General features: G+C 67.9%; 50 protein-coding genes, 1 tRNA gene and 4 pseudogenes (1 of these 55 running past the window's edge). 28 read left to right on the forward strand and 27 right to left on the reverse strand.

Translation table 11 applies throughout. The annotated features are described in order from the left end of the window. Positions 1 to 127: pseudogene (locus ACLARN_RS24445) on the forward strand (IS630 family transposase); the annotation flags it as partial. Positions 128 to 143: 16 nt separating this feature from the next. Here ACLARN_RS24445 and ACLARN_RS24450 read toward each other — a convergent pair. Further along, positions 144 to 1,913: a chitinase gene (locus tag ACLARN_RS24450; RefSeq protein ID WP_409493793.1), complete on the reverse strand. Its 1,770-nt coding sequence runs from the start codon at positions 1,911 to 1,913 to the stop codon at positions 144 to 146. A 245-nt stretch (positions 1,914 to 2,158) separates the two neighbouring features. Between ACLARN_RS24450 and ACLARN_RS24455 the strand changes: the two genes are divergently transcribed. Beyond that, complete coding sequence (locus tag ACLARN_RS24455) at positions 2,159 to 2,791, forward strand: sigma-70 family RNA polymerase sigma factor (RefSeq protein ID WP_409493794.1); 633 nt, start codon at positions 2,159 to 2,161, stop codon at positions 2,789 to 2,791. Here the strand turns inward: ACLARN_RS24455 and ACLARN_RS24460 are convergent. The 5 genes from ACLARN_RS24460 to ACLARN_RS24480 all read right to left on the reverse strand — a co-directional run bounded on the left by ACLARN_RS24460 (position 2,788) and on the right by ACLARN_RS24480 (position 6,848). Continuing rightward, positions 2,788 to 3,438, reverse strand: coding sequence for a response regulator (locus ACLARN_RS24460; protein ID WP_409493795.1), 651 nt, complete (start codon positions 3,436 to 3,438; stop codon positions 2,788 to 2,790). The genes ACLARN_RS24455 and ACLARN_RS24460 overlap by 4 nt on opposite strands. Further along, positions 3,435 to 4,982 (reverse strand): GAF domain-containing protein, encoded by a 1,548-nt coding sequence (locus ACLARN_RS24465; RefSeq protein WP_409493796.1) that lies wholly within the window; start codon positions 4,980 to 4,982, stop codon positions 3,435 to 3,437. The genes ACLARN_RS24460 and ACLARN_RS24465 overlap by 4 nt, the downstream gene beginning before the upstream one ends. Positions 4,983 to 5,012: 30 nt before the next feature. Continuing rightward, the gene (locus ACLARN_RS24470) at positions 5,013 to 5,492 is read right to left on the reverse strand and encodes a pyridoxamine 5'-phosphate oxidase family protein (protein WP_409493797.1); all 480 of its coding nucleotides are present in this window, start codon (positions 5,490 to 5,492) and stop codon (positions 5,013 to 5,015) included. A gap of 131 nt (positions 5,493 to 5,623) precedes the next feature. Continuing rightward, the gene (locus ACLARN_RS24475) at positions 5,624 to 6,055 is read right to left on the reverse strand and encodes a nitroreductase family deazaflavin-dependent oxidoreductase (RefSeq protein WP_409493798.1); all 432 of its coding nucleotides are present in this window, start codon (positions 6,053 to 6,055) and stop codon (positions 5,624 to 5,626) included. Between the two features lie 10 nt (positions 6,056 to 6,065). Further along, positions 6,066 to 6,848 (reverse strand): TetR/AcrR family transcriptional regulator, encoded by a 783-nt coding sequence (locus ACLARN_RS24480; RefSeq protein ID WP_409493799.1) that lies wholly within the window; start codon positions 6,846 to 6,848, stop codon positions 6,066 to 6,068. A gap of 78 nt (positions 6,849 to 6,926) precedes the next feature. Between ACLARN_RS24480 and ACLARN_RS24485 the strand changes: the two genes are divergently transcribed. After that, positions 6,927 to 9,188, forward strand: coding sequence for an ATP-binding cassette domain-containing protein (locus tag ACLARN_RS24485; RefSeq protein WP_409493800.1), 2,262 nt, complete (start codon positions 6,927 to 6,929; stop codon positions 9,186 to 9,188). A 51-nt stretch (positions 9,189 to 9,239) separates the two neighbouring features. On the opposite strand, the gene ACLARN_RS24490 is transcribed toward ACLARN_RS24485, so the two are convergent. Further along, a complete protein-coding gene (locus ACLARN_RS24490) occupies positions 9,240 to 10,100 on the reverse strand; it encodes a hypothetical protein (RefSeq protein ID WP_409493801.1) in 861 nt (286 codons plus the stop codon). A gap of 137 nt (positions 10,101 to 10,237) precedes the next feature. Between ACLARN_RS24490 and ACLARN_RS24495 the strand changes: the two genes are divergently transcribed. The 4 genes from ACLARN_RS24495 to ACLARN_RS24510 all read left to right on the forward strand — a co-directional run bounded on the left by ACLARN_RS24495 (position 10,238) and on the right by ACLARN_RS24510 (position 13,502). Beyond that, the gene (locus tag ACLARN_RS24495; protein ID WP_409493802.1) at positions 10,238 to 11,371 is read left to right on the forward strand and encodes a metallophosphoesterase; all 1,134 of its coding nucleotides are present in this window, start codon (positions 10,238 to 10,240) and stop codon (positions 11,369 to 11,371) included. 124 nt (positions 11,372 to 11,495) lie between these two features. Further along, positions 11,496 to 12,140, forward strand: coding sequence for a DUF998 domain-containing protein (locus ACLARN_RS24500; protein WP_409493803.1), 645 nt, complete (start codon positions 11,496 to 11,498; stop codon positions 12,138 to 12,140). A 23-nt stretch (positions 12,141 to 12,163) separates the two neighbouring features. Beyond that, on the forward strand, positions 12,164 to 12,961 hold the full coding sequence (locus tag ACLARN_RS24505; protein WP_409493804.1) for an alpha/beta fold hydrolase: 798 nt from the start codon (positions 12,164 to 12,166) through the stop codon (positions 12,959 to 12,961). Between the two features lie 10 nt (positions 12,962 to 12,971). Next, positions 12,972 to 13,502, forward strand: coding sequence for an O-acetyl-ADP-ribose deacetylase (locus tag ACLARN_RS24510; RefSeq protein WP_409493805.1), 531 nt, complete (start codon positions 12,972 to 12,974; stop codon positions 13,500 to 13,502). A gap of 106 nt (positions 13,503 to 13,608) precedes the next feature. Here ACLARN_RS24510 and ACLARN_RS24515 read toward each other — a convergent pair whose 3' ends face one another. The 3 genes from ACLARN_RS24515 to ACLARN_RS24525 all read right to left on the reverse strand — a co-directional run bounded on the left by ACLARN_RS24515 (position 13,609) and on the right by ACLARN_RS24525 (position 17,521). Beyond that, the gene (locus ACLARN_RS24515) at positions 13,609 to 14,592 is read right to left on the reverse strand and encodes a TolB family protein (protein ID WP_409493806.1); all 984 of its coding nucleotides are present in this window, start codon (positions 14,590 to 14,592) and stop codon (positions 13,609 to 13,611) included. Continuing rightward, positions 14,589 to 15,833: an MFS transporter gene (locus ACLARN_RS24520; protein WP_409493807.1), complete on the reverse strand. Its 1,245-nt coding sequence runs from the start codon at positions 15,831 to 15,833 to the stop codon at positions 14,589 to 14,591. Before ACLARN_RS24520 ends, ACLARN_RS24515 begins: the two co-directional genes overlap by 4 nt. A 98-nt stretch (positions 15,834 to 15,931) precedes the next feature. Continuing rightward, positions 15,932 to 17,521, reverse strand: a complete 1,590-nt coding sequence (locus tag ACLARN_RS24525; RefSeq protein ID WP_409493808.1) for a discoidin domain-containing protein — start codon at positions 17,519 to 17,521, stop codon at positions 15,932 to 15,934. A 132-nt stretch (positions 17,522 to 17,653) separates the two neighbouring features. Between ACLARN_RS24525 and ACLARN_RS24530 the strand changes: the two genes are divergently transcribed. Further along, positions 17,654 to 18,298, forward strand: coding sequence for an HAD-IA family hydrolase (locus ACLARN_RS24530; protein ID WP_409493809.1), 645 nt, complete (start codon positions 17,654 to 17,656; stop codon positions 18,296 to 18,298). Here ACLARN_RS24530 and ACLARN_RS24535 read toward each other — a convergent pair. Further along, positions 18,288 to 18,755: an NUDIX domain-containing protein gene (locus tag ACLARN_RS24535; protein ID WP_409493810.1), complete on the reverse strand. Its 468-nt coding sequence runs from the start codon at positions 18,753 to 18,755 to the stop codon at positions 18,288 to 18,290. The genes ACLARN_RS24530 and ACLARN_RS24535 overlap by 11 nt on opposite strands. A 141-nt stretch (positions 18,756 to 18,896) precedes the next feature. Between ACLARN_RS24535 and ACLARN_RS24540 the strand changes: the two genes are divergently transcribed. Both ACLARN_RS24540 and ACLARN_RS24545 read left to right on the forward strand, forming a co-directional pair. Further along, complete coding sequence (locus ACLARN_RS24540) at positions 18,897 to 19,334, forward strand: DoxX family protein (protein WP_409493811.1); 438 nt, start codon at positions 18,897 to 18,899, stop codon at positions 19,332 to 19,334. 196 nt (positions 19,335 to 19,530) lie between these two features. Continuing rightward, positions 19,531 to 19,956, forward strand: a complete 426-nt coding sequence (locus ACLARN_RS24545) for a DoxX family protein (RefSeq protein WP_409493812.1) — start codon at positions 19,531 to 19,533, stop codon at positions 19,954 to 19,956. A gap of 82 nt (positions 19,957 to 20,038) precedes the next feature. On the opposite strand, the gene ACLARN_RS24550 is transcribed toward ACLARN_RS24545, so the two are convergent. The 5 genes from ACLARN_RS24550 to ACLARN_RS24570 form a co-directional block, all read right to left on the reverse strand. Further along, entirely contained in the window at positions 20,039 to 20,644 is a 606-nt protein-coding gene (locus ACLARN_RS24550) for a GTP-binding protein (RefSeq protein WP_101610140.1), read from the reverse strand. Further along, on the reverse strand, positions 20,625 to 20,996 hold the full coding sequence (locus ACLARN_RS24555; protein WP_037306798.1) for a DUF742 domain-containing protein: 372 nt from the start codon (positions 20,994 to 20,996) through the stop codon (positions 20,625 to 20,627). The genes ACLARN_RS24550 and ACLARN_RS24555 overlap by 20 nt, the downstream gene beginning before the upstream one ends. Then, positions 20,993 to 21,403, reverse strand: a complete 411-nt coding sequence (locus ACLARN_RS24560; protein WP_076162557.1) for a roadblock/LC7 domain-containing protein — start codon at positions 21,401 to 21,403, stop codon at positions 20,993 to 20,995. Before ACLARN_RS24560 ends, ACLARN_RS24555 begins: the two co-directional genes overlap by 4 nt. Beyond that, positions 21,404 to 23,908, reverse strand: coding sequence for a nitrate- and nitrite sensing domain-containing protein (locus tag ACLARN_RS24565; protein WP_409493813.1), 2,505 nt, complete (start codon positions 23,906 to 23,908; stop codon positions 21,404 to 21,406). A 394-nt stretch (positions 23,909 to 24,302) separates the two neighbouring features. Next, positions 24,303 to 24,632 carry a hypothetical protein gene (locus ACLARN_RS24570; protein ID WP_409493814.1) on the reverse strand — a complete coding sequence of 110 codons (330 nt, stop codon included), beginning with the start codon at positions 24,630 to 24,632 and terminating at the stop codon, positions 24,303 to 24,305. A 564-nt stretch (positions 24,633 to 25,196) separates the two neighbouring features. Here ACLARN_RS24570 and ACLARN_RS24575 point away from each other — a divergent pair. Beyond that, positions 25,197 to 25,421 (forward strand): hypothetical protein, encoded by a 225-nt coding sequence (locus ACLARN_RS24575; RefSeq protein WP_409493944.1) that lies wholly within the window; start codon positions 25,197 to 25,199, stop codon positions 25,419 to 25,421. On the opposite strand, the gene ACLARN_RS24580 is transcribed toward ACLARN_RS24575, so the two are convergent. Continuing rightward, the gene (locus ACLARN_RS24580; RefSeq protein WP_409493815.1) at positions 25,393 to 26,574 is read right to left on the reverse strand and encodes a kynureninase; all 1,182 of its coding nucleotides are present in this window, start codon (positions 26,572 to 26,574) and stop codon (positions 25,393 to 25,395) included. The genes ACLARN_RS24575 and ACLARN_RS24580 overlap by 29 nt on opposite strands. A gap of 154 nt (positions 26,575 to 26,728) precedes the next feature. Here ACLARN_RS24580 and ACLARN_RS24585 point away from each other — a divergent pair, with 154 nt between their 5' ends. Together ACLARN_RS24585 and ACLARN_RS24590 are read left to right on the forward strand one after the other, a co-directional pair. After that, positions 26,729 to 28,588 carry an AMP-dependent synthetase/ligase gene (locus tag ACLARN_RS24585; RefSeq protein WP_409493816.1) on the forward strand — a complete coding sequence of 620 codons (1,860 nt, stop codon included), beginning with the start codon at positions 26,729 to 26,731 and terminating at the stop codon, positions 28,586 to 28,588. Between the two features lie 312 nt (positions 28,589 to 28,900). Next, on the forward strand, positions 28,901 to 29,557 hold the full coding sequence (locus ACLARN_RS24590) for a maleylpyruvate isomerase N-terminal domain-containing protein (protein WP_409493817.1): 657 nt from the start codon (positions 28,901 to 28,903) through the stop codon (positions 29,555 to 29,557). Between the two features lie 84 nt (positions 29,558 to 29,641). Here ACLARN_RS24590 and ACLARN_RS24595 read toward each other — a convergent pair whose 3' ends face one another. Next, positions 29,642 to 30,535, reverse strand: coding sequence for an SDR family NAD(P)-dependent oxidoreductase (locus tag ACLARN_RS24595; protein ID WP_409493818.1), 894 nt, complete (start codon positions 30,533 to 30,535; stop codon positions 29,642 to 29,644). A 371-nt stretch (positions 30,536 to 30,906) separates the two neighbouring features. Between ACLARN_RS24595 and ACLARN_RS24600 the strand changes: the two genes are divergently transcribed. The 5 genes from ACLARN_RS24600 (at position 30,907) to ACLARN_RS24620 (ending at position 38,841) form a co-directional block, all read left to right on the forward strand. After that, positions 30,907 to 32,121, forward strand: a complete 1,215-nt coding sequence (locus ACLARN_RS24600) for an MFS transporter (protein WP_409493819.1) — start codon at positions 30,907 to 30,909, stop codon at positions 32,119 to 32,121. A gap of 458 nt (positions 32,122 to 32,579) precedes the next feature. Next, the gene (locus ACLARN_RS24605) at positions 32,580 to 34,025 is read left to right on the forward strand and encodes a GGDEF domain-containing protein (protein WP_409493820.1); all 1,446 of its coding nucleotides are present in this window, start codon (positions 32,580 to 32,582) and stop codon (positions 34,023 to 34,025) included. 111 nt (positions 34,026 to 34,136) lie between these two features. Further along, the gene (locus ACLARN_RS24610) at positions 34,137 to 36,299 is read left to right on the forward strand and encodes a phospholipase A2 (RefSeq protein WP_409493821.1); all 2,163 of its coding nucleotides are present in this window, start codon (positions 34,137 to 34,139) and stop codon (positions 36,297 to 36,299) included. 372 nt (positions 36,300 to 36,671) lie between these two features. Next, entirely contained in the window at positions 36,672 to 38,075 is a 1,404-nt protein-coding gene (locus ACLARN_RS24615; RefSeq protein ID WP_409493935.1) for an LCP family protein, read from the forward strand. A gap of 295 nt (positions 38,076 to 38,370) precedes the next feature. Beyond that, positions 38,371 to 38,841 carry a helix-turn-helix transcriptional regulator gene (locus ACLARN_RS24620; RefSeq protein ID WP_409493822.1) on the forward strand — a complete coding sequence of 157 codons (471 nt, stop codon included), beginning with the start codon at positions 38,371 to 38,373 and terminating at the stop codon, positions 38,839 to 38,841. Positions 38,842 to 38,910: 69 nt separating this feature from the next. Here the strand turns inward: ACLARN_RS24620 and ACLARN_RS24625 are convergent, their stop codons facing one another. Then, positions 38,911 to 40,371, reverse strand: a complete 1,461-nt coding sequence (locus tag ACLARN_RS24625; protein ID WP_409493823.1) for a flavin-containing monooxygenase — start codon at positions 40,369 to 40,371, stop codon at positions 38,911 to 38,913. 122 nt (positions 40,372 to 40,493) lie between these two features. On the opposite strand from ACLARN_RS24625, the gene ACLARN_RS24630 reads away from it, so the two are divergent. Next, on the forward strand, positions 40,494 to 41,051 hold the full coding sequence (locus ACLARN_RS24630; RefSeq protein ID WP_409493936.1) for a TetR/AcrR family transcriptional regulator: 558 nt from the start codon (positions 40,494 to 40,496) through the stop codon (positions 41,049 to 41,051). A 233-nt stretch (positions 41,052 to 41,284) separates the two neighbouring features. Continuing rightward, positions 41,285 to 41,698: a hypothetical protein gene (locus tag ACLARN_RS24635; protein WP_409493824.1), complete on the forward strand. Its 414-nt coding sequence runs from the start codon at positions 41,285 to 41,287 to the stop codon at positions 41,696 to 41,698. Positions 41,699 to 41,701: 3 nt separating this feature from the next. Here the strand turns inward: ACLARN_RS24635 and ACLARN_RS24640 are convergent, their stop codons facing one another. Further along, the gene (locus ACLARN_RS24640; RefSeq protein WP_005165704.1) at positions 41,702 to 41,923 is read right to left on the reverse strand and encodes a DUF3618 domain-containing protein; all 222 of its coding nucleotides are present in this window, start codon (positions 41,921 to 41,923) and stop codon (positions 41,702 to 41,704) included. A 124-nt stretch (positions 41,924 to 42,047) separates the two neighbouring features. Here ACLARN_RS24640 and ACLARN_RS24645 point away from each other — a divergent pair. Continuing rightward, positions 42,048 to 42,121, forward strand: a tRNA-Leu gene (locus ACLARN_RS24645). Positions 42,122 to 42,145: 24 nt separating this feature from the next. Here ACLARN_RS24645 and ACLARN_RS24650 read toward each other — a convergent pair. From ACLARN_RS24650 to ACLARN_RS24675, 6 genes and pseudogenes are all read right to left on the reverse strand, one after another. Beyond that, positions 42,146 to 43,585: an ATP-binding protein gene (locus ACLARN_RS24650; RefSeq protein WP_409493937.1), complete on the reverse strand. Its 1,440-nt coding sequence runs from the start codon at positions 43,583 to 43,585 to the stop codon at positions 42,146 to 42,148. 406 nt (positions 43,586 to 43,991) lie between these two features. Further along, positions 43,992 to 45,119: an MBL fold metallo-hydrolase gene (locus ACLARN_RS24655; protein ID WP_409493825.1), complete on the reverse strand. Its 1,128-nt coding sequence runs from the start codon at positions 45,117 to 45,119 to the stop codon at positions 43,992 to 43,994. 45 nt (positions 45,120 to 45,164) lie between these two features. Then, positions 45,165 to 45,491, reverse strand: a pseudogene (locus ACLARN_RS24660) (hypothetical protein). A 5-nt stretch (positions 45,492 to 45,496) separates the two neighbouring features. Continuing rightward, positions 45,497 to 45,598: pseudogene (locus ACLARN_RS24665) on the reverse strand (ArsR family transcriptional regulator); the annotation flags it as partial. Between the two features lie 15 nt (positions 45,599 to 45,613). Next, positions 45,614 to 46,611, reverse strand: a pseudogene (locus ACLARN_RS24670) (methyltransferase). A 64-nt stretch (positions 46,612 to 46,675) separates the two neighbouring features. Continuing rightward, positions 46,676 to 47,440 (reverse strand): aminotransferase class IV family protein, encoded by a 765-nt coding sequence (locus ACLARN_RS24675; protein ID WP_409493826.1) that lies wholly within the window; start codon positions 47,438 to 47,440, stop codon positions 46,676 to 46,678. A 56-nt stretch (positions 47,441 to 47,496) separates the two neighbouring features. Between ACLARN_RS24675 and ACLARN_RS24680 the strand changes: the two genes are divergently transcribed. Further along, positions 47,497 to 48,048 (forward strand): DinB family protein, encoded by a 552-nt coding sequence (locus ACLARN_RS24680; protein ID WP_409493827.1) that lies wholly within the window; start codon positions 47,497 to 47,499, stop codon positions 48,046 to 48,048. Between the two features lie 115 nt (positions 48,049 to 48,163). Next, a complete protein-coding gene (locus ACLARN_RS24685) occupies positions 48,164 to 48,292 on the forward strand; it encodes a hypothetical protein (RefSeq protein ID WP_409493828.1) in 129 nt (42 codons plus the stop codon). Here the strand turns inward: ACLARN_RS24685 and dnaE are convergent. Next, complete coding sequence (gene dnaE / locus ACLARN_RS24690; RefSeq protein WP_409493829.1) at positions 48,273 to 51,785, reverse strand: DNA polymerase III subunit alpha; 3,513 nt, start codon at positions 51,783 to 51,785, stop codon at positions 48,273 to 48,275. The genes ACLARN_RS24685 and dnaE overlap by 20 nt on opposite strands. Before the next feature lie 121 nt (positions 51,786 to 51,906). Here dnaE and ACLARN_RS24695 point away from each other — a divergent pair, with 121 nt between their 5' ends. The 5 genes from ACLARN_RS24695 to ACLARN_RS24715 all read left to right on the forward strand — a co-directional run. Continuing rightward, positions 51,907 to 52,842: a LysR family transcriptional regulator gene (locus ACLARN_RS24695; RefSeq protein WP_409493830.1), complete on the forward strand. Its 936-nt coding sequence runs from the start codon at positions 51,907 to 51,909 to the stop codon at positions 52,840 to 52,842. Between the two features lie 656 nt (positions 52,843 to 53,498). Beyond that, complete coding sequence (locus tag ACLARN_RS24700; RefSeq protein ID WP_409493831.1) at positions 53,499 to 53,930, forward strand: ester cyclase; 432 nt, start codon at positions 53,499 to 53,501, stop codon at positions 53,928 to 53,930. Next, the gene (locus ACLARN_RS24705; protein ID WP_409493832.1) at positions 53,927 to 54,403 is read left to right on the forward strand and encodes a DUF3237 domain-containing protein; all 477 of its coding nucleotides are present in this window, start codon (positions 53,927 to 53,929) and stop codon (positions 54,401 to 54,403) included. Before ACLARN_RS24700 ends, ACLARN_RS24705 begins: the two co-directional genes overlap by 4 nt. 64 nt (positions 54,404 to 54,467) lie before the next feature. Next, the gene (locus ACLARN_RS24710) at positions 54,468 to 56,804 is read left to right on the forward strand and encodes a xanthine dehydrogenase family protein molybdopterin-binding subunit (protein WP_409493833.1); all 2,337 of its coding nucleotides are present in this window, start codon (positions 54,468 to 54,470) and stop codon (positions 56,802 to 56,804) included. Then, positions 56,801 to 56,882, forward strand: the 5' end (the start) of a protein-coding gene (locus ACLARN_RS24715) for an FAD binding domain-containing protein (RefSeq protein WP_409493834.1). It continues 767 nt past the right edge of the window; only the first 82 of its 849 coding nucleotides appear in the window; it begins with the start codon at positions 56,801 to 56,803; its stop codon lies beyond the right edge, outside the window. The genes ACLARN_RS24710 and ACLARN_RS24715 overlap by 4 nt, the downstream gene beginning before the upstream one ends.

Here is a 56,882-nt window from a genome sequence, read left to right on the forward strand (position 1 = left end):
CGTCACCGCGATCCGCGCCTTCATCGACGGCTGGAACAACCGCTGCCACCCGTTCACCTGGACCAAGACCGCCGACGAAATCCTGCCCCACGCCACCCGTCAACGAACATCAGACGCGCGACACTAGAGGACGAATTGCGGGATCAGGGAAGGGCGTTCAGGAACGGTTCGTGGCTGTTCTGGAATTCCCAGCCGTAGTACCGGTCCCAGTTGATCGACCACGTCATCAGCCCGCGCAACGCCGGCGAAGCACCGCCGCGCAAGGTGTACGACCCGCAACCGGAGTTCTTCACCAGGCAGTTCAACGCCGAATGCACCGCCGCCGGCGCGGTGTGCCCGTTGCCCGCGCTCACCGCGGCTGGCAGGCCGAACGCGATCTGGTCCTCACGCAGCCCCGGGAAGCGGAACCCGGTCGAAGCCACGGTGAACCCGGCCTTCACCATATCCGTCATCGCGATGTGGAAGTCCGCGCCGCCCATGAAGTGGTACTGGTTGTCCAGGCCCATCACCGGCCCGGAGTTGTAGTCCTGGACGTGCAGCACGGTCAGCGCGTCCCGCATCGCGTGGATCACCGGCAGGTACGAACCCGTCCGGTTGTCGGCGCCGCCGAGTCCGCCGTAGTACTGGTATCCGGTCTGCACGAAGAACGTCTCGGGTGCCATCGTGAGGACGAATCCCGCGCCATACTTGGCTTTCAGCGTCTTCAGTGCCGAAATGAGGTTGACGATCACCGGTGTGGTCGGGTTGCGGAAATCGTTGTCACCGGAGTTGAGGTACAGCGAGTGTCCCTCGAAGTCGATGTCGAGCCCGTTCAACCCGTAGCGGTCGATGATCGCGGAGACCGAGCTGACGAAAGCGTCACGCGCCGCGGTCGTGGTCAGCTGGACCTGACCGTTCTGCCCGCCGATGGAGATCAGGACCTTCTTGCCCTGCGCCTGCTTCGCCCGGATCGCGGCGATGAAGTCCGCGTCGCTTTCCACGGTCGGGCATTCCGCCACGGGGCAGCGGGTGAAGCGGATGTCGCCGGAGGTCACCGAAGTCGGTTCACCGAAGGCGAGGTTGACGATGTCCCACGCCGCCGGGACGTCCGCCATCCGCGTGTAGCCAGAGCCGTTGGCGAAACTCGCGTGCAGGTAACCGATCAGCGCGTGCTTCGGCAGCCCGGTGTCGACGCAGCCGCTGGTGGTGGCGCCCGCCTCCGTGGTCTTCGGCGATTCACCCGCGGTGTTGTACGCGGCCACCGAGAAACTGTGCGACGAACAGGCCGTCAGCCCGGACACGGTGGCCGACGTCCCGGTCACCGTCGCGACCACCTTCCCACCTTCGTACACGCGGTACCCGGTCACCGTGCCCGCCGAGGCTCCCCACGAGAGCGCGATCGACGAGTTCGTCACCGTGCCCACAGCCGGATTTCCCGGCGCCGGAGGCGCTCCCGGGGCCCCGCCGCCCGGCCCGTCGAGGGTTATGTCGTCCGCGTAGAAGGTGCCGGACCCGTACCAGCCGTGGACGTACACCTCCGCCGTCGTCTGCGTGGCCGACGTCGTGAACGACAGCGAAAGCTGCGTGTACGAGGTCGCGGCGGTCCAGGTCGACGGCCCGCCCGTGACCCCGAGGTACACCGGGTTCCCGTTCACCCATGCGGAAACCGCGTAGGTCGTGTTCGGCTTGACGGACACCGTCTGTGCGCATTTCCCGGTCGTCGAGCCGGGCGTGACCGAAACGGCGTAACCGCCCGAACGGACCGGCGTGGTCACGGCCGCGCCCGCCGCACAGGACCAGCCGGACGTCGAGCCTGCCTCGAAGCCGGGATTGAGGAGCAGGTTGGCCGCGCTCGCGGTGCCGCCACCGGTGATCAAACCGGCGAAGGTGAGCACCATAACGGCCAGAAGAGCCAGGGATCTGGAACGCCTCATCGCGATTCCTCTCCGATCATGGGCGGCCTGCCGCCGCGCTGGGTTAATTGTCTAGACCAATCTGGCGAAAGTCCATAGCAAGGGCACACCAGGGCCTAAAGACCCGACTACTCCGGGCTGCTGTACCGGTGTGACCCGCGAACGCGCTCCGTAACGTCGGCAGGGCCAAACAGAGCTGGGGGCTTTCGGGAGGTGGGGACGATGGGAACACACAGGTACGCACCGAGAACGGCCCATCCGGCGTGATGACCGTGTCCGAAGCCGTGCGTCCGACGTACGTGCCCCGGCCGGGAGAGCCGGACGGCGAGATGATCCGCGCGGCGATCAGTGGTGACCGGCGGGCCATCGGGAGCCTGCTGACGCTTCTCCGGCCGATCGTGTTCCGGTACTGCCTCGGCAAACTGGGCGGACCGACGCGCGGCATCTCCAACGCCGAGGATTGCGCACAGGAGGTCCTGATGGCCGTCCTTGTCGCGTTGCCGCGCTACAACTACCGGGACAACAGCTTCCTGCCGTACGTCTTCGGGATCGCCTCACACAAGGTCGCCGACGTCCGCCGGAACCTCGCCCGCGATCCCTCCGCACCGGTGTCGGATCCGGAACCTGAGCAGGACGGGGCGTGGAACCCGACGTTCGATGAGGTCGAGAAGGCCGAGCGCGGCCGCGAACTGTCACGGTTGTTCAAGGTGCTTTCGGCGAAGCAGCGGGATGTACTGGTGCTCCGCGTGGTCCTCGGGTTCAGTGCCGAAGAGACCGCCTGCACGCTGGGCATGGCGAGTGCGGGCGCGGTGCGCGTCACTCAGCACCGGGCGCTCAACGAACTTCGCCGGGTGCTGCGTGAGGATCCCGGTTTCGCCGACGGGATCACGCTCTTCTAAGAGGACGGCTTGCGGCGTTGAGAGGCGTAGACGGCAGCGGCGGTGCGGCGTTCGAAGCCGAGCTTGTGCAGCAGGGACGACACGTAGTTCTTGACCGTTTTCTCCGCCAGGAACAGCTTTTCCGCGATCTGGCGGTTGGTCAGCCCGTCGGCGATGTGGTCGAGCACCCGCCGCTCCTGCGGGCTCAGCTGTTCGTATCGCGGGTCCGGGTGATCGTCGTTGTCGCCGCGCAGGCGGTTCATCACCGACGCCGTCAGCGTGCTGTCCAGCAGTGATCCGCCCGCGGCGACCGTGCGGACGGCCTTCACGAGCGCGCCACCGGAGACCTGCTTGAGCATGTATCCGGCCGCACCGGCCATGATCGCGCCGAACAACGCGTCGTCGTCCGAGTACGACGTCAGCATCAGGCAGGCGGGCGGCGGATCGACGGCCGCCCTGATCTCGCGGCAGACACTGATCCCCCCGCCGTCCGGCAGCCGGACGTCGAGCACCGCGACCTGCGGTTTGACGGCGGGGATCCGGACGAGCGCCTCGGCTGCCGTGGACGCCTCGCCGACCACCGTGAGATCGTCCTCGGCCTCGAAGACGGTCTTCAGCCCGGTGCGGACGAGTTCGTGATCGTCCAGCAGGAACACCGAAATCGTCATCCCACACTCCCCTGTCGGGCCGGCAGTTCCACCGACCAGTCGAGCCTCGTCCCGCCGTCCGGCCTCGCCTCGACGCTGAACGACCCGTTCCAGCGGGCCGCGCGTTCGGCGAGGTTCGCCACCCCGCTGCGATGGCCGGGTTCGGCGGGCATGCCGATCCCGTCGTCCACCACCGAAAGCTCCAGCCACCGCCCGTCGCGGTCGACCGAGACGTCGACCGAGACCGACGTCGCCTCGGCATGTCTGACCACATTGGACAGTGCTTCGCGCAGGGTCGCGATGAGGTCCGAACGGACCGTGTCCGGCACCGCTGAATCGAGCGGCCCGTCGAACCCGACCCGGGGTTCGGACGCGCAGCCCGCGTCGAGCGCCACGCGCAGCAACTCCGACCGGAGACTGCCCTGCGCCTCGGCCGGTTCCTGCAACGAAAAGATACTGTTGCGGATCTCGCGGATCGTGCGGTCGATCTCGTGCGCGAAATTGCTCACGCGATCGGCGACGGCGGTTTCGGCCGTGAGCCTGCTGAGTCCCTCCAGGCCGAGCCCGATCGCGAACAGCCGCTGGATCACCAGGTCGTGCAGGTCGCGGGCGATCCGGTCGCGATCCTCGAAGACGGCCAGCCGCTGCCGGTCCTGTTGCGCGCGGGCGAATTCGACCGCGAGCGCGGCGTGCGCGGCGAAGGTCTCGGCGAGCTGGACGTCGTAGGCGGAGAACGGGGTCTTGTCGCGGAACTTCGCCACCAGCAGGACACCGAGTTTCTCCTCGCCGACGATCAGCGGGACGGCGACCGTGGAGTCGAGATCCTTGATCACCGCGGGCATCACTGCGCCGTGTTCACCCTGGAACTCGACCACCTTCTCGCCGTAGTCCCGGACCACGACGGGTTTTCCGGTGGTGAACGCCATCCCGGTCGCGGTGCCCTCGGTCGGCACGGTGATCCCGGCGAGCCGGTCCGCGTCGGGCCCCGGCGGCTCGACGATCTCGAAGACCAGCTGCCCGTCGCCACGCGGACGGGCCACCGCGCCGGCGGTGCCACCGGCGACGACGCGGGCGCGTTCGGCGATCAGGTGCAGGGTCGCTGTCAGGTCCTGGTCGGTCAGAAGCGCGCCGGTGACGTGATAAGACGCCTCGAGCCAGCGTTCGCGCCGCTGTACCTGGTCGAACAGCGTCGCGTTCTCGATCACCACACCGGCCGCCGCGGTGAGCGCGACGAGCAGGTCTTCTTCGGATTCGGTGAACTCCTCGCCGTCCGGCTTGCGGGCGAGGTACAGCATCCCGAAGATGCGGCCGCGCATCCGGATGGGCATCACGCGGGACTCGTCCTCGGACGGCGGGGTCTTCCACGCGTCGCCGAACCGGATGAACTCTTCCGAATCCAGCACGCTCAGCGCGCCGAACGGCGCACCGGTCAGCTCGCAGGCGGATTCGACCATGCGCCGCAGGACGTCGGAGAGGCTGAGATCATGGGCGATCCCCGCCACCGCGTCCAGAATCCTCGGCGCCTTGGCGTCACTCGCCGCACTCACCCGCCGCACTGGCGTCACCGTCCCGGAGTAACTCCCCGGGCAATGGAGTCAGGAGTGACAAACGCGCCCGGATCGCTCATCTGGTGCGTCGATCACGGACAGTGCTTCGTTACCGCACACGCAGAGGATCCTCCGACCGGTGACCGACTCGATCGGGATCCGGAGATAGCGGGCGTCCGTTTGCCCAGTCCAGCAGCCGAGCGGGTAGGTCGCGAGCTCGGCGATCACGATCGGGTCACGCACCTCGGAGACGCGGCCGAGGACGGTGACGAACCAGCCGGTCCCCAGGTCCGCGGCGAACTCGTCGACGGCGAACGCCACCACACTGTCGAGTATCCCGGCGAACAACGCGCTCTGTGACGGGGTCCGGACCACGATCGCACCGTGGTGGAGCGCGAACCGGGCGGGCTGGATCGCCGGCAGGGCGCGGGAGGTGAACACCACCCGGCCGAGCCCGGCACCCGCGAGCAGTGACAGGCACTGCTCGCGGTCGAGCGTCTCGAGACCCAAGGTGTCGGACATCGGCATCCCCGCGTTCTCTTCGTGTACTTCGTCGAGAACAACGGTCCCTGGCTTACCGACTCGCCGGTAGGGCCGATGGACCCGGCCCGTGCGGGGGATGCCGGGGCGTCACGCGGAGGCTGAAGCCCTACCCGTACTTACGCCTTGGGCGACAGCAGCACCACGGGGATCTCCCGCTCGGTCTTGGTCTGGTACTGCGCGTAGTTCTTGAAGTCCGCCGTGATCTTGGGCCACAGCCGGGCGCGCTGCTCGGCGTCGGCGACGCTCGCGACCATCGGCCGGGCAGCCTCACCCTTCAGCGTGACCTGGACGTCGGGGTTGTCGCGCAGGTTGAGGAACCACGCCGGGTGCTGGTCGTCGCCACCGCGGGAGGCCACGATGACGTACGCGTCGCCCTCGCGCAGCGGCGAGGTCAGCAGCACGGTGCGCGGCTGGCCGGATTTGCGGCCGATGGTGGTCAGCTCCAGGACGGTCATCCCGGCGACCTGCCAGCCGGCACGGCCGCCGCTGACCTTCTGGATGACGCGGTGGACGGCGTTCATGGTCTTCAAGGCGAAATCACTGGGCATGCGGAGAAGGCTACTCCGCTTTCATCGTGACTTCGATCCCGTCCAGGAGTACGGACAGCGAGAGCTCGAAGGCCTCCCTCGCCTCCTGCTCCAGATAGGACACCGTCTCGTCCTCCATCCGGAACGCGTGCTCGCCCTCCATCCAGGTCAGCGTCGGGAACCGCTCGGCGAAATCCGGCGACACCTCCCGCAGATAGGCGGAGCGCTCGTACCACCACTCGTCGTCGGACTGCCCTGTCACCTTCTCCGCCTGCCTCGACTCCGAGGCCGTCCTGGCGGGCTCGCGCACGCACGAGTACAGCGCGCTGACCAGCCGTCGCAGCACCGCCGGCCGCAATCCGGTCCGGCGCAGGATCTTCACCAGCGCCTCGAGGACGACGTACTCGTTCGGCCCCAGCACCGGCCGCGCCTGCGAGACCTGCAACACCCAGGGATGCCGCAGGTAGAAGGCCCAGAGATCCTCGGCCCACCGCGCGGCGTCGGCCCGCCAGTCGTCCCCGTCGTAGGAGGCCGACAGTTCGGCGAGGGCCTTGTCGTACATGAGGTCGAGCAATTCACTCTTGCTCGGGACATAGGTGTAGAGCGCCATGGCGGTGCGGCCGAGCCGGTCGCCGACGGCCCGCATCGAGAGACCCGCCATGCCGTCGGCGTCCGCGATCTCGACGGCGGTTTCGACGATCAGCTCCACCGAAAGGCCCGGCTTGGGGCCGGGGCGCTCGACGTCCGGCGACTCCGTGCGCCAGAGCAGGGCCATCGATCGACGAGGGTCTCCCTGAGCCGCGTAGACGACCACTTGCCAACTCCTTACAGCATAAACTAACCTCTGCTACCCTCACTTTACAGGCTAAAGAGTTCCAACCAGGGGAGAGCCATGCCTTCGGCCGCCGACAGCCACGACATGATCCAGGTGCGCGGAGCAAGAGAGAACAACCTCGCCGACGTCTCGGTCGACATCCCCAAGCGCCGTCTCACCGTCTTCACCGGTGTCTCGGGTTCAGGGAAGTCGTCCTTGGTGTTCGGCACCATCGCCGCCGAATCGCAGCGGCTGATCAACGAGACCTACACCGCGTTCATCCAGTCGTTCATGGCCCCGGTCGGGCGGCCGGACGTGGACGCGCTGCGGAACCTGAGCGCCGCGATCGTCGTCGACCAGGAGCGGATGGGGGCCAACTCCCGCTCCACGGTCGGCACCGCGACCGACGCGCACACGATGCTGCGGATCGTCTTCAGCAGGCTGGGACAGCCGCACGTCGGGACGTCGGGCGCGTTCAGCTTCAACCTTCCCGAGGGGATGTGCCCCGATTGCGAGGGGCTCGGGTGGATGTCCACGATCGACGTCGACCAGCTTGTCGACAAGGAGCTTTCACTCAACGAAGGGGCGATCACCGTCCCGAACTTCGCACCGGAGACCTGGTACTGGAAAGGGCTGGCGGAGGCCGGATTCGTCGATCCCGCGGTGAAGCTGAAGGACTACACCCCGCAGCAGTGGGAAGACTTCATGCACAAGCCCGCCACCAAGATGAAGATCGGCGGGATGAACACCACGTACGAGGGTCTGCTGGTGAAGGTGCAGCGCCTGTTCATGTCGAAGGACAAGGAGGCGATGCAGGCGCACATCCGGACGTTCGTGGACCGGGCCGTCACCTTCAAGCAGTGCCCGGCGTGCGAAGGCGCCCGGCTCAACCAGGCGGCGCTGTCCTCGAAGATCGACGGGGTGAACATCGCGGACTGTTCGGCGATGCAGATCAGCGATCTGGCCGACTTCGTCCGCAAACTCGACGACCCGTCGGTCGGCCCGCTGATGGAGACCCTGCGCGGCACCCTCGACTCGCTGGTCGAGATCGGCCTGGGTTACCTGAGCCTCGACCGCGAATCCGGGACGCTGTCGGGCGGTGAGGCGCAGCGCGTGAAAATGGTGCGGCACCTGGGTTCCAGCCTCACCGACGTCACCTACGTCTTCGACGAACCGACCGTCGGCCTGCACCCGCACGACATCCAGCGCATGAACGGCCTGCTGCTCCTGTTGAAGGACAAGGGGAACACGGTGCTCGTGGTCGAGCACAAACCGGAGACGATCGAGATCGCCGACCACGTCGTCGACCTCGGCCCCGGCGCCGGGCCGAACGGCGGGCAGATCTGCTTCACCGGCGACGTCGCCGGACTGCGCGCGTCCGGCACGTTGACCGGGCGGCACCTCGACCACCGCGCGCGGCTGCGGTCCGACGTCCGCACGCCCGCCGGGCAGATCCAGATCCGGAACGCGACGCGGCACAACCTGAAGGACGTCAGCGTCGACATCCCGCTCGGCGTGCTGACCGTGGTCACCGGCGTCGCCGGTTCGGGCAAGAGTTCGCTCATCCACGGCTCACTGTCCACAAGGGACGACGTGGTGGTGCTCGACCAGTCGGCCATCCGCGGCTCGCGGCGGAGCAACCCGGCGACCTACACCGGCCTGCTCGACCCGATCCGCGCCGCGTTCGCCAAGGCCAACGGCGTCAAGGCCGCCCTGTTCAGCGCGAACTCCGAGGGCGCGTGCCCGAAGTGCAAGGGCATCGGGCTGATCTACACCGACCTGGCGATGATGGCCGGGGTGGCGACGGTCTGCGAGGAATGCGAGGGCAAACGCTTCACCGCCGAAGTCCTGACCTACCAGCTGCGGGGCAAGAACATCAGCGAAGTCCTCGCGATGCCGGTCGCCGAAGCGCGCGAGTTCTTCACCTCGGGGCAGGCGCGGACGATCCTGGACCGGCTTTCCGACGTCGGCCTCGGCTACCTCGGGCTCGGGCAGCCGCTCACGACACTGTCCGGCGGGGAACGGCAGCGGATCAAACTGGCCATCCGGATGGCGGAGAAGTCGGCGACCTACGTCCTCGACGAACCGACCACCGGACTGCACCTCGCCGACGTCGACCAGTTGCTGGGCCTGCTCGACCGGCTCGTCGACGACGGGAACACGGTGGTGGTCATCGAGCATCACCAGGCCGTGATGGCGCACGCCGACTGGATCGTCGACCTCGGGCCGGGCGCGGGAGTGGACGGCGGCGAGGTGGTGTTCACCGGGACGCCTTCGGATCTGGTCGCCTCCGGTGACACCCTGACGGCACAGCACCTGCGCGCTTACGTGGGCCAGTAGGACGTGTTATGAACGGACCGTTTATAACAAATTCTGTTATGAACGGTCCGTTCATAACGTCCGGGACCGGGCACGAACCGCTTCACGGAAGGCCGCCGCACCGCTTAGGCCCAGCACGACCAAAGCGACCCCCGCGGTCACCATCTCGATCGGCGAGGCCGCCAGCGGCGAAACCCCGGTCACCGACTCGACCCCCACCACCGCGGTCAGCACGGCGTACGCGCCGATCGCCACCCACACCAGCCGCACGCGCCGCCGCTCGGTCCAGTCCGCGAACCGCAGCAGCCAGGCGAGCCCCGGCACGATGAGGATCGCGTGCATCGCCACCGCGTGCAGCGGCTTCAGCGCGCCGGCGGTGGTGTACGCGGCCTGCGGGTTCCCGCTCCGCGCCTCGACGACGCCGCTCGCGATCATCGCCGCGCCCGCGCCGAGCGCCACCAGCAGCGCGATCAGCCCGAACCGCACCGCGAGCCGCATGCTCGGCGTGGTCTCCCCGTCGCCGCGCATCGCCGCGGCCGTGAACGAGACCGCCGTCAGGATGATGAAGCCGCCGCCCGCCGCGAGCGTCGTCGACACCGCGTTGTCGAAACCGGTCTCGAAGTTGAAATGCGACGGCACCCCGCGCCAGGCCTGCATGCTCACCAGCGCCGTCTCGACGACGCTCGCCCCGGTGAAGACGCCGAGCAGCACGTTCCGCACACGCGGCCGCACCGTGACGTACGACGTCGCCCAGGCGACGGTGATCAGCGTCAGCCCGAACGACAGGCCGAACGTCACCGCCTTGCGCATCGACAGCGGCCCGGTCCACGAATCGCCGGACGCGATCAGCACGATCGTGTGCACCACACCGCTGAGGAACAGGAGCGCACCGGTCACGTAGGCGACGCGCTCGATCCTCCGTATCTCGTTCATACCGAAGAGTGTCTTGCGGCGGCGCCCCCAAAGCATCGCCCGTGAAGCGGCACCTCGCGTACGTCCGGTGACGTAGCTGAGACGCCCTCAGCGAAGACCGCGGTAGAGACCAATGGTCTGTTAGCCTGGGCGGCATCATGTCTCGCATCCTTGTCCGCGTCGCCGCCCTGATCGCCGTTCTCGCCCTCCTGTTCGGCGTGCCGTGGTGGACGATCGTCGGCTCCCCCGAACTCCCGGCCGCGCTCGAAGTCCTCGGCACGATCGTGTTCGCCGCCGCGGCGCTCGCCGTGCCCGCGTGCATGGTCCTCGGCCACGGGCCGTGGCAGCGCGACCTCGCGGCGAAGATCGGCGACCTCTCCCTCGGGCTGATCTGGCTGCTGTTCTCCTTGTCGGTACTCGGAAACGTGCTGCGACTCGTCCTCTCAGTGTCCAGAGTGGACAGTGCGGCGAGGATCGTGTCCGGCGTCGTCGTGGCGGCCTTCGCGGCGCTGGCGGCGTACGGGATGGTCGAAGCCCGGCGCGTCCCGCGGCTCAAGGAGCTCGACGTCGTCCTCCCCCGGCTCGGCGCCGGACTCGACGGGCTCCGCTTCGCGATCATCACCGACACGCACTTCGGCCCGCTGGACCGGACGAAGTGGTCGGAGAAGGTCGTCGAGGTGGTGAACGAACTCAACGCCGACGTCGTGGCCCACGCGGGCGACCTCGCCGACGGTTCGGTCGCCAAACGCGAGGGTCAGGTCGCGCCGCTCGGGAAGGTGCGCGCGAAGCTCGGCAAGTTCTACATCACCGGCAACCACGAGTACTTCGGCGAGGCGCAGGCCTGGCTCGACCATATGCGCGACCTCGGCTGGGAACCGCTGCACAACCGGCACGCACCGGTACGGCAGAACGGGGACACGCTCGTCTTCGCCGGGATCGACGACCCGACAGGCGCCGCGTCGGGACTCCCGGGTCACGGCCCCGACCTCCCGGCCGCACTCGAAGGCGTCGCCGCGAGCACCCCGGTCGTCCTGCTCGCCCACCAGCCGAAGCAGGTCAAGCAGGCCGCCGAGGCGGGCATCGACCTCCAGATCTCAGGGCACACCCACGGCGGCCAGATCTGGCCGTTCCACTTCCTGGTGCGGCTCGATCAGCCCGTACTGGCCGGACTTTCACGCCACGGCGAGCGCACGCAGCTGTACACGAGCCGCGGCACCGGCTTCTGGGGACCGCCGCTGCGCGTCTTCGCGCCGAGCGAAATCACCCTCCTGACCTTGCGAAACAGCAAGTAGTCCCCTAGTTGCGACGCCTCCGGGCGCCGCGACGTCCATCACCGACAACTTTTTTTGTCTTGACAACTTGAGAGTTCGGAGCGAGAGTTGTGCCCAACGCACCCCGCTCCGAAAGGCCGAGACGATGACCATCGCCGCCACCCGAACCCCCGTCGCGATCCCGACCCGCGCCCTGCTCGCCTGCGGCGCCGCCTCGGGCCCGCTGTACTTCCTGACTTCGTTCACCCAGGCCGCCCTCCGCGACGGCTTCGACATGACGAAGCACCCCGCGAGCATGCTGAGCAACGGCGACGCCGGCTGGATCCAGGTCACGAACTTCCTGGTGTCCGGCCTCCTGCTGATCGCGGGAGCGATCGGGCTGAGCCGGACGCTGGAGCCCGGCAGAGGCAGCGTCTGGGGTCCACGACTGCTGGGCGTCTTCGGCGTCAGCCTGCTGTTCGCGGCGGTCTTCAAGGCCGACCCCGGCAACGGCTTCCCGGCGGGCACCGGCCCGGCCACCATCAGCACCGCGGGCGTCCTGCACATGGCCGCCGGTTCGGTCGGTTTCCTCTCGCTGATCGTCGCGACGTTCGTGTTCGCGAGCCGGTTCTCCCGCGAGGGGCACCGCGGCTGGGCCGTCTACTCCCGCGCCACCGGCATCGCGTTCTTCGCCTCGTTCGCCGGGATCAGTTCCGGCAACGCGAACGCCGTCGTGATGCTCGCCTTCTGGGCCGCCGTGCTGCTGGCCTGGGGCTGGGTCACCGCCGTCGTCATCCGTTTCACTCGCTGAAGCCATCAAGGAGAATCCCCGCCATGAGCACCGTGACCTCGCAAGACGGCACCACCATCGCCTACACCCGCACCGGCTCCGGCCCCGCCGTCATCCTCGTCGACGGCGCCCTGTGCCACCGCGAATTCGGCCCGGCCAAGGCGCTGGCCGCCGAACTCGCCCCGCATTTCACCGTCTACACCTACGACCGCCGCGGCCGCGGCGAGAGCGGCGACACCGAGCCGTTCTCCATCGCCCGTGAAGTCGAGGACATCGCGGCGCTGATCAAGGAAGCGGGCGGGACCGCCCACGTGTATGGGATCTCGTCCGGCGCCGCGCTCGCCCTCGAAGCCGCGAAGGCCGGGCTGCCGATCACGAAACTGGCGGTCTACGAATTCCCGCTGGTCGTCGACGCGACCCGCCCGCCGGTCCCGGCCGATTACGCCGAACGGCTGGAGAAGGCCATCGCCACCGGTCGGCCCGGCACCGCGATCAAGACCTTCATGCGCGAAGGCGTCCGTGTCCCGGCTCCGGTCGTGTTCATGATGCGGCTCATGCCCACCTGGCCGAAAATGAAGACGGTCGCGCCGACACTGCGTTACGACGCCGCGTTGTTCGACGGCCTGCACGACGGCACCCCGTTGCCCGAGGGCCGCTGGGCGAGTGTTTCCGTGCCGACGCTGGTCATGGACGGCGGCAAGAGTCCCGCGTGGATCCGCAACGGTGTCGCCGCGCTGGCGAAGGCGGTCCCCGGCGCCGAGCACCGCACGATCGAGGGCCAGACGCATATGCTCAAGCCGAAAGCAGTGGCCCCGGTACTGATCGAGTACTTCAACGGCTGACGGAGCGATCATGAGGATCGAACTGGTCGAAGGCGACATCACCGAACAGCAGGTCGACGTCGTGGTCAACGCCGCGAACTCGTCCCTGCTCGGCGGCGGCGGGGTGGACGGCGCGATCCACCGCCGCGGCGGACCGGAGATCCTCACCGAATGCCGGGCGCTGCGCGCGGGGCATTACGGCAAGGGACTGAAGACCGGAGAGGCGGTCGCCACCACGGCGGGCCGCCTTCCGGCGCGCTGGGTGGTGCACACCGTCGGGCCGGTGTGGTCCGGCTCCGAAGATCGCTCCCCGCTTCTGGCGGCCTGCCACCGGAACTCGCTGCACGTGGCGGCCGATCTCGGCGCGCACACCGTGGCGTTCCCCGCTATCTCGACCGGGATCTACCGGTGGCCGATCGAGTCGGCCGCGGAGATCGCCCTCGAAACGGTGGTGAACACGCTGTCGGCCGGGGCCAGTTCGGTCGAGCTGGTGCGGTTCGTGCTGTTCGGGACGGCGGCGTACGACGTGTTCCGGGAGCAGGCGGACGCGCTGGGCCTTTGAACGCGACTCACGTACTGCCGTCCCGGGTGTCGCGAAAGCCACTTTCGCGACGTCTGATGTCCCGAAAGTGGCTTTCGCGACACCGCCACTGGACGTCACAAGCCCCCTACACTCCCGCCGGCGAAGCACCCCGCGCGACCAACTCCCGTGCCACCCCGCTCCCGTCCGCCGGAACCGCCCAGATCCCCGACTCCAGCCCGTAAGCCACGGTCCGGTCATCGAGCCAGGCGGCCTGGTCGTCCACGCTGCGCGTCTCGGCCAGCAAGGTCTCCTTGCCGGACGCCAGATCGAGCACGGCCAGCCGCCACGGCGCCGCGAGGTCGGCGGAAACCCGCTTCTTGAAAGCGATCCGCTTCCCGTCCGGCGAGAGTGACGGGCACTCGACGTTCTCCCGGATCATGTTCGCGCTGTACTTCTCGTAGTCCGCCTCGACGAGGTAGGTCTTCCCCTTGGTCCCCACGGTCGCGTAGAACCGCTTGCCGTCGGGGGCGAAGGTGATGCCCCAGTAGTTCACATCGGACGAGTAGTACTGCTTGCCGTCGAGGAACAGCGCCATCTCCTCGATACTCTTCAGCAGCTGCCCGCTTGACAGGTCGAGGATCCCGGCCCTGGTCGAAAACCCTGTCTCCGCATAGGAATCACCGTTGACGAACAGCGTCCAGTAGACGAGCTTGCCATCGGGCGAGACCCGGCCCCGGCTGGGCGTGCCCGGCAGTTCGACGCGGCGGATCTCGTGCAGGTCCTTGTCCAGCACGATGACGTCGGTCATCGGCGGCAGCACGCCAGGCTGCGCGGCCAGGCACAGCGCCGTCCCCGCCGAGGCGGCGAACCGGTCGCAGCTGAGTCCGGCCACCTTCCGGACCTCTCCGGGCCGGTCCGCGGGCACTGTGGCCAGGTGACCGAAGTCGGGGCCTTCAGCGGTGTTGCGGAACAACAACTGCCCCGGAGACTCCACGGTGACCGGTTGCCCGGACACCACGGCCACGGCGTTGACACTCGGCCCGCGCTCCCGCGAAAGGATCCCGTACCCGACGGCCGCCGCGATCAGGACGACGACCGCCGCCACCACACCCAGGATCCGTGTCTTCATGCGTATGTCCTCAGTGGACGGACGACGGCCGCCGCGACGACCACGACCGCCAGTGTTCCGGCGGCGACCAAGACCGCCGCGTGCAGATCCCATGCCGTCCACGCGAGTCCGAAAAGGACGGACGCGAACATCCGTGTCGTGGCTTGCCCGGTCTGCACCAGCGCCAGCCCGCCCGCCCGCTGGTGTTCGGGCAGCAGCGGCCCGGCGGCGGCCATCAGGACACCGTCGGTCGCGGCGTAGAAGACACCGTGCAGTACCAGCGCCAGTACCGCGAGCACGCCGCCGTCCACCGGTCCGAGCAACGCCAGCAGGGCGGCGACCAGCGCGATATGCCCGCCGAGGAAGACCTTCCAGCGGCCGACGCGATCCGAGAGCCTGCCCAGCGGAACGGCGAGCAGCAGGTACACACCGGCGGTTCCCAAGGGCAGCAAGGGGAAGAAGACGGCGCCGAGTTCCCATCGGCGTTGCAGGACGAGGTACAGGAACGAGTCACTGAGGGTGACCAGGCCCAGCAACGCGGCCCAGACACAGATACGGCGGAACGGCGCCTGCCGGATCAACCCCGCGGTCTCCCGCAAGGAGACCTTCCGCCGCTCGACTCTCGGTGTCGGCTGATGGTCCTTGACCAATACCACCAGGATGATCACGCCGATCGCGGCGATGCAGAAGCTGGTGAAGAACACCGAGTCGTAGCTGCCGAGGCTGAGCCACAGCACGGCCATCGCGACCAGCGGGCCGAGAAACGCGCCGAAGGTGTCCATCGCCCGGTGCACACCGAACGCGCGCCCGAGGTGCTCGGGATCGCTGCTCAAGGTGATCAGCGCGTCCCGGGGCGCGGTCCGGACGCCCTTGCCGGTGCGGTCGGCCGCGAGTACCGCCCCGATCGCGACGGTGGACGAACCGGCCAGCATCAGGCCGATCTTGCCCAGCGCGGAAAGCCCGTACCCGAAACAGGCGACCGCCTTCAGCCGCTGCCATCGGTCGGCGAGGTGCCCGCCGAGGAGGCGGACGACGGCGGTGACGCCGGAATAGAGGCCGTCGAGCACGCCGAACTGCAACGGGCTCAGGCCGAGGCCGAGGACGAGATAGAGCGGGAGTACCGCGGTCACCATCTCCGACGAGATGTCGGTGACCAGGCTGACCAGGCCCAGCGCGACGACGTTCCCGGTGACGGCCCGTTTGATGCCGCTCTTCGGGACCTCCGCCGCGGTGTCCGCTCCTCTGGCGGTGGCGATGTACATCCGAAACCTCCTTCACGCGCGCCGGATGCCGCAAGTAGGTGCCTGGTCGCGGTGGTTCGCGTTACGAACCACCGCAACCAGGTGCCGAATCGCGTGGATCAGTGGCAGGTGTAGGTGGGCGAGGAGTCGATGGTCTTGCCGTCGAGGCCGATCAACTGCGTCGAGAACGCGTTGTCCGACATGTTCAGCTTGAGCACGCCGTAGGTCGAGATCGCCTTCGCCGTCGCCGGGTGCTCCGTCTTGACGGGGTACAGGGACGCCCCGCCGCCACCGCCGATGATCTGCACCGGCCCGTTCGGATCCTTGGCCCCGCTGGCGTTCTGCGGGAAGAACCGCTCGTAGTGGTGGTCGTGCCCGTTGAGCACCAGGTCGACCTTGTTCTGGACCAGGGTCTGCCAGAGCGTGGCCATCTTCGGGTTGTCGCCGTGGTCACCCGAGGTGTAGCGCGGGTGGTGGTAGTACGTGGCGACGCAGGGCTTGGTGTTCTTCGCCAGGTCCTGCTTGATCCAGTTCAGCTGCTCGTCGCTGACGGCGTTCGCGGCCAGCCCGGGAGAGAACTCCGTGCTGTCGATGGCCACGAAATGCCAGTTGCCCATTTCCCAGCTGTAGTAGGTCTTCCCGTTCGGCGTCGCGATCTTGCCGAAGTACTTCTTGTAAGCGCCCAGCGGGGTGTGGTCGTAGGTCTCGTGGTTGCCGGGGACCGGGTGCATGATGTTCTTGTACTTGCCCCAGGTCTTGTCGAAGTAGTTCGTGAAGTCCTCGATGTGGGCGTCGTCGTACTGGTTGTCGCCCATGGTGATCACCGCGGCCGGGTTCATCTGCCCGACCAGGTTGGCGGTCTTCGGGTGGATGCACGACGACGAGGACGCGGTGCACTGTTCGGCGATGTCGCCCGACGCGGCCAGCACGAACGACGAGCCGCCGCCCGCTTGCGTGGTCGCCTGGATCTGGTTGCTGGCACCCGAAGTGTTGCCCGCGGCGTCCTTGGCCCGGACGGTGTAGGTGTACGCGGTCGCCGCGCTCAGCCCGGAGTCGGTGTAGGAAGCGCTTTCCGAAGTGCCGACGACCTGACCGTTCCGGAGGATTTCGTACGCGCTGACACCGACGTTGTCCGTCGACGCCGTCCACGTCAGGTCCACAGTGGACGCGGTGACAGAACCGGCCTTCAGGTTCGTGGGCGCGGTAGGCGCCTGCGTGTCGCCGGACGAGTCCGACGTCCCGTAAACCTGCATCTCCCAAAGGGAGTAGCCGTAACTGGTGGCGCGCTTCGTCGCGACGAGGCGCAGGTAACGGCCGCGGGCGGACAGACCGGTGAGGTCGTCGGTGCCGCCGTTGCCGTTGGTGACGGACTTGACCGGAGTCCACGCCGAGCCGTCGTTGGAGACCTCCAGCTTGTACGCGGTGGCGTACGCCGCTTCCCAGTTCAGCTTGACCCGGTTGACGGCCGAGGGGCCGCCGAGGTCGACGCGGATGAACTGCGGGTCCGCGCCTTCAGCACTCGCCCAGCGGGTGCTGGTCTTCCCGTCGACGGCCAGCGGGCCACCGTATTCGGCGGACTCGATCGACGAGACGAGGACGGGTTTACCTTGGGACAAAAGGACGTCGGCGGCTTGCGCGTTACCGCTGAGCAGCGTCGGCAACAGGATGATCGCCGCGCCGAGTGGTAGTAGTCGGGTTCGAGCCTTCACATCGATCTCCCCGGGAATCCGTGGCGGCGGGTTGAGAGGGACGGGTGCGCGGCGTTGTTCGTTTGGTAAGTTTCCTAACGAATGCGTACGGTAATCCGTGCCACTCAGCGAGTCAAGACATAGACTCGTCCCATGACCGGCGCCTTGATCTTCGACTTCGACGGAACGCTGGTCGACACGGAAGCCGCCGTCCTCGTGGCCTGGCAAGAGACCTTCCGGCAGCGCGGCGGCGAACTCCCGCTGGACGTCTGGCACACCGTGATCGGCACGCAGAACACCGCCACCGCGATGTTCGAGCTGCTCGCGAAGGACGGCGAGGAACTCGACACGCTCGCGATCCGCACCGGCGTCCGCGCCAGGGTCACCGAACTGCTGGAATCCGAGGGACCGCGTCCCGGCGTCCAGGACTACCTCGACGACGCGAAGGAACGGGGCCTCCGGCTGGCCATCGCGTCGAGTTCGACCGGCGAGTGGGTCACCACGCATCTGAACCGGCTCGGCCTTGCCGATTCGTTCGAGGCCGTCCTCACCGGCGACCTCCACGAGGCGAAGCCGAGCCCGGACCTCTACCTGGCCGCACTTGCGGCGCTGGACCTGCCGGCGTCCGAGGCGATCGCGTTCGAGGACTCACCGCACGGCGTCACCGCGGCGAAGGCCGCGGGACTCACGTGCGTCGCGGTGCCGAACCCGATCACCGCGGTGCTGAACTTCGACCACGCCGATCTCGTACTGGGATCGCTGGCCGACAAGCCGCTGAGCGAGTTACTTAGCCGTTGAGCAGCTCACCCAGCCGGGCGAGGAATGGGCGCTGACCCTTGAGTAGCTTCTCCTCCGCTTCGGCGAGCCCGAACCAGGCGACCCTGTCGACCTCCGGGAATTCCTGCGTGCGGCCCGAGCGCGGCGGCCACTCCATCTCGAAGGTGCCCGGCACGACCTGAGCCGGGTCGAGGTCGCCTTCCACCGCCCAGACGGTGACGACCTTTCCGCCGGACTGCTTGACCTCGCCCAGCGGGAGGTACTCCCCCTCCGGCGCCGGCAGCCCCAGTTCCTCGGTGAACTCGCGCCGCGCGGCCGCCTCCGGCGTCTCGTCCGGCTCGTACTCGCCCTTGGGCACCGACCAGCCGCCCGCGTCCTTCTTCGCCCAGAACGGCCCGCCCATATGCCCGAGCAGCACCTCGGTCACCTCGCCCGACCTGCGGAAGAGCAGGATCCCGGCACTCGTCTTACCCGCCATGGCGTCCAGTCTGACGCTGCTCCGATCGGGTGATGTGACCGGCCCGCGAAAAAACTTTCCGGCGGGTTGTCGATTCGCGTCGAACCCGTCCGACGCGTTGTCAGAAGCCGCTCCACAGACCCTCCCGGAAGGACCGGAACCATGACGCAGACCATCACCCCCGCCACCACGACCGCCGCCACCCCGCGTACCGCGAAGCTCCAGGGCGCGATCCAGTCGGCCGTCCGGATCGTCGTCTCGTTCCTCTTCCTCTGCCACGGTTTGCAGGGATTCGGATTCTTCGGCGGTGTCGACGGTGCCGGTGGCGCTGTCGAACTCGGCTCCTGGCCCGGCTGGTATGGCAGCGTCATCGAGGTGGTCGGCGCCGCGTTGGTGCTGGTGGGCCTGTTCACTCGGCCGGTCGCGGTGATCCTCTCCGGCGTCATGGCCTTCGCCTACTTCACCGTCCACGCGCCGGAAGGCCTGCTGCCGCTGCTGAACATGGGTGAGCTGTCCACCCTCTACTGCTGGATCTTCCTGCTGATCGCCGCGATCGGGCCCGGCACCTTCGCCCTCGACACCCTGCGCCGCCGTCGCTGATCAAGAATCGTCAAGGCCTCTTTCCTGGAATGATTCCAGGAAAGAGGCCTCTATCGCGTTCTCACTCATTGCGGCGTTGTTAAATCAGGGCATACCACGGAATTACCCCCCGAAAGAAAGTTCCCTACCGATGGGGGTATCCGGCATCCTCATTCACATCAATGGTTTAGACCACCTTGAGCCGGAAGGATGCGTCATGACCCAGACAGCCGCCGCCACGAGTGCGGAGCTCGGCCAGACCCCCGCCAAGTGGCAAGGCCTGGCCCTCTCCGTCGTCCGTGTAGTGGTCTCGTTCCTGTTCCTCTGCCACGGCCTGCAGAAGATGGGCCTCTTCGACAAGCCGGCCGTCCCCGTCGGCACCTGGCCGAGCTGGTACGCCGGAGTGATCGAGGTGGTCGGTTCGCTGCTGGTCCTGGTGGGCCTGTTCACCCGCCCGGTCGCGGTCCTGCTTTCGGGCACGATGGCCTACGCGTACTTCGTCGTCCATCAACCGGACGCGCTGCTGCCACTACAGAACAAGGGCGAGATGGCCGCTCTGTACTCGTGGATCTTCCTGCTGTTCGCGGTGGTGGGTCCGGGCACCTACGCGCTCGACACCCTGCGGCGGCGGCGCAAGTCCTGAGCCTCTCCCGATGCTATGAAGGACGCTTTCATTGCAAATTTTGCAATGAAAGCGTCCTTCATAGCGCTTGGGAGGCGAGGCGTCAGCGGCCCTGCGGCAGCCCTGCCGCCAGGTCGGACAGCGCGAGCACGTGCTCCATCAGCACGGTCAGCACCTGCTTCGTCGAATCGCGTTCCCGCGCGTCGCACAGCAGCAGCGGGACGTCCATGCTGACGTCGAGCGCCTGCCGGACCTCCTCGGTGCCATAGCGGTACGCGTTGTCGAAGCAGTTCACGGCGACGACGAACGGCAGTCCGCGGCGCTCGAAGAAGTCGACGGCCGCGAAACAGCTGTCGAGCCGTCGGGTGTCGGCCAGCACGACGGCGCCGAGCGCGCCTTCGGCCAGTTCGTCCCACATGAACCAGAACCGGTCCTGTCCCGGTGTACCGAACAGGTACAGGATCAGCTCGGGGTTGATGGTGATCCGGCCGAAGTCGAGGGCGACCGTGGTGGTCGTCTTCTTCTCGACACCGGTGAGGTCGTCGACGCCCTCGGACGCCGCGGTGATGACCTCCTCGGTGCGCAGCGGGGGAACCTCGCTGACCGAACCGACCATCGTGGTCTTACCGACCCCGAACCCGCCGGCGATGAGGACCTTGACCGCGTTCGCGGTCAAGGATCGCCGGGGCTCAGAGTTTCCGGATGCCATCAAGAACCGCCTGGAGTACGTGTTTGTTGGGGGTGTCGGTGACCGGTGTCGCGGTGCGGAACAGCACGAGGTTCTGTTCGATGAGGTCGCTCAACAGCACCTTCACCACCGGCAGCGGCAGATCGATACGCGCGGCGACCTCCGCGACGGAGGTCGGTCTCTGGCACAGGTTGAGGATCCGCCCGTACTCCGGCTCGAAGCCGGCGACCTCGTGCGCGGTGCGCATGGCGACCACCAGGGTGATCAGGTCAAGGCCGATCGTGTCCGAGCGGGTGCGCCCGCCCGTGACCGCGTACGACCGGACCAGCGGACCGGCCTCGTCCTCGAACCACGACTCGTGCCGCCCGCTCATGGCGACAGGGGAGTCGCGGCGCGGGGCGCCGAAGTGAGCACCGCGCCGACCCGCTTGACCATCAGGTTCATCTCGTAGGCCACGAGACCCATGTCCGCGTCTTCCTTGGCCAGCAGCGCGAGGCACGCGCCGCGGCCCGCCGCGGTGACGAACAGGAAGGCGTGGTCCATCTCCACCATGGTCTGGCGGACGTTGCCGCCGCCGAAGTGCCGTCCCGTGCCCCGCGCGAGGCTCTGGAACGCCGACGCCACCGCGGACAGGTGTTCGCCGTCCTGCTCGGACAGGTTGCCGGACTTTCCGATGAGCAGACCGTCGGCCGACAGGACTACCGCCCGGTCGGCACCGCTGACCCGCTTGACCAGGTCGTCCAGCAACCAGTCGAGTTCACTGACTCCCGCGTTGGCCATCTAGTCACGATCTCCGTACATGTCGAGGTCGGTGTAGTCGTCGGTGGGTTCGGTGTCCCGGCCGCGACGCGTGCCCTGCTGGAACGCCGCGAGGCGGTTCCTTGCCAGCTCGGGGGTGTCCTCGCGGACCTCCTCGCGCTGGGCGGCGGGCTTGTCCTCCATCAGCTGGGGGACCAGGTTCGTCTGACGGCGGCGCTGCGGCAGCGGTGGCCTGCCGGGCGCCTCGGGGCCGGGTCGCCGGGTCTGCGGCGGACGGCTGTCCTGCGGTCGGGAATCGGCGGCCGGTGGCCACGCCGGCGGCTGCGCGGGCTGCGGCCGGGCCTCGGCACGCGCGGGCTCCGGGCGGATCGGCTCGGGCCGGGGCGTCTCGGGCCGGGGCACTCGCGGACGGCGCGGGGGCAGCGGCGGCAACGCGGCGCCGGACTGTTCCGCGCTCTGCTGCGGCTGTTCCTGGGGCGCCACCGGCATCGGCACCGGGAGTTCCGGCCGCTCCGCGGGGAACTCGGTGCGGTGGCGGGCGCGACGGCCCGGGAGCAGCGGTGCGGCGTCCGGCACCTCGGTGCTCTCGGGGTCCACCTCGTCCTCCGGCTGATCAGACGGGACCGGCGCGAGCAGGTCGGTGCGGACGAGCACGATGGCCCTGGTGCCGCCGTACGCGGACTCGCGCAGGTGCACGGAGATCCCGTGCCGCGCGGCGAGCCGGGCGACCACGAACAGGCCCAGCCGTGGCTCGGCTGACAACGCCATGATGCCGAAGTCCGGCGGATCGGCCAACATCGCGTTCAGCTCGGCTGCCTGCTCCGGCTCGATCCCGAGGCCCTGGTCCTCGACCTCGATCACGACGCCCTTGCCGACCACGTTGCCGCGCAGCTCGACGCGCGACTGCGGCGGGGAGAACGAGGTCGCGTTGTCGATCAGCTCCGCGAGCAGGTGCACCAGGTCGCCGACGACCGGGCCCTGCACCGCGATCGCGGGCATCTTCGCCGTCTTCACCCTGGCGAAGTCCTCGGTCTCGGCCGAGGCACCACGGGTCAGCTCGGCCAGCGTGACCGGCTTGCGCCACTGACGGCCTGGCTGGCCGCCACCGAGGATGATCAGGTTCTCCGCGTTGCGGCGGGCGCGGGTGGAGAGGTGGTCCAGCTGGAACAGCGTCTCCAGCTGCTCCGGGTCCTCCTGCTTGCGCTCGGCCTGCTCGAGCACCTTGAGCTGGCGATGCACGATGACCTGGCTGCGGTGCGCGATGTTGAGGAACACCGTCTTGGTGCCCTCACGGGTCCTCGCCTCTTCGACGGCGGCCGCGATGGCGGTCTGCTGCGCCTTGTTGAAGGCCTCGGCGACCTGGCCGATCTCGTCGTCGCCGTGGTCGAGGAAGTGCCCCTTGTCGTCGAGGTCGACGGGCTCGCCGGCACGGACCCGGTCCACCAGTTCGGGCAGCCGGATCTCGGCGACGTCGAGGGTGTCCTCGCGCAGCCGGGCCAGCCTGCCGATGAGCCGGTTGGACAGCCGGAGGGCGATGACGAACACGCCGATGGCCACGAGCAGCGCGATGGCCGCCGCGATGGCCGAGGTGATCAGCGTCCGGTCGGCGTCGTCGATGGCCTGTGTCGTGGCGGCACCACTCTGCTCGACGAAGCCGCGCATCATCGCGTCTCCGACCCCTCGGGCCGACTGGAGCCAGAGCTGCTCGGGCACCGGGAGCGTGGCCTTGCTGTTCTGCAGGAAGGTGTTCTCGACCGTGTTGACGGCCTTCCACGGATCGCTCGCGACGAGCTGGTCGAACTTCGCCTTGACGCCCGGGGACATCCGCGTCACGGACGACTCGAGCAGTGACCGGTACGAACCGACCTGGGTGACGTACGCGCGGTAGGTCTCGTCGGTGAAGCCGCCGCCCGCCACGGCCGCGGCGGCGAGGGAGTTCGACCGCTGCAACTGGTCGATCGCGGTGAACAGCGGCACCGCGGTGATGCGCTGGTAGGCGTTCTCCGCGTTCGGCGCGTCCTGGGCGAAACCGGTGAGACCTTCGACGAACTGGTCGACGATCTGGTTGTAGTAGGTGAAGGCGTCGAGTAGCGGCAACTGACCGGAGTCGGCCGACTGCCGGATCTGCGGCATCTTCTGGAAGAGCCCGCTCACCGTGGCGATGTTGCGCTGCACGCTGTCGGGCGAGTTGCCGACCAAGGTCTGGAGATAGCTGACGACGCCCTGGGTGGCGGCGTCGGTCTTGGCGCGCTGCTCCACGAGCGCGGCGTGCTGCGAACGGTCGCCCGCGAGCTCGCGCAGCGTCAGCCGGCGCTCCTCCTGGATCTGCCCGAAGAACGGGACCGTTGGCGCTTCCGAGCCCCGGATCCGTTGCGCGTAGTCGCGGCCGTTGACCGCGTCGGAGATCAGGTACCCGCCGATCGCGAGACCGACGAGCATCAGCGCGATGCTGGGAATGAGCGCGATCGTCAGAACGCGCGAACGAATCGAAGATCCGCGGCCTCGTCGAAGGGAATTCTGCTTCACCGTGGTCCGTTTTCCTTCCGGCAGTTATTGGTGTCGGGTCGCCGGGGATCTCATACCCGCGGGATCCGATAGCCGGATCAACACAGCGTGGTCCGCTCCGCCCGCGAAGACGCTAGGAGACCCAAACGGGTGAGTCAAGTCCGGACGCGAAGGGTAGTCACATATAGCTGTGACCAGCTGACGAAGGGCCACCGGACCTCGAAAGTCCACCACGTGGACAGGGACGCCCCGCCAAGTGACCCGCCAGTAGATCACCTGGCGGTTTACCGCAGGCAGCGGCTTGATCGACGCTCATCGGACTCGATCAAGTAACAGCCGGCGACACTCGTGTCCCGGCGAAAAAGTCCACGAAAACTACGCGCCGTGACCTCGCTCACGCTTTCGGAGGAGGGCCTCACATACCGTTCGGTTTGCGAACGACTTCACCTCGAAGGAAGGCGGCAGTAAGGCCGTTCGAGCCACGGAATCGAGAATTACCGGCGCCCATTGCCCGCGAATCGGCGAAATGATCTTCGCCGGTACGGCCGAGCTCGTCCTCGAGGAGCGCGTCGACCCTGCTGGACGCGTCGCGGAGCATCCGGACGCCCGCCCAGCACAAGGTCGCCACCCCGCAGGCCAGAATCACGACGAGCGCCGTCTCGACCGGATAACGCGAGCCGAATTCGTTGAGCAGGAAACCGGAAGCGGCACCGAACACGGCGACGGCGGCATAGGTGAGCGACATGATCCCTCCTTCTCCAGGCGCCGTGGCCCGCGCCTCGCCGCTGAGACGAGCGACGCGGGTTTTCCTTACGCCACAGGGGAAGGATCTACGTCACAGTCGCGGCGAGAGCGAATATCGAGACTAACAGCGGATTCGCCGAAGATCGCCTCGTCTCCCCCGCCGGGGCGAGGTGATCACCTTTTTGCCACCGATTCCCGAATGAGCTTCACCATTCGCGTGCGTGTCATGAAAGGGCTTTACGACCGACCACCCGCCGCTCCGCGGCAAGGGACCGCCTCCTGGAGACGGCGGCGAAGATCTTCTCCACGCAGGGGATCCACTCCGTGCCGGTGGACGACGTCATCGTCGCGGCCGAGGTCAGCCGGGCGACCTTCTACCGGCACTTCCCCGGCAAGGAGGCCCTCGTCCACGCGTACCTCGAAGCCGAGCACGACCGGATCCGCGGGCTCGTCGCCGCGACGGCGGAAAAGAAACCCGAGCCTTCGAAAATACTCGAAACTCTCGTCCTCGGCATCGGCGAGGAGATCCAACGCGGCCGCCGAGTACCCGGATCCGGAACACCCCGTGCGGAAGGTCGTCCGCGAACACCGGACGTGGTTCCGCGACTCGATCGCGGAGATCGTCGGCGCGACGGGGCACCCCGACCCCGGGGCCGCTGCGCGGGAGTTGACCCTGCTGCGCGACGGCGCCATGGTCGGCGGCTATCTCGAAGACGCCGATGAGGTGCGCGAGAGCCTCGCCCACGCCGCCCGCTCCATACTCAGCTCCGGAGTTCCTGAAGCGTTGTGACAGCGCGAAGCACCTCGCCGCAGGTGGTGTAGAGCGGCGCCAAGCCGAACCGCAGCATGTTGGGCGGCCGGTAGTCCCCGATCACCCCGCGTTCGATCAAGGCCGCCATCGTCTTGGCCGCGTCGTCGTCGGCGATCGAGATCTGGTGCCCGCGGTCGTCGCCGCGCGGGGTCGGGATCCTCGCGCCGTCGAGGAGTTCGTCCGCGCACCGGAAGAAGAACTCGCCGAGCGCGAGGCCCTTTTCCCGCAGCAGCCCGCGATCCACGCCGTCCCAGACGTCGAGAGCCGCGTCCAGCGCGAGCAGCGAAAGGATGTCGGGAGTGCCCGCGCGGCCACGCGCGATCCCGGCGTGCGCCTCGTACGCGCCACGCATCGCGAACGGGTCGCGATCACCTGCCCAGCCCGCCAGCGGCTGCTCGAACCGGTCCAGCCATTTCGTTGCCACGTAAAGGAAAGCGGGCGCACCAGGGCCGCCGTTCAGGAATTTGTAGGTGCAGCCGACGGCGAGGTCCACCCCCGTCGCGTCCAGTTCGACCGGGAGCGCGCCGACACTGTGGCAGAGGTCCCACAGCGCCAGTGTCCCCTTGCGGTGCAACGCCTCCGTCAGCGCGGCCAGGTCGTGGACGCGTCCGGTGACGTAGTCGACGTGGTTGATCAGCGCGACGGCCGTCCGTTCACTCACCTCGTCCGGCATGTCCTCGGCGACGACCCGGCGGACCGTGCGCCCGGTCAGCCGGGCGGCCTCGTCGGCGAGGTAGCCGTCGGTCGGGAACGTGTCCGCGTCGACGAGGATCTCGTCGCGGCCGGGGTTGAGCCTGGTCGCGGCGACCAGCGCCTTGAACAGGTTCACGCTGGTCGAATCCGCGACGACGACCTGTCCCGGCGCCGCCCCCACGAGCGGCGCGATCCGCTCGCCGACCCGCACCGGCGCCTCCCACCAGCCCTCCGACCAGGACCGGATGAGCCGCCCGCCCCATTCCTCGCGGACGACCGCGGCGACCCTGTCGGCCACGTGCTTCGGCGGCGCGCCCAGCGAGTTGCCGTCGAAATAGGCGATCCCGGGGTCGAGATCGAACTCGTTTCGCTTGTGCGCCAACGGATCGGCCGCGTCCAGCGCGGCGGCTTCGGCTACCAGGTCAGTCACAGTGGTCATCGTCGGTGAGAGTGCCCCGGAAGTCCACGACTGACGCGATGAAAACGGAAAAGGTGGACATTTCGCGTAGCGCAACCGTGGCCGCGATTCTCTATCCACCGCTGACTATTGCACTTACAGTGTGCGTGATCAGGCAGCATCGAGGAGGCCAGCGTTGACCACCCAGCCGACCGTCGCCGAGCAGATCGAAGGCCAGACCATCCCCGCCCTGCTTCACCGCAACGCCCAGGAGTTCGGTGAACTGCCCGCGGTGACGTCACTCGACATCGAGGGCAAGCCGACCCTGAACTGGCGTGAATTCCGCACCGCCATCGCGGAGGTGTCGCGCGGGCTCGCCGGACTCGGGCTCGGTTCCCGCGACCGGATGCTGATCATGGCGCCGAGCAGTCCCGAACACCTGATCGCCGACCTCGCCGCGGCCCATCTCGGCGCGATCCCGTGCACCGCGTACGCGACGCTCAGCCCGGAGCAGATCGGGTTCGTCGCCCGGCACAGCGCCGCCGGCGTCGTCGTGCTCGCCGGTTCCGACGAACTCGGCCGCTGGTCCCAGGTTCTCGACGACCTGCCCGCGCTGCGGCACATCGTCCTGCTCGACGCGTCCGTGATTCCCCCGGACGACAAGCGTTTCCTGTCGTTCGCCGACCTGCGAGCGGCGGGCGCGGAAGCACACGCCGCCGATCCGGAGGCGTTCGAGACGGCGTGGTCCGCGATCGGCCAGGACGACCCGCTGTCGATGATCTACACCTCCGGCACCACGGGCGACCCCAAGGGCGTCGTGCTGTCCCACCGCAACGCGATCTACCAGGCCGCCGCCGTCCAGAAGCTGCACGAGTCGCCGATGCACGCCACGAACATCGCGTACCTGCCGCTCGCGCACATCGCCGAACGCGAACTGTCGATCTACATGCCGATCGTGTGGGCCGGGCACGTGCACACCGTCGGCGACCCGACCGGCGTCGTCGGCGCGCTGGGCCAGGTGCACCCGAAGAGCTTCTTCGGTGTCCCGCGGGTATGGGAAAAGATGGTCGCTGGCCTGAAGAACCTGCTCGGTTCGCTGCCGGAGGAGAAGCGGAACGGGCTGATCGGCGCTAACGAACTGCTGCAACAGGGCTACAAACTGCGCAGCGACGGCAAGGAGGTCCCGCCGGAACTGGCGGAGAAGATCGCGCAGACCGACGCGGCCGCGCTCGCGCCGGTGCGGGCCATGCTGGGCCTGGACCAGGTCGAGGTCGCCTCCAGCGGTGCCGCCGCGCTGCCGGTGGAGATCCTGTACTTCATCGCCGGGCTCGGCGTCGAAATCCAGGAGGTCTGGGGCCTGTCCGAAACCACCGGCGCCGTCACGTCCAACACGCCGTCGGCGTTCAAGGCGGGCTCGGTCGGGAAGCCGCTGGAAGGCATCGAGGTGAAGGTCGCCGAGGACGGCGAGCTCCTCGTCCGCGGCGCGATCGTCTTCCTCGGCTACCTCCAGGAAGACGGCTCGATCAAACCGGACGTCGACGCCGACGGCTGGCTCGCCACCGGCGACATCGGGACGATCGACGAACGCGGCTTCGTCACGATCACCGACCGCAAGAAGGAACTGATCATCACCTCGAGCGGCAAGAACATCGCCCCGACGAAGATCGAGGGCCTGCTCAAGGAGCATCCGCTGATCGGCCAGGCCGTCGCGATCGGCGAGAAGCGGCCCTACGTCACCGCGCTGATCGTCGTCGACGACGAGATCGCCCCCGGCTGGGCCACCGCGAACGGCATCCAGCTCACCGAAGGCGAATCGCTCGCCGACAACGCGCAGGTGCGCGCGGAGATCGAGAAGGCCGTCGAGGCCGCGAACGCGCGGCTGGCGCGGATCGAGCAGATCAAGCGGTACCACGTGATCCCGAAGGCGTGGACGCCGGAAAGCGGCGAGGTGACCCCGACGCTGAAACTGAAGCGGCGGATCATCAACGACCGGTACGCGCCCGCGATCGCGGATCTCTACGTGGCGGCCGCTCCCGCTCCCGCCGCTGGTTCCTGACCGAGGTCGCGCTGGTTGGTAGTGGGACAGCCGGAGGTCCGTGAAGGACTCCTTGAGGACCCAGCGTCCCTCAAGGAGTCCTTCACGGACCTCCCCACCAGACGAGATCACTAGCGCTGCCAGGAAAGCTGCCGACACTAAAGGTCCCTTGCTCCCCTCCGGAAGTACATGAAGGCCCCCTTCCTGTACCTAGCCGCAAGCAAGGGGGCCTTCATGTACTTCCGGCGACCAGGGCGCCGACACCGGACCACTCACTGAACCGGTTCCGGAAAAGGGTCGCCACCAGGGCGCCGCCGCTGCTAACTTGCCGCCGTGGATCTCTTCTCCCGCTCTTGGGCGGCGCTCCTCGCCGCCGTCGCCGAAACCCCCGACGAAGACTTCGCCAAACCGTCCGGCTGCGCCGGCTGGCTGGTACAGGACCTGGTCTGCCATCTGGTGATCGACGCCCAGGACGTCCTGATCACCCTCGCCACCCCCGCCGAAACGGAGCCGACGCGCAACGCGGTCACCTACTGGGAGCTCTCCGACAAGCCACCCACCGGTGAAGACGACCTCGACGCACTGATCGTGCGTCTCGCCGCCGCGTACCAGGAACCCCGGCTCCTCAAGTTCCATCTCGACGACGTCGGTTCCGCCGCGGGCCGGGCCGCCGACCTCGCCGACCCGGGGATGCGGGTCGCCACCCGCGACGTCGTGCTCAGCGCGGGCGATTTCCTGTCCGCGTACGTCCTGGAGTGGACGCTGCACCACCTCGACCTCGTCGCGCACCTGCCGCACCTCAAGGGCCCGGCGGCGGACAGCCTCGCGAAGACGCGGCAGATCCTGGAGCAGCGCACCGGGGAGAAGTTCCCGGCGTCGTTCTCCGACGCGGACGCGCTGCTGGTCGGCACCGGCCGCCGCGAGCCGACCGACGAGGAGAAGGCCGAATTGGGCGACCTGGCCGCGAAGCTGCCGTTCGTCGTCGGCTGAGGCTGAAGGGGACTTTCCCCGCGTCTCACGCGGTGAAGGGCGCTTTCGTCGCATGGCATGCGGCGAAAGTCCCCTTCAGCTCGGCTAAGCGGTCCGGGTCGACTCCGTCCACTTGCGCAGCCGCGGCGGGACACGCTTTTCGAGACCGTAGTTCTCCAGGTGCGCGCTGAAGACCTCGTCGAAGGCGCGCTGCACGGTCTCCGTGTCCCACACCGGCCGCTCGAGGATGGGCTGTTTCAGGTACGGCTGCCCCATGATGTGCAGTTGCGGCCCGTTGCAGCGGATCATCTGCCCGGTGATCCCGTCGGATCCGGCACCGAGCAGGAAGAGCACGACGGGCGCGATCCGCGACGGCGTCCGGTCCGGCGGGCAGGCTCGCAGAGACCGTTCGGACTTCCATACCATCCGGGTATGCGCGAGCGGGCAGACCGCGTTCACCCGGATCCCGCTCTCCTCCAGGTCGAGCGCCCAGGAGTAGGTCAGCGAAGCGACGGCGCCCTTGCTGGCGGCGTACACCCCGAGTTTGCGTTGCCCGAGCGACGCACCGGACGAGATGTTGACGATCGAGCCCGGTGTGCCGCGCGCGATCATCGCCTTGATCGCGGCGAGCCCGGTGTACATGACGCCGAGGACGTTCACCTCGACCAGTTCCCTGGCCTGCTCGACGTCGTCCTCCCACGGCAGCGCCTCGTAGTTCAGTCCCGCGTTGTTGACCAGCCCGTCGATCGCGCCGAACTCGGCGAGGCAGAGGTCGACGATCTCCTGCGCCTGCTTCGGATCCGCGACACTGTGCCCGCTGGCGACCGCCCGTCCGCCGAACCGGCGGATGTTCTCCGCCACCCGCTCGGCCAGCGCGGCGTCGATGTCGTTGACCACGACGGCCCCACCCGCCCTCGCCACATGCACCGCGAACGCCTCGCCGAGCCCCCGCCCCGCCCCGGTCACGACGACGGCTTTGTCGTCGAGCAAACCGTTCATCGCCTTCACCCCTTTTGCCCGGCCGGCCTCCACCTCCAGACCGGTCTCCCTTAAGTGTTGGCCCATTCGGCCCAGTCGAAACGGCACCGGCGGCGAACGGCGGGCGGGCTGCGCCGAGCGAATGCGGGGCGATAGGCGCGCAGATACCCGCGGACGAGTCAGACCGGCGTCACCCACCGGTCAGACGGTGTAGCTCGATCGGCCTAACAGGCGAAGGATCGGCCCGTCTTCTGTTCGTCTCCCTGTAGCCAGAGGCATACTGAACGTTGAACGGCGGGTCATGAACTGTGACTCCCTCGACGGCCTCGTAACAGGGCAGGCAAGAATGCGGGAGAGCTAAGTTCACCCGATCGGGGGGAGGTGGTCACGCAGTGAAGACGAACGAGGCGCCGCGGATGACCGCCGCCCTGGCGAACCGCGAGTTCCGCGCGCTCTGGCTCGCCGAGGTGCAGTCCCTGATCGGGGACCAGCTCACCATCGTCGCGCTGGCGATCCTCGTCTACGAACGCACCGGCTCCGCGCTGCTCTCGGCGGTGGTCTACTCCCTGACCTTCCTGCCCGCCCTGGCCGGCGGTCTCGGCCTCTCCCAGCTGGCCGACCGCTACCCGAGGCGCACCGTCCTCGTCATCGCGTCGCTGATCCAGGCGGTGCTGATCGCGATCATGGCGATCCCCGGCACCCCGCTCGCCCTGCTGTGCGGGCTGGTGGTGCTGGCGCGGCTCGCGAACGCACCCGGCAACGCGGCACAGAACGCGCTGACGCGCGAGGTGTTCACCGACGACGACCTCTATCTCAAGAGCCAGGACATCCGCGGTATCTCGACCAACACCGCCATGCTGCTCGGCTTGGCAGGCGGGGGTCTGCTGGTGTCACAGGTCGGGGCGAGCTGGGCGCTGGCGCTGGACGCGGCGACGTTCCTGCTGAGCGCGGCCGTGGTCCGCTTCGCCGTCTCCCGGCGGGCGGCGGCGTCCGACGGCAGCGGAAGCTGGTTCGGCGCGGTGAAGCAGGTGTTCGGCAACCGTCATCTGCGGGTGCTGGTCTGGCTCTCGTGGCTGGTCGGCCTCGCCGTGATCCCCGAGGCGCTCGCCGCGCCGCTCGCCGCGGAAATGGGTGTCGGGAAACAGGCCGTCGGCTGGCTGCTGGCCGCCGATCCGCTGGGGTTCGTCATCGGCGCGTTCCTGCTGTCCCGGTTCGTCTCCGCGGAACAACGGCGGAAACTGCTGGGTGTGCTGGCGGCACTGCCGATGGTCGCCCTGATCGCCTTCGTGCTCAAGCCGGGGCTGATTCCGGCGTTGCTCCTGCTGGCGGCGGCGGGTGCCGCGGGGGCGTACCTGATCACGGTGAGCGCCACGTTCATCACCTGGGTCCCGAACGAGCTACGTGGTGGTGCGGGTGGGGTGTATCGCACGGGGTTGCGGGTCGCTCAAGGAATAGGGGCGGGACTCGGCGGACTCGCCGCCGATCGGCTCGGGGCCGCGACCTCGGCCATCGCGCTGGCAGGCGTGGTCGGCCTGCTGCTGGCCGTTCTGGTCGCGCTCAGCTGGAGACAAATCAACGGATCCAGTCCGGAACCGCTGCTGTCATGACGAATCCACACTGGACGACCCCTGGGGCGGCACGGCCGCCCGGCGGGTTCGTACTCGGAAATCTCGACGACGGGACACTGCTTCGACGCTCCGACCTTCAACCCGACCTTCAACGCCGGAGTAAAAAGAAACGACTCTCGATCAGAAGTCACGGCTCGACACGGTCACACACCTCCCGGCCACCTCGTTGCTGCGAACTAATACCTTGCCCGGGCTCAGAAGTCACGGCTGGACACTATCCGTCACCCCTTCCTCGTCGCGTCTCGAAAAACATTCAGCTGCCAAGATCAGAAATCACGGGACACGATTGCCACCTCCGGTCCATGTTCGGGGGCACCCTCGCCGGTGTCGAACAACTGATGCGATGGGATGATACCGGCCGTGGAATACGAACGGTGTCTCAGTCGGTACCGGTGAGATTACTCAGCCGTGCCGTCCGCGCGGAAAAGAGGTAGCAATTGCCAGCCGAGTCCGGCGACCGCCGCCAGCACGGCGACGGCACCGGCGACCTTGACGAGCGAGCGGCGGCGGCCGCCGCCGAGAGCGGCGTACCGGTGACCGAACGCGGGCGATCAAGCCCGGAAGGTGACCAGGCCGAACCGCCGCAACGCCATCCCTACGATCCCAGGGCGTGGGCGCTGTGGCAGCGGCCGAAGCGTTTCATCGCGTTCCTGTTCGCCATGGAGGCGATCGGAATCGCGATCATGGTCGTCGCGACAATGAATTCCACGACCCCCGAAAGAATCGACTGGGTTCGTTTCGCGATTCTCGCCGTCGGCGCCACGGCGCATATTCAGTTCACCCAGCGGCAAGAAGAAAGACGACGTGATCGCAGCCGCACCGTTCTCATCGACCTTACCGCTGTCTGGACATTTCCGGCCGCGGTCATCCTGCCGCTTTCGCTGACGCTTTCCATCATCGCGCTCGTCCGGATCCAGCATTGGTTCATCGCCCGGCGTCCCGCGCACAACTTCGTGTTCTCGTCGGTCACCCACGGCGTTTCGGTGACTTTGGCGTCGCTCACCTTCGCCGCGTTCGGCCCGCATGAATGGGGACGGATTTCGGGTTGGGGCACGCTCGGCGAATTCGGCGTCCTGATCATCACCGGACTTGTCTTCGAGGCGGTACAGATCGCCTACATCGGCGGCATCCTGGCGATCGGCTCACCGAAGCGGCCGTCGATGTCGACCGTACTCGGCAATACCGCGGACAACCTGCTGGAGGCCATCACGATCGGCCTCGGCGCGGTCACCGCGGTGCTGCTGTTGATCATGCCACCGATGGTGATCGTGATGGCCGTGGTGACGGTGGTGTTCAATCGTCTCGCCGAGATCGACCAACTGCAAAACGACGCGCGGACGGACCCGAAAACCGGTGTTCTCAACATGCGCGGATGGTCGGAGTCGGCCGATCGGGCACTCGGAAGGACTGCCCGATCGGACGACAACCTGGCACTTCTGATGATTGATCTCGACCACTTCAAGTGGATTAACGACACATATGGACACCCCGCGGGCGACGACGTCCTGCGCGATGTGGCACAGAAATTGGACGAGGTCACCCGGCCCGCCGACGTCATCGGCCGGTTCGGTGGCGAGGAATTCCTCGTACTTCTGCCGGATATCGACGAAACTTCGGCGAAACTCGCCGCCGATCGAGTGCGCAGCGCTATCGCGGAACTGCATATAGTGACTACCGACAAACGGGGCAGTCGCGTCACCATCTCGGGTCGTACCGCCTCGATCGGGGCGGCTCTGTTCCCTCGTCACGGTGAATCCCTGGAGGAACTCCTGCACGCCGCCGACGCCGCCGTCTACGTGGCGAAGGAGAACGGCCGGAACCAGGTGCGGTTCGCTCAGGACGTGGACCGGCCCGCCCCTCCGCCACCCGCTGCCGAAGCCTGAAGCAAACGCAACCAGAGGACTGAACGCGGTGAGCCCATCAGGGCACCTGGTGGGTGATCCCGGGGGTTATCCGGATGTCGGTCCCGATCGGCGGATGGCACCCTGAACGGCATGCCAGCGACAGCCGAAGCCGACCGGAAGCCTCCCCGGATCCGGCGGCCATGGTCGACCTCGGGCTGGTTACTGCTGGTCACGGTACTGGTGTTCGGGTTCGGCCTGATCGCGTCGCGGCCCGCCTCGCCGCCGGACCAGGGACCACCGGCGGGTGACCTCCTCGCCGCCCAGAACGCGGTCGACGCGCTGGTGCGGCCGGGCCCGGTCGAGAACGTCATCGCGGAACTGCCCGCCGACTTCACCGCGGTCAGCGGGATCACCCCTGGCGTGATGACCGCGCGGGACGGCACCGTACGCGCCGTCCACACCGACGGTGGTTGCTCGGCGCCCTGGGGCGACGACAACACCAAATGGGATTACGCCGTCCCCTGCAAGGCTCACGACCTCGGTTACGACATCCTCCGCTACGCCGAACGCAAGGGGCACCCGCTCGGCCAGGAGGCCAGGTCCGCGCTCGACGACCGGCTCTCCGCCGACATGCACCACGCCTGCGTCATCAATCCGATGGACTCGCGCGGCACCTGCGAGGTCGTCGCCTCCCTCTACACCGCCGGTCTCGTGCTCAACTCCTGGCACCAGCGCTGGGGTCCGCCGGTCGGCGACCCGCTCGGCCCGATGATCGTCGGGGTGCTGGTGGTCGGCGCGCTGCTGGTGTTCCGCCTCCGCGGCTGGGTCCGCACCCGCCGGACCGCCGTCACCGTCGGCCGCGAGCCGCGGCCGGTGCTCCCGGTCGGCCGATGGGCGCTGCTCGGTGTCGCCGGTGTCGTGCTGATGCTGCTCGGCGAATCCGCCGTCGCGCTCGCGCACTGGGCGGGGGCGCCGGAGCGGTCACTGTGGCCGTTCACCTGGCTCGCCCAGCTCTGCCCGCTGATCTTCTTCGCGGTGGGCCGGATCAACGAGGCGGGCTGGCGGTCGATCCGCGCGACCGGCGGCCGCTATCCGCAGTACCTCGCCGACCGCGCGAGCCCGCTCCTGCGCCCGGCGCTGATCTTCGCCGTCGTCGCGCTGGTCGTCCCGCTCGCGCTGGAGGTGCTGGGCATCCCGACCGGCACGAACGCCACCGTCATGCGGATCGCGCTGCATCCGCTCTGGCTGCTCGGCGTCTTCCTGCTCGCCGTCGTGCTCGCGCCGGCGCTGCTGATGCTGTACCGCCGGACGCGGACCGCGTCGGTCGCCGGACTGCTGGCCTTGACCTTGGCGAGCGAGGCGGCGGCGCAGTGGTCGGGCTCGGCCATCCCGCGCTACGCGGAGACGTTGTTCCTCGCCCTGTTCGTCCAGCAACTGGCGTTCGCCCACGCCGACGGTGTCCGCCTGCCGCGTGCCGCGCTCCTGATGACGGCGTTCACCGGCGCCGCGGGGCTGGGCCTCGCGGTCGCCGTCCGCGGTGAGGGGCCGATGCTGCTCGGCGGTCCCGGCGCCCCGGCCGCGCTGTCGGGCCCGCCGTGGGGAGTGCTCCTGCTCGGCCTGGTCCAGCTCGCGCTCCTCGGCCTGCTCGCCCGGCCTCTCGCCAGGCTCGGCGAACGTCCCGTGGTCACTGCCACCGCTCGCGTCGTCCTCCGTGCCCCGATGAGCCTCTACCTCGGCTTCCTGTCGGCGATGCTGCTGCTCGTGGCGGTCGTCTACCTGCCGGGGCCGTTCGTGGACGGGCTCAGCTGGCTGGCCAGGCCGAGGGTCCTGCTCGCGCTCGCGCTGCTGGCCGTCCCCGCGGCGCTCGTCTTCTGGTGGTTCGAGCGTCATTCGGGGCCTCAGCAGCGGGCGGTCGACGAACCGGGCCTGCGTGCCGCGGTGTTCTGCCGTGCCGCGGCGACGGTCGGGATGGCGTACGCGATGCTCGGCGTGTTCGGCTTCGCGCTGACCCGCTTCGGCGGCGCCTCGGCCGACGCGGACCTCCTCGGGCTCCGGCTCGGGCCGGTCCAGAGCCTGGTCAACCTGCTACTCGGGGTGTACCTGCTGCACACCGTGCGGAACGGCACCAGCCGGATGACCGGCACCTGGCTGGTGTGTGCGGTCGCGTGCGCGCCGCCGCTGATGGGCGCTCTCGACGGCAAGCAGGTGAGCGCCGCCTCCGTCGCGCTGCCCGTCGCGACGATCGTCGTCGCGATGCTCGCGGCGGCCGCCACGCTGGTCCCGGCCCGCGCGGCCCGCCGCGTCCTGCCCTGAGCCGCACAGCGCTGACCAGGCGTTCTCCGTACAATCGAGCGAGAACCGGTGGTGCGTGCCACATCTTCGGGGGGATGTGTAATCCTGCGACAACCCGCAACAGGCACCATGCGTCCCTTGAAGAGACCGTCGAACCGGTGACGAAGAGAAGGAGCAGACCGCGTGGAGTACCCGCCTCGGAATGGGCATGGGGATCGACGTCCCGCCCGGCCTAGGCAGGACGCGCCCGGACGCGTTCCTTCCCGCCCGGCCCCGCCGCGTGGAGCCAGGCCTGCCCCCGCCCGCGCACCCGCGGGCCCGCCGCCCCGGCGCGCCCCGCGGCGGTCGTTCCGCGGCGCCAAGGTCGCGCTGGGCCTCGTCTCGCTCCTGGTGATGGGCCTGACCGGCTACGCGTGGGCGGCGATGGACGGCCTGACGTTCGCGAACGTCGGCATCGGCGCCGACGAGGGCGACAAACCCGCCGACGGCGCCCGCGACATCCTGCTCGTCGGCCTCGACAGCCGCACGGACGCGCAGGGCAACCCGCTGTCGAAGGAAGTCCTCGCCCAGCTGCGCGCGGGACAGGCCGACGGCGAACTGAACACCGACTCGCTGATCTTCGTGCACATCCCGAACGACGGCTCCAAGGCCGTCGCGATCTCCCTGCCCCGCGACTCCTACGTCGACATTCCCGGCGGCTTCGGCAAGCACAAGATCAACTCCGCCTATGCCCGCGCGATGCTCGAAGAGCGCAAGAAGCAGCAGGAGAACGGCGTCTCCGACCCGAAGGAACTCGACCAGAAGGCCAACGAGGCCGGGGCGAAGACGCTGATCAAAACGGTCGAGCAGCTGACCGGCTCGACCATCGACAACTACGCCGCCATCAACCTGCTCGGCTTCAGCGAGATCACCCAGGCCATCGGCGGCGTCGACGTCTGCCTCAACGACGACGTCAACGACCAGTTCTCCGGCGCGAAGTTCACCAAGGGCCCGCACACCATCTCCGGTGTCGAGGCGCTCGGCTTCGTCCGGCAGCGGCACGGGCTGCCGCGCGGCGACCTCGACCGGGTCGTCCGCCAGCAGGTGTTCATGGCCGGGATGGCGCGCAAGGTGCTCTCGGCGGGCACGCTCGCGAACCCCGGCAAGCTCAACGACCTGATCGCGGCCATCAAGAAGTCGGTCGTGCTCAACCAGAACTGGGACATCTTCGGCTTCGCGCAGCAGATGAAGAGCCTGACCGGCGGCCAGCTCGAGTTCCGGACGATCCCGATCGTCAACATCGAGTACAAGACCCCGAACGACGGCGTCGCCATCCAGGTCGACCCGAAGCAGGTCAAGAACTTCGTGCAGGGGCTCGCGGGTCCGCAGGCTGGCGAGCAGCCGCCGTCGTCCGCCGAGTCGCCCAACAAGGCGACCACGGTCGACGTCCGCAACTCCACGACCCGGGACGGCCTGGCCTCGACGGTGCTGAAGCAGCTCGTCGACAAGGGCTTCACCGCGGGCGACACGGCGACCGCCAGCGCGCGCAAGAAGACGGTGGTCTGGGTCGCCAAGGGCCAGAAGGCGGCGGGCCAGGCGGTCGCCGACGAACTCGGCGGCAATCCGACCGTCCAGGAGGACAAGAGCGTCGAAGCCGGGCGCGTGATGGTCTTCCTCGGCTCGGACTTCAAGTCGCCGAGCGGCGCCGAGGGCTCCGGTTCCTCGCAGAACGCCGCCGGTTCGTCGGCCGCGGCCCCGCCGCCCGAGCAGTCCGGCGAGAAGCCGATCACCGCCGAAGGCGTGCCCTGCGTCAACTGACGCCCCTGCCACCGCGCCACCTCGGCACAGCACCTCCTCCGGCACGTGTCGCGAAAGCCACTTTCGCGACGTCAGACGTCCCGAAAGTGGCTTTCGCGACACGGCCACGCCGCACCGCGGGGACAAGCATCCCTTCACCCATTTGGCCCAACAAGCCAAAATCAGTATGAAAAGCACCCCCGAAACCGCGTAAGAGCGGGCCACCTGCCGACTTTCATACACGTGAGGGCGCTCGTCCCGGTTTTAGTCACATGGGGTGAGCGGTGGAGAAGGTTGGCAAGGCAGGGGATGGGGAGTGCTGATCGACGCTGAGAGCTACCAGCGGATTCTCGGAGACGAGCTCCGCAAGCTCCGCCGCAAACGTGGCTGGACACGCAAGGAACTGAACCAGCATCTCCAGAGCGAGATCTCGCTCCAGACGCTGGCCACCTACGAGCTGGGCACCCGGCATTGTTCCGTGGTGCGGCTGGTCGAACTGTGCGTCGCGATGGACGAGCTGCCACAGGATCTGCTGGCCAAGGTGCATCGCCGGGTGTTCGTCGACGAACCGGGCCGCGTCCGGGTCGACCTGCGCCTGGTGGTCAAGGACGACCAGGAAGAACTGTTCCCCCTGCGACGGTGGGCGGACGACCGGCTCACGCGATCGGGCGACGCGGGGAGCGCCGAGGTCAACCTCGACTTCGCGGCGCTGGAACGGATGGCCGAACTGTGCGGCATCCCCACCGTCGATCTCATCGGAAGGCTTCGCCGGCTCAACCCCTCATGAGCGCGGCATCCCCCGGGTCCGTGAAGGCCATGCCCCCCATCTTGGCTTTCACGGACCCTCCTTTTCTCTTCAGCCGAGGAGTTCGTAGTCCTCGCGGCGGACCTTGCGCGTGTCCAGCCAGTACCGCCAGGTGAAGCCCGGCCAGATCGTCCGGTTGACGCCCTTTGCGTCCAGGTACCAGCTCTTGCAGCCGCCCTGTGTCCAGATGCCCTTGGCGAGTTTGCGCTGGATCTCAGCGTTGAACCGGTCCTGCGCCTCCGGGCGCGGGTCGAGCGCCTTGCCGCGCGCGAGCCGCAATGCCTGCGCGACGTAGGAGATCTGCGCCTCGATCATGAACACCACGGAGTTGTGCCCCAGCCCGGTGTTCGGGCCGAGCAGGAAGAACAGGTTCGGGAAGCCGGACACGGTGATGCCCTGGTAGGTCCGCATCCCCTCGGCCGACCACTCCTTGCCGAGGTTGCGCCCGTCCCGGCCGATGATCTCCAGGTCGTCGAAGGCGTCGGTGACGTGGAACCCGGTGCCGTAGATGATCGCGTCGACCTCGTGCTCCACCCCGGCGCCGTCGACGACGCTGTGCTCGCGCACCTCGGTGACCCCGGTGGTGACGACGTCGACGTTGTCCCGCGCGAGTGCCGGGTAGTAGTCGTTGGAGACCAGGACCCGCTTGCAGCCCATGGTGTAGTCCGGCGTCAGCTTCCGGCGCAGTTCCGGGTCCTTGACGCTCTTGAAGATGTTGCGCTTCGCGATGCGCTGGCCGATCTTCATCACCCACGGCTGCCCGTTGAAGCCGATCGCGCGGGCTTCGAGACCCCAGTAGAGGATATTGCGGAAGGCGCGTTGCAGCAGGGGTACCGACCCGAACGCCTTCTTGAGCGCGGGCGGCATCTCGCGGTCCGGCTTCGGCATGATCCACGGCGGCGTCCGCTGGAAGAGCGTCAGCTCGGCGACCTCCTCCGCGATCCGTGGGACGAACTGGATCGCGCTCGCGCCGGTGCCGACCACGGCGACCCGCTTGCCGGCGAGGTCGTAGTCATGCTCCCACTGCGCGGAGTGGAACGCCCGGCCCTTGAAGTTCTCGATGCCCCGCAGCTCCGGGATCTGCGGCAGGTGCAGCGCGCCGACCCCGGCGACCAGCGCGGGCGCGACGAACTCCTCGCCCGACTTCGAAGCCACGTGCCAGCGGTTCTCGTCGGTGTCCCAGCGGGCGCCGGTCATCTCCTGGCCGAAGCGGATGAAGCGGTGGAGGTCGTACTTCGCGGCGACGTCGCGCATGTAGCGCCAGATCTCCGGCTGCGGCGAGTACGCCCGGGACCAGTCGGGGTTCTGCTCGAACGAGAACGAGTACATATGCGAGGGGATGTCACAGGCGCAGCCGGGGTAGGTGTTGTCCCGCCAGGTGCCGCCCACGTCGTCGGCCTTCTCCAGGATGACGAAGTCTTCGCGGCCCTCTTTCCGCAGCTGGATGGCCATGCCCAGACCGGAGAAGCCGGTCCCGACGATGACGACACCGGTCTCGGTGCGGTTGCCCATGACCCCGGCCTCTCGTTCGCATTACCTGTTACCGGGAGTTCACCTTACTTGAAGTAGGTTACCTTCGGTAGAGTGTTGCGGTGACGACGGCGAAGCGCAAACGCGTGCCCCGCGCGGAGCGGATGCGGCAGATGATCGAAATCGCCGAGGAGGTCTTCTCCGAACGCGGCTACGGCGCGGCGTCGATGGACGAGATCGCCGAACGCGTGGGCGTCTCGAAGCCGATGCTCTACGAGTACTTCAACTCGAAAGAGGGGCTGCTGCTGGCCTGCATCCAGCAGTCGCGGGCGGCCCTGCGCGAGGCCACCGAACGGGCGACCGTCGGCGCCACCACCGCCGAGGAGGCCTTGCGGCGAGGACTGCTCGCCTTCTTCGTCTTCATCCGGGAACGGCGGCAGGCCTGGTCACTGCTCCGGCACGAAATGGCCCTCATCGGCACACCGGCCGCCGACGAGATCGAGCAGACCCGGCGCCAGCAGACCGACCTGATCGCCGCGCTGATGAGCGGCTACTTCGATTCGGGCGACGACCTCCGCGCCGAGGCGTCCGCGGAGTTCGTCGTCGGCGCGTGCGAACGGCTCGCGATCTGGTGCGAGCGACACGAGGACGTCAGCCCCGAAATGGCCACCGAATACGCGATGGACGTCCTCTGGTCAGGCCTGTCCGCGAGGGCCCGCTGAAGCGACCGTGAAGATGCGCGTGCATTAGGCCATTCGGTCGTCACGCAGAGCACATTGCCGCCAGTGTCTTGTGACACAGAGTTGTCCTACTGTATCGATGACACTGTAGAAACTCTGATGGACCTTCACGGCCTCCGCCAGGAGGGGGCGCCACCACTCAAAAGTGGCGTCATGGCGGCGGCGTGTCTCAGTCCACAGAGTGACGCATGCTCGCGAGGAGAGGGGTGAGGCGGATGACCGAACCGATCACCGCGTCGTACGTCCAAGAGGACGACGACTGGAAGGTCACGGTCAGCGGCTCCGGCAAGGAACTGTCCGGTCGCGCGCCGGGAATCATCGCGGCACGGGACAGGGCCGACCAACTGGTCGAGAAACTGTCCCCGCCGGAGCGGTCGACCGTGGTGCACCTGCTCAACGGCAGTGCGCTCGAGTTCACCGCCGCCTACATGACGGCGCGACTGACGCTCCCGGAGATCGAACCTCTCGAGGTTCCTCCCCCGGCGAACGGCAAGGCGAAAGAGAAGATCGACGCCAAGCCGCCGGTGCCCCAGGGCAAGGAACTCCCGAAGGCCGTCGACGAAGCGAAGGCGCCCGAGGAGAAGGCTGAGCCCGCCAAGACACCCGCCAAGGCGGCCCAGACCTCCTGAGACCTACTTCAGGAGTTTGCGGATCAGCAGCACGCCGATCAGCACCGCCCCGCCGATGAGCGGGTACTTCACCTTGGGCTCGTCCAGCTTCGCGCGCAGACCGGTCTTCGCGGAATCCACCAGCTTCGCGGGGTTCGCCTTCGTGCCCAGCTGGTCGAGCGTGGCGACCAGCGCGTTCCTGGCCTGCTCGATCTCACGCTCGATGGTCTCGGGATCGCGAGCCACGTGTCCTCCTCGCCGCGACGGACTTGCAGGACGCCCACGTTAGAGGACGCCACCCCCTCCGGCGGCACCGGCCACGCCGAGAAACGCCGAACGTGTCGCACGCTACGATTCGAGAGCGGTACTGGGGCCCGTAGCCCAATTGGCAGAGGCACACGGTTTAGGTCCGTGCCAGTGAGAGTTCGAGTCTCTCCGGGCCCACTCCCCATTGACCTGGCGGAGCGTTCAGCGCCGCCACGCCTCGATGAGCTCATCCGGGCCGAAGGTGGCTGCCAGGGGCAGGCCCTCGTCGAATCCGCTGCGGGAGACCGCCACCAAGGGAGTCGTGTAGTCCCGTCCCGGGATCGACATCGATCCGGCGATGAGATCTTCCAGCTCGCGCCTCCCGAAGAGTTCGCTTTCCAGCCACTTGATGGAGCCGGTGAACGCGATACGGGTCGCTGCGGGCTGCTCACGGTCGGCGCCGACCAAGTCGATCTCCGGGTTGTTCTGCCGGTTCCACCAACCGCCGACGACCTCCGCGTCAGGCAGCCTGTCGTCAGGCATCAGTCGCGCGAGACCGGCTCGGATGACCGGTTCGACTGCGCGGCCACGCCACGATGTCCAGGATCGAGCGATCCGCGCCGCCACCAGATCACCGCGACCGCGTTCGACCTCGGCGATACCGCGTTGCAGGAAGGCAAGCCAGAACCGCAGGTACGGATCCTCTATGCGGTAGCGCTTGTTCTTGGTGTCGGGGCGAGTGGCCAGTGGAGTGTCGACGGCGACGATGCGTTTGGTCGTCAGGGTGGTCAAGATGGGTGCGAGGGTGCCCGACGGAATCGGGTCACCGGCGCCGATCCGGCTGGCGATCGTGCCGAACGTCCGTTCGCCGGTACCGATCGCCTCCAGAGCCGATCGACTGTGCGACGCCTCGGGGAATTCGCCGAGCAGCGACAGCTCACCGGCCATCAGTAAGGGAGACAGCGGGTCCGCGAGCTGGTCACGCAGGAACGCGTCCCGATCGGTACCCGGTGTCCAGCGTTGGACGATCTCGGGGAAACCTCCGGTGATCAAGAACGCGTCGATCGCTTCGGCCGGCTCGAGCGCGGTCATCTCCTGCACGTCCCCAGGATCGAGCGGGCGGACGAGCATACGAGCGGCACGACCGTGAAACGGACGGCCGTACTCCTGAAGAGACTCCATCATCGACAGGTCACTGCCGACGAGCAGCAAGAGAACAGGCTTGGAGGACAGGTACCGATCCCAAACGGTCTGAAGAGCGCCCTCGAACTCACTGTCCTGCTCGACAAGCCAGGACACCTCGTCGAGGACGACGACGCTGGGTTCGCGCTCGGGAACGGCGACCGCCAAGGCACGCAACGCCTGGTTCCAGTCGGTGCCTGCCGCACCAGCGACGAGATCGGCGCCAGGCAAAGCGGACTGGGCGAGTGAAGTGGTGAAGTCGGCACGCTCGGCGGCCGGATTGCGACCACGAGAGGCCTGGAACACCACGTACGGCGCACCTGAGCGGTCACAGAACTCCTGGACCAGTCGCGACTTCCCGACCCGACGGCGACCAGTGACGATCACAGCCTGCCCTGGGGTGGTCGCGATCCCGTCGCGGACTAGCCGCAGCTGCCTGTCCAGCAGTGCGAGATCGTTGGTGCGCCCCTGGAATCTCACCAAAACTCTGACCTCATCTAAGTATGATCGAATCTTACTTAGATTGAATCATACTTAAGTTTGGCTAGCGAGCGGTGACAGCCTGGCTCACGCAGACGCGGGCCGACATCACGCTCACGATCAAGCCGCGAAGGTACGCAGGTCAGATCGACGTGAACCGGGCGAAAGACGCGCAAGGAGTGATCCGGGAGATCGGCGAACGCGCAGCCGGGCATAGGCCGTGAGGGCCACACCAGCCCTTCCGGGTGTCGCGAAAGCCACTTTCGCGACGTCTGATGTCCCCAAAGTGGCTTTCGCGACACGGCCGCTGGGCATCACGAACCGACCTGCGATCAATCGCCGCCGACGGTAGATACCTAAGACATGATCAGCCCCAACCCGAAACGCCGCTCACGAGGCCCCTTGCTCAGCGGCGAACGGGCGTGGTCAGGCGCATGAGGTCTTCCCCCACCGTCACCTTCCCGCGATAGCCGGCCTTGCGGGCGCCGAGGTGGGCACGCCGCCGCCAGTCCGCCGTCGACTGGAAGTCGCCGATATGGCTGAGTACGAGGGAGCCGACGCCCGACTGACGGGCCACCTTGCCCAGGTCCAGCACATCCGTATGGGTCTTCCGCATGTGCTCGACGAACTCTTCCGAGGCACCGTTGTCGTGCCACCACTGCGGATCGTTGGCTTCGTGCACGAGCAGGTCCGCGTCGGCGGCCAGCGTGGGGATGTTCGGTGTCAGGGTGGTGTCCCCGGAGAAGACCACGGAACCGTGGTCGGTCTCGAACCGGTACGCCAAGCTGGGGAAGACGGCGCCGTGCGACACCAGGATCGCCGTCACCTCGATGTTTTTGTCGCGCATCACGGGGAAGGGCTTCATGGCGGGCGCCGTGTCGCCGATCGGCGACGCGCCCACGTCCGGCACCTTGATCTCGTGCACGCGGAGGGTGGTAGCCGGGTCGAAGCCGATCCCTTCCGCGATGAACGTGTTGCTGGAGTAGGCGAAGGCCTCGTTGGAGAGCCTCGTCAGATCGGCGAGGCCGGGGGTCGGGTGCTGAGGCGCGACCCATTTCGCGCCGGGGCGGGCGGGTAGCGCCCCTGCGCTGGGCGGCCCGTACACGTCGACGGTCGGCACGCGGCCGGTCTTGGACATGATCAGAGGTGCCATGAACGTCGCGAAGGTGAAGTAGTCGGCGATGTGATCCGCGTGGAGGTGAGTGATGAAGATGCCCTTCAAGCGCGCGGGGTCGAGGCCCGAACGCACGTACTGCGACACCGCGCCGAGCCCGCAGTCGATCAGGTAGACGTCGCCGCGGACGACGAGCGCGCTCGAAATGCCGAACCGTCCGAGTGAAGGCGTGGGGCCCGCCCCGGTCCCCAGCAGGACGAGCTCGGTCCCGTCGGTCGGCGTGGTGCGCGGTTCCGCCGCTGCGGCCACGCCCGGGGACAAGGCTCCGACCGTGGCCATCCCCGCCGCGAGGGCGCTCGAACGCAGAATCGTCCGCCTGGTCAGCGGACCTGATACCGGGGGCTTCGTTTCGCGTGTCATGCCACCACGATCGCGCGGGAACGCCCGGCGTCGCGTCGGTGACAATTACCTAGTTCGGTCGTAGACCAGCGCCATCTCCCCCAGTTCGCCGACGTCCTGGTAAGTCAGCTTCCACTGCGAAGCCGGCAGGCCGATCGGCCTTGATGACGCTCGCGCTGCTGTTGACCTTTTCCGCGTCCACCAACCACTTCGCGTAGGCGGGGGCGTTCTCGTCGGCGGCGACCATCGGCCAGAAGCCAGGAAACCCTCCGCGTTCAGTCTGCCGAGCAGCGCGGTCGTCGCGTTCTCGTGGATGCGGGCGAGGTGTCCTCGGGCAACGTCGGTGGTGAGACTGATGTTCGCGGTGACACGGCGGCCGGTCGAGTTCGTCATGTCGTTCAGTCCTCTTCCTGGGTGGGTCGAGCTGTGAGCTTGTCGAGCACCTGACCCCAGCCGGTTTCGATCCCGGCGATGAAGGGGACGGCCTCGACGGTCTCCTCCATACCCAGAAGCGTTCACTCAAGGGAAAACTCCAGGAGGCTCCGCTCGCCGGTCAGCGTGGTGACGGACTCGAAGACCAGGTCGTGGGCGGCGGCGAGGTCACGAAGCTCGTCGAGACGTCGCTCGCGGCCGCCGTACAGCACGAGCATCACCAGGTCCCACTCGGTTTGGGCCCCAGTCCACCGACCGCTTCGATGACGAGGACCCGGCCGCCGGGACGGGCCGCTTCGGCACAGCGGGCCAGGATGCGGTGGGCGTGGTCGTCGTCCCAGTCGTGGAGGATGTCGGACAGCAGATAGGCGTCCGCGCCGGTCGGGAGCGGGTCGAAGAAACTGCCCGCGGTCACCTCGGTCCGGTCTTCGAGCCCCTGCTCAAGGAAGGCTTTCTCGGCGCCGGCCGCGGTGGGCGCGAGGTCGACGAGGTGGCCGCGCACCGAGGGATTGGCCGTCAGGATCGCGGCGAGCAGGCTGCCATGACCACCGCCGATGTCGACGATCGTGCCGAAGCGGGCCCAGTCGAAACCGGCGACGAGCCCCGGGATCTGTGCGCTGAACCGCTGGGTCATCTGCCGGTCGAACGTCTCCCGGAGGCGCGGATGCTCGGCGAGATCGGCCCAGAAGTCCTGGCCGTAGCGGCGGATGTAGCCCGCCTGACCGGTGGCGACGCTGTGCGCGAGTTCGACGAACGCCAGTTCGCCTCGCCCTCCGGCGGCCGCCATGTCCAGCAGACCGGCCAGGCCGTTTCCCGCGTCGGCGCGGAGATTCGCGCCGTATTCGGTGGTGCGGTAGCCGCTCGACGTCCGTTCGAGGACGCCGAGGGTGACGAGGTGACCCAGCAGCAGATCGAGTGCGAGCGGGGATTGGCCGAGTTCCGCCGCCAGTTCACCGGCGGCCGCGCCGTCGCCGGACAACCGGTCCGGCAGGCCGAGAGTGACCGCGACCCGCAGCGCCATCGGCGTCGCCAGCCCGGCCAGTCGAAGCAGTTCGTTTCTGTCGTTGTCATGGTTCGCCACGAAGATCCACGGTGGCAGCCCCGTCAAGCGAAAATCAGGCCGCGATCTCCCGAACTCCTTCCTTTCAAGGCCTGGTAAGGGGTTCTGCCTGATACGCCTGGTGCAACGAGGCCACAAAGGACGGAGCGGCCGACATCGGCGTGGCGCCGATCCGGTGCACCGCGATCCCCGGCGTCCATGAGTTCATGACCACCGCGCCCGCGAGTTCCGGCAGATCGGCGATGGTGACCTCCTGGACGCGCTGCGGCACTTCCAGCCGCCGGCACAGGATGTCCATCGTGGTGCCCCGCAACAGACCGGCGTCGGGCCACACCACCGTATCGCCGTCCCAGAACGCCAGATTCCAGATCGTCGCCTCACTGAGCCTGCACTGGCGGTCGACGAACGCCGCGTCGTCGAAGCCGTCGGCCACGGCCTGGCGCCGGAAGTATGTCTTCGCCATCTCGCCGGTGTGCTTGATCGACGGCAGGACGCGTTCGTGCTCGACGGCCGCCAGCGTCAGCGGGCCGTCCGGACCGGACGCCGGAGGCCGGGTACGGACGAGGGCTTCGAGTTCGCCCGGCAGGTGGATCGTCACGGTCAGGGAGACGTCGGCCGGACCGGCCTCCAGTGCCGTCCGCAGATACGAGCGGATCCGGTCGTCGGGCAGCGCCTGACCGAACAGCTCCAGGGACGCGGTCCGCAACCGGTCCAGATGCAGGTCGAGGCCACGGATCCGGCCGTCGCGCACCTGCATGGCCGTGAAGTGGGCGAACCCCGCGAACGCCAGTGGCGCCAGGTCTTCCGCGGTCGCCGTCCGCCCATTCAGCTGGGCGACGAAAGCACTCATGCCACCCACCGTAATCCGGTTGCGACGGCGACGGCCGCACCGGGAGGATTCGCCGGGTGTCCGCATCACGTTCCGCACTGTCGCGCTGGCAGTTCGACCTGACCTGGTCGTTGTTCGAGTACCACCTTGCCCGGCTGAAACACGAGGATTTCCGTTGGGAACCCGGGGACCTCTGCTGGACGGTGCGCCAGGACGGCGACGGTGCCTGGCGCCCCGATTGGGCCGACACCGAACCCGACCCGATTCCCGTCCCCACGATCGCCTGGCTCTCCTGGCATATCGGCTGGTGGTGGAGCGTCGCCCTCGATCACGCGAACCGGCGGACCCCGCGCGAGCGCGAGGAAATCACCTGGCCGGGCGAAGACTCCGCCATCGAGTGGCTGCGCGGCCTTCGCGAGGAATGGCTCGCCGTCCTGGATCGCTTGACCGACGCCGACCTCGACGCTCCGTCCGGTTATCCGTGGGGCGAAGACGCCGGACTCACCTTCGCGCACACGGTCGCCTGGGTGAACTCCGAGCTGATGAAGAACGCTTCCGAGATCGGCCAGCTCAGGTTGCTACGCGTCGCCGGAGCCGCAGAACAGCCACGGCCCCCAGCCCGACGGTGACGACAGCGCAGACGTAACCCACCGCCGAGAAGGCGGTTCCGAACGCCTCCCGCGCGGCCTCTTCAGCCCGCTGCTCGCGGACTGCTCGGCCGACCCGGACCTGCGGAACACGTTCATGGAGACACTGTTCGGGCACGCGCCGATCACCGAGGTCGAACAAGCTGTCACCAGCCTGCTCTCCGGACTGGCTCGGGATTTTCCCGTCCTGGAAGCGAAGGCCGCGGTCACGCACGGGCGGTCGTGATGCCGGGAATGGACTTCAGCTCTCCCAAGAGCGTCGAACTGACGGCGACCGGATAATCGTCGAGCGCGTAGGACGACCCTGCGAGCTTCACCTGGACCGGGGTTTCCCCTTTGTGCGCCAGCAAAGCCTGTTTCAGTTCGAGGACCGCGTCCTCGGTCAGTCTCTCGGCGATCGCGTGCAGCACCAGGGGCGGTTCCCCGTCGCCCGCCGTGGAAAGATCGAGCGGCATCAGCCCGCCGCCGAACACGGACATCTTGTCCTCCCGCCAGTTCACCCGGCCGCTGACACGGACGGCGTTGTCCTCGGCCAGATCCGCCACGAACAGCGCGTAGGCCTTGGGAAAGAACAGCACTTCGAGCGCGGCGTCCAGATCCTCGATCGTGCAGATGGCCCACGGCTCGCCCTTCTTGTTGACCCGCCGCTCCAGGGACGTGATGAGTCCGGCGACGACCAGTCCCCCTTCCCTCGGCGGGTTGTCGAGGATCGCCGCGATCGGGCGGGGCGCGTGCTTGCGCAGGAGGTGTTCCGCCCCGTCGAGCGGATGCGCGGACACGTACAGCCCGAGCATTTCCCTTTCGTGGGCGAGGAGTTCCTTGCGCGGCCACTCGTGGACGTCGAAGCCGATGTGGGCGAGCGGCGAGGTGTCGTCCCGGCTCTCCTCACCCGAACCGAAGAGATCGAACTGGCCCATCGCCTGCTTGCGTTTCAGCGGCACCACGGCGTCCACCGCGTCCTCGTGCACTTTCAGGATCGAGAGCCGGGTATGCCCGAGCGAATCGAACGCGCCCGCCTTCGCCAAGGATTCGATGACGCGTTTGTTGCAGGCCACCAGTTCCGACTTGCCGAGGAAGTCGGTGAACGACGCGTACTTCCCCTTCTCCCGGCGCGTCGCGATGATCGAGTCGACGACGCATCCGCCGACGTTGCGCACCGCGCCCAGCCCGAACCGGATCGCGTCACCCACCGCCGAGAACCGGAGGCCCGATTCGTTGACGTCCGGCGGCAGCACCTTGATCCCCAGCCGTCGGCACTCCGAGAGGTAGACCGCCGACTTGTCCTTGTTGTCCCCCACCGAAGTCAGCAGACCCGCCATGTACTCGGCCGGGTAGTTCGCCTTCAGGTACGCCGTCCAGTAACCGACCAGGCCGTAACCGGCGGCATGGGACTTGTTGAACGCGTACCCGGCGAACGGCAGGATCGCGTCCCAGAGCGCCTGCACGGCCTCGCGCGAGAACCCGTTGGCGAGCATGCCGTCGCGGAACCCCTCGAACTCCTTTTCCAGCACCTCTTTCTTCTTCTTGCCCATCGCCTTGCGCAGCACGTCGGCGCGGCCCATGGAGTAGCCGGCGACGTCACGGGCGATCTGCATGATCTGTTCCTGGTACACGATCAAGCCGTGCGTCTCGGCCAGGATCTCGCGCAGTGGCCCGGCCAGTTCGGGATGGATCGACTCGATCGGCTGCCGGTGGTTCTTGCGGTCCGCGTAGTTGTTGTGCGTGTTCATCGCGATGGGTCCGGGCCGGTACAGCGCGTTCACCGCGATGATGTCGTCGAACCCGGTCGGTTTCAGGCGGCGCAGCAGATCCCGCATCGCACCGCCGTCGAGCTGGAAGACGCCGAGACTGTCGCCGCGGGCCAGCAGTTCGTAGGTCGCCGGATCCTCGACGCCGAGCGTGTCGAGGTCGATCTCCTCGCCGCGGTTGTCCTTGATGTTGTCCAGCGCGTCGCCGATGACGGTGAGGTTGCGCAGGCCGAGGAAGTCCATCTTCAGCAGGCCGATGGCCTCGCACGACGGGTAGTCCCAGCCGGTGATGACAGCGCCGTCGTCCCTGCGCCACAACGGGATCGCGTCGAGCAGCGGCTCACTCGACATGATGACGGCACAGGCGTGCACGCCCGCGTTGCGGATCAGTCCTTCGAGGCCGCGGGCCGTCTCGAAGATCTTGGCCGCCTCGCCGTCGCCTTCCAGCAGCGCGCGGACCTCCGCCGCTTCGGCGTAACGCTCATGATCTGGCTCGACGATTCCAGCGAGCGGAATGTCCTTCGCCGCGACAGGCGGCGGAAGCGCCTTGGAGATCCGGTCCGCGATCGCGTATCCACTCTGTCCATAGTGGACTCTGGCGGAATCCTTGATGGCCGCCTTGGTCTTGATCGTGCCGAAGGTGATGACCTGCGCGACGTGCTCGGCGCCGTACTTGTCGGTGGCGTAGCGGATCATCTCGCCGCGACGCCGGTCGTCGAAGTCCATGTCGATATCCGGCATGGAGACCCGCTCGGGATTGAGGAACCGCTCGAAGAGGAGGCCGAGATCGATCGGATCCAGGTTGGTGATGCCGAGCGCGTACGCGACGAGCGAGCCCGCCGCCGAGCCACGACCGGGCCCGACCCGGATGCCGACGCGGCGAGCGTGGTTCATCAGGTCGGCGGTGATCAGGAAGTACGCCGGGAAGCCCTTTTCGGCGATCACGCCGATCTCGAAGTCGGCGCGGGCGACGTATTCTTCGGGGACGCCGTCCGGCAGACGACGGCGAAGCCCGTCCGCGACCTCCTTGCGCAGCCAGGATTCCTCGTCGTGCCCTTCGGGGACCTCGAACACCGGCATGCGGTCGAGGTGCCGGTAGACGTCGTCGTAGGACTCGACCCGTTCGGCGATGAGCAGCGTCGAGTCCGCCGCGCCCGGGACTTCGGCGTCCCAGTACCGGCGCATCTCCTCCGCGGACTTGAGGTAGTAGCCGTCGCCGTCGAACTTGAACCGGCCGGGGTCGTCGAGGGTCTTGCCGGATTGGACGCACAGCAGCGCAGAATGCGCGCCGGCCTGATCCTGGGTGACGTAATGTGAGTCATTGGTGGCCAACGGTTTCAGCCCGAGGCGGCGCCCGATGTCCAGCAGCCCGTCCCGCACGGATCGCTCGATCGGGAGGCCGTGGTCCATCAGCTCGAGGAAGAAACCGTCCCCACCGAAGATGTCGCGATAGTCCGAGGCGGCCTGGATGGCCTCGTCCGGCTGGCCGAGCCGGAGCCTGGTCTGCACCTCACCGGACGGGCACCCCGTGGTCGCGATGACGCCTTCGTGATGGCGGGCAAGGAGTTCCCGGTCCATCCGGGGTTTGCGGTAGTAGCCCTCCAGACTGGCCAAAGAGGACAGACGGAACAGATTCCGCAGACCGGTCGCGTTCTCCGCGAGCATGGTCATATGCGTGTAGGCGCCGCCGCCGGAGACGTCACCGCCATCACCGCGCCGACCCCAGAACACCGGTTTCTTGTGGAAACGCGACTCGGGTGCGAGGTAGGCCTCGATGCCGATCACCGGTTTGAGCCCCGCCAGGGTGGACTGCCGGTAGAACTCGTCGGCGCCGTACATGTTCCCGTGGTCGGTCATGCCCACCGCGGGCATGCCAAGCCGCTGGGCCTCGGTGAAGAGCGGCGCGATCTTGGCGGCGCCGTCGAGCATCGAATACTCGGTATGAACGTGCAGGTGCACGAAGGAGTCCACGGCCACTCCTCACGGTTGTACGATTCCGGCCTGTCGCGGCGATTGGACCCAAGGCGCACAGGCGTTGTCCAACAAGCGACACGCGGCAGGTGACAACCACGGGTTGTAAGAGGAGGACACGGTGGAACTCGACCTCGGCGCGGTGCGCGCTTTCGTCGCGGTGGCCGACGACCGGTACTTCGGCGAGGCGGCGATCCGACTGGAGGTGAGCCAGCAGGCGATCTCCAAACGGGTCGCGAAACTCGAAGCGGACCTCGGCGTGCGACTGCTGTCGCGAACGCGCGGCGGGGCCGAGCCGACCGAGGACGGCGAGGAGTTCCTCAAGCACGCTCGCGCGCTGATCAGCCTCGCGGACCAGGCCGTCGAGCGCCTTCACGGCAGGCGCCGTCCACTACGTGTCGACGTCCTCGGCACGCGCTTGGCGACCATGGAAGTGATCCGGGCCTTCCACGCCGATCACGACGACGAACTGGAACTCGTCACGCCCGGACTGGGCGCGGTGCGCCGTCCGATGCTGCCCGATTCGGTCGATGCCGCCTTCGCCCGCGTCAGCACCGTGACGGACCCAGGAATCGGCCGCACACCCGCCTATCTGGAGCCGGCGCACCTGCTGATCGGGCGGCGGCACCCGCTCGCGCGGCGACGGCGGGTCGAGATGGCGGAACTCGACGGCCTCACCGCCTGGATGCCGTACAACGCGCGGGCCAGCGAATGGGCGGAGTTCTGGCAGGAACTGTGCCCGGCGTTCGGCATCCTCGTCGACACCGACGGCCCGAACTTCGGGCTCGAACACCACATCGAGGTACTCAGCGAGTCGAAGGACCGCCTCGGCTTCGTCGGCGCGAAGATGCACGTGCCCTGGCATCCGGACGTCGTCCAGATCCCGCTCGTCGACCCGACGCCGGTGTACCCGTTCTCCCTGCTGTGGCGGCATGAGAACCGGCACCCCACGCTGCCGCTGCTGATCGAACACGTGCGGGCCGGGTACCGGCCGTTCGACGCCGAGCGGCAGTGGTTGCCGGTGGCGGACCGGGAGGCGATGAGCACCCAGGGCTGAAGCGGAAGTACATGAAGGGGGACTTCGTGGCCACACCACACGCACTGGACATGTCGCGAAAGCCACTTTCGGGACACCCAGGTCAGTACCCGGGCGAGCACGTAAGACGCCACCTTCGCCTTACCCCTCAAGAGAACACGAAACGCCACTCACGACCCACTTGACCTGCAAGATCTCGACTTTGCTGGGGCCCTGGCGCCTAGGTACAGGAAGGGGTCCTTCATGTACCTAGATGAGTGATTCCGTGAAGATCGCGTGAAGTGCAACCCCGCGACGGAATCCTTCCCTTGACCGTGGCCGTCTCGGCCGCGGTCGCCCCCTTCGGTGCGAACCAAGGTCGTGAAGGCCTCCTTGCCTACCTTGAGGGTAGGCAAGGAGGCCTTCACGACCTTGATGATACGGACATACAGCATCTAACCGGATGATTCGACTCGAAAGCGTCCCCTGTAGACAGTCACAACGCCTCACTGAGCTTCACGTGATTTTCCGGAATCAACCGCCTAGGACTCATCAACGCCACCATTCCGCGCGAGCGCCGCAAGTGGCCGTGTCCTGCGGGTAGCGAATGTCGCATCAGGGACGCTGAGCGTCCCAAATGTGGCATTGGGAACACCAGCGGGCTTGCTTAGCTATACGAACGGTCGTACGTTTAGTTCGTGACCTTCGCACTCGCCCAAGCCTTGGCCGTCGCCAAGAGCAGGCAGGACATCCCCGCCGCACTGGACCTGCTCCATCCGGACATGACCCTCGAAACCCCCGCCTTCGGCACGACAGCGAAAGGCCGAGCCGAGAACGAAAAGGCGCTCAAGCGCTTCTTCGCCACCTTCCCCGACTACGACGTCACCCTCGACGGCCACGCGAGCGACGGCACCACGCTCGTCTGCTGGGGCACCGCGCGGATGACCATGACCGGCGACCGGTTCGGCGTCGTGCCCAACGGCGAGCGCGCCGAACTCCCCGTCTTCATCCAGTTCACCTTCGCGGACGGCCTCATCGCGTCCGAACGGTTCTTCTTCGACCTCTCGGCGCTCTGCGCCCAGAGCGGTGTCTCGACCGACGCCGTCCGACGAAAGGTTTTCGGCTCATGATCACGCGCGTGAAGGACGTCGGCGAACTCCGCACGGAACTGCTCTTCGACATCGTCGTCGACCTGCACCCGCGGCTGGACATCGGCGGCGGCCGGGTGTTCTTCGGCGCCGCGGGTGGCGCGTTCGAGGGCCCGGACCTGCGCGGCGAGGTGCTGCCGACCGGCGGCGACTGGGCGGTGTTCCGCCCCGACGGGACGATGACGCTCGACGTCCGCCTGACCCTGCGCACCCACGACGACGCGCTGCTGCACATGACCTACGGCGGCCGCTGGCGGATCCCGGCCGAACTCCGCGCCGAAGTCGCCGACCCCGCGACCCGGCATCTGGCCGATCCGGCCCGGTACTACTTCCGGACGAATCCGCTGTTCGAGACCGGCTCTGAGCACTACTCCTGGCTGAACGACGTCGTCTGCGCCGGCTCGGGCTACCTGGTCGAGGGCGGGATCGCCTACCGAGTCGCCAGGATCCTCTGACTTTCCGCGCCGGTGACCCATGTGCACGATGCGCGAAGGCCTGCCGGTAAGGAAAAGTGAACGCATGGGCGAGGGGCTGATCGGCGCGAGGGTGACCCGGCAGGAGGACGTCCGGCTGCTCACCGGCCGGGCGCAGTACATCGACGACGTCCGGCTGCCGGGGATGCTCGAGGCGGCGATCCTCCGCAGTCCCCTGCCGCACGCACGGATCGTGCGCGTCGACGTCACGGCCGCGAACGCCCATCCCGGCGTGTTCGCCGTGGTCACCGGCGAGGACGTGCTGGCGAGTACGAAGACACCGCAACCGGTGATCTGGGCGAGCCTGCCGGACATGCGGGTGTCCGAGACCCACGCGCTGGCCGTCGGCAAGGTCCGGTATCCCGGGCAAGGCGTCGCGGCTGTCGCGGCGAAGGACCGGGCTACCGCCGAAGACGCGCTGGAGTTGATCGAGGTCGAGTACGAGGAACTCCCGGCCGTCAGCACGCTCGAACAGGCGCTGGCGGACGGCGCGCCGAAGCTCTACGAAGACTGGCCGGACAACATCGTCGGCACCGGCACCATCCCGATGGGTGACGTGAACACCGCGTTCGCCGAGGCCGACGTCGTGCTCACCGAATCGTTCCGCTTCGCACGCCAGATGGGCACGCCGATCGAAACACGCGGCGTGGTGGCGACTTGGGACCCGTTCACCGACCGGCTCGACGTCTGGCTCGCGACGCAGGCACCCAATCTGGCGCGGGAACTGTTCGGCGAGGTCTTCGGGCTCTCGATGGACCGGATCCGCGTGCGCACTCCCGACGTCGGCGGCGGCTTCGGGAACAAGTTCGACTTCTACGCCGAAGAGGTCCTCGCGGCGATTCTCTCGCGCCGCACCGGGAAACCGGTCAAGCTCATCGAGGACCGGGCGGAAAGCTTCGTCGCCAACGCGCACTCGCGCGAGCAGAAGATCGACGTCGAACTCGCGGCCAAGGACGACGGCACGATCACCGGTCTGCGCGCCACGGTGTACGGCGTCCTCGGTGGCGTGCTCGGAACGGTCGGCCCCAGCCCATGCTGGACGACGACCGCACTGCTGACCGGGCCGTACGCCATCCCGAACGTGGAACTGAGCCTCGTCGCCGTGATGACGAACCGTTCGCCGTACGGGTCGTTCCGCGGGTACGGGCTGCCGAAGGCGAACTTCGTGCACGAACATCTGGTGGAACAACTGGCGAAACGCCTCGACATGGACGCGCACGCGGTGCGGCGAAAGAACTTCATCGCGCCGGAGGCCTTTCCGTACCAGAGTCCGGTGTTCGTCTACGACAGCGGCCGCTACGAAGACTGCCTGGATCTCTGTCTGAAGGCGGTCGAAGACGCGGGCTGGGCGGAGCGCCGCGGAAACGGTGTCGGCATCGGGTATTCGTTCCACAACGAACTGACCGGTTTCGGGCCGAGCCGGATCATCAACCTTTCCGGTTTGGGGCATTCCGGTTTCGACGAGGAGGTCGTGCGAGTCGACTCGACCGGGCATGTGACCGTCTACACAGGACTGTCCGCGATCGGCCAGGGCATCCACACGACGCTGGCACAGGTGGCCGCGCACACGCTCGGCGTCCCGCTCGACCACGTCACTGTGCTGTCCGGGGACACCGACAGCTGCCCGTACACCGGCTACGGCACGGCGGCGAGCCGAGGAGCGGCCGTCGGTGGTGCCGCCGTGCTGAACGCGTCGACCCGGCTGCGGGCGAAAATCCTGCGGGTGGCCGGGCACATCCTGGAGGTCTCCCCCGACGATCTGTCCCTTGAGGACGGTGTCGTCTCGGTGAAGGGTGTGCCGGGCAAGGAGGTCACGCTGGCCGCGATCGGTGACGCGGCATACCGGCGGCTGAACGGTGTCTGGCCGGAAGACGAGACGCCGACGCTGGAGGAGCGGGAAGTCTACGACCCGGTCAACGTCGCGACGTCGTTCGGCTGCACCGCTGTCCTCGCCGAAGTCGACCAGGAGACCGGCGTGGTGACGCTGCTGGACTACCTGATCGCGCACGACTGCGGCACGGTGATCAACCCGACGATCGTGGACGGGCAGTTGCACGGCGGTGCGGCGCAAGCGATCGGCGGCGCGCTGTACGAGGAACTGGTCTACGGCGCCGACGGACGGATGGAGACCACCTCGTTCACCGGCTACCTGCTGCCGACCGCGACCGAGATCCCGCCGTTTTCCGTCTCCCATATGGCGACGCCCGCCGAGCACGTCCCCGGCGGGTTCAAGGGGATGGGAGAAGCGGGGGTGATCGGGGGTGGCGCGGCGATCGCGCACGCGGTCGAGGACGCGCTGCGCGAGTACGGCGTCGACATCACTTCGCTGCCGATCACGCCGCCACGGCTGCTGGCCGCGATGAAGCGGGGGACCCACCGATGAAGGCCGCGCCGTTCGACTATCTCCGGGTGTCCTCACTCGACGAGGCCGTCCAGGCACTGGGCACACCGGAGTCGCTGG

It is taken from the genome of Amycolatopsis sp. cmx-11-12, assembly GCF_046269425.1.
Classification (GTDB): Bacteria; Actinomycetota; Actinomycetes; order Mycobacteriales; family Pseudonocardiaceae; genus Amycolatopsis.

Bases quoted from the DNA above. Each gene is read 5' to 3' on its own strand.
- ACLARN_RS24450 (WP_409493793.1), bottom strand. From the start codon at position 1,913: ATGAGGCGTTCCAGATCCCTGGCTCTTCTGGCCGTTATGGTGCTCACC.
- ACLARN_RS24455 (WP_409493794.1), top strand. From the start codon at position 2,159: ATGACCGTGTCCGAAGCCGTGCGTCCGACGTACGTGCCCCGGCCGGGA.
- ACLARN_RS24460 (WP_409493795.1), bottom strand. From the start codon at position 3,438: ATGACGATTTCGGTGTTCCTGCTGGACGATCACGAACTCGTCCGCACC.
- ACLARN_RS24470 (WP_409493797.1), bottom strand. From the start codon at position 5,492: ATGCCGATGTCCGACACCTTGGGTCTCGAGACGCTCGACCGCGAGCAG.
- ACLARN_RS24475 (WP_409493798.1), bottom strand. From the start codon at position 6,055: ATGCCCAGTGATTTCGCCTTGAAGACCATGAACGCCGTCCACCGCGTC.
- ACLARN_RS24485 (WP_409493800.1), top strand. From the start codon at position 6,927: ATGCCTTCGGCCGCCGACAGCCACGACATGATCCAGGTGCGCGGAGCA.
- ACLARN_RS24490 (WP_409493801.1), bottom strand. From the start codon at position 10,100: ATGAACGAGATACGGAGGATCGAGCGCGTCGCCTACGTGACCGGTGCG.
- ACLARN_RS24495 (WP_409493802.1), top strand. From the start codon at position 10,238: ATGTCTCGCATCCTTGTCCGCGTCGCCGCCCTGATCGCCGTTCTCGCC.
- ACLARN_RS24500 (WP_409493803.1), top strand. From the start codon at position 11,496: ATGACCATCGCCGCCACCCGAACCCCCGTCGCGATCCCGACCCGCGCC.
- ACLARN_RS24505 (WP_409493804.1), top strand. From the start codon at position 12,164: ATGAGCACCGTGACCTCGCAAGACGGCACCACCATCGCCTACACCCGC.
- ACLARN_RS24510 (WP_409493805.1), top strand. From the start codon at position 12,972: ATGAGGATCGAACTGGTCGAAGGCGACATCACCGAACAGCAGGTCGAC.
- ACLARN_RS24515 (WP_409493806.1), bottom strand. From the start codon at position 14,592: ATGAAGACACGGATCCTGGGTGTGGTGGCGGCGGTCGTCGTCCTGATC.
- ACLARN_RS24520 (WP_409493807.1), bottom strand. From the start codon at position 15,833: ATGTACATCGCCACCGCCAGAGGAGCGGACACCGCGGCGGAGGTCCCG.
- ACLARN_RS24530 (WP_409493809.1), top strand. From the start codon at position 17,654: ATGACCGGCGCCTTGATCTTCGACTTCGACGGAACGCTGGTCGACACG.
- ACLARN_RS24535 (WP_409493810.1), bottom strand. From the start codon at position 18,755: ATGGCGGGTAAGACGAGTGCCGGGATCCTGCTCTTCCGCAGGTCGGGC.
- ACLARN_RS24540 (WP_409493811.1), top strand. From the start codon at position 18,897: ATGACGCAGACCATCACCCCCGCCACCACGACCGCCGCCACCCCGCGT.
- ACLARN_RS24545 (WP_409493812.1), top strand. From the start codon at position 19,531: ATGACCCAGACAGCCGCCGCCACGAGTGCGGAGCTCGGCCAGACCCCC.
- ACLARN_RS24550 (WP_101610140.1), bottom strand. From the start codon at position 20,644: ATGGCATCCGGAAACTCTGAGCCCCGGCGATCCTTGACCGCGAACGCG.
- ACLARN_RS24555 (WP_037306798.1), bottom strand. From the start codon at position 20,996: ATGAGCGGGCGGCACGAGTCGTGGTTCGAGGACGAGGCCGGTCCGCTG.
- ACLARN_RS24560 (WP_076162557.1), bottom strand. From the start codon at position 21,403: ATGGCCAACGCGGGAGTCAGTGAACTCGACTGGTTGCTGGACGACCTG.
- ACLARN_RS24570 (WP_409493814.1), bottom strand. From the start codon at position 24,632: ATGTCGCTCACCTATGCCGCCGTCGCCGTGTTCGGTGCCGCTTCCGGT.
- ACLARN_RS24580 (WP_409493815.1), bottom strand. From the start codon at position 26,574: ATGACCACTGTGACTGACCTGGTAGCCGAAGCCGCCGCGCTGGACGCG.
- ACLARN_RS24595 (WP_409493818.1), bottom strand. From the start codon at position 30,535: ATGAACGGTTTGCTCGACGACAAAGCCGTCGTCGTGACCGGGGCGGGG.
- ACLARN_RS24610 (WP_409493821.1), top strand. From the start codon at position 34,137: ATGCCAGCGACAGCCGAAGCCGACCGGAAGCCTCCCCGGATCCGGCGG.
- ACLARN_RS24615 (WP_409493935.1), top strand. From the start codon at position 36,672: ATGGGCCTGACCGGCTACGCGTGGGCGGCGATGGACGGCCTGACGTTC.
- ACLARN_RS24625 (WP_409493823.1), bottom strand. From the start codon at position 40,371: ATGGGCAACCGCACCGAGACCGGTGTCGTCATCGTCGGGACCGGCTTC.
- ACLARN_RS24630 (WP_409493936.1), top strand. From the start codon at position 40,494: ATGCGGCAGATGATCGAAATCGCCGAGGAGGTCTTCTCCGAACGCGGC.
- ACLARN_RS24635 (WP_409493824.1), top strand. From the start codon at position 41,285: ATGACCGAACCGATCACCGCGTCGTACGTCCAAGAGGACGACGACTGG.
- ACLARN_RS24655 (WP_409493825.1), bottom strand. From the start codon at position 45,119: ATGACACGCGAAACGAAGCCCCCGGTATCAGGTCCGCTGACCAGGCGG.
- ACLARN_RS24675 (WP_409493826.1), bottom strand. From the start codon at position 47,440: ATGAGTGCTTTCGTCGCCCAGCTGAATGGGCGGACGGCGACCGCGGAA.
- ACLARN_RS24685 (WP_409493828.1), top strand. From the start codon at position 48,164: ATGGAGACACTGTTCGGGCACGCGCCGATCACCGAGGTCGAACAAGCT.
- ACLARN_RS24705 (WP_409493832.1), top strand. From the start codon at position 53,927: ATGATCACGCGCGTGAAGGACGTCGGCGAACTCCGCACGGAACTGCTC.
- ACLARN_RS24710 (WP_409493833.1), top strand. From the start codon at position 54,468: ATGGGCGAGGGGCTGATCGGCGCGAGGGTGACCCGGCAGGAGGACGTC.